Raw genomic sequence first — 56,802 nt, forward strand, 5'->3', positions numbered from 1 at the left:
CGCTCGAGATTGACCAGCTTGCCCTCGGCGCGCCGGCGGGCAAGCTTGCCACGCTCGACGGTGGCGATGCCGGCCGAATCATAGCCGCGATATTCCAGACGCTTCAGCGCAGCGACGATGAGCGGCGCAACCTGCGAGTGGCCGACGATCCCAACGATACCGCACATGGCGTTGCCTCCATAGCCGGCAGAATCCCGGCCTTATTGCCGTAAAAGCCCACATTATCCTTCCTTGATAACGGGCTGATCGTTCATTTGAAGGAGCCCAATGCGTTAATCGGAGCCCGGACTCTCGTGCTTGAAACCGGCTGATCCAAGTGGACGCTGGTCCGGGGCTGGGGCCTGACGTAGTTGGTTGAGTGGTGCCTATCGCGACGGCAGTGTTCGTTTGAATGATGCGCGTTCATCGAATGAGGTGCAGGGTGGCTCAGCCGGCAAACCAAAACACACCCAACCGCCGGTTAGGCCCGGCCGCCTGATGCCCCCCTCCAAGAGGCTGTCGGGCCGCCCGATAAAGCGGCGCTGAATTCAGGCAACAGGTGACGTCAGGATGAACGCAAGAAGGGCTGCCTGACGCGAGAGCCTCCAGGCAGCCCTTGCAGGTGATCGACCACCATCAAACCCCAGGCCTGCCTCGCGAGTTCTCGATGATTCCTGCGGTGACAGCGCTAGATCGCCGGAGCTTGGCATCGTTTGATTGCACGAAGACGCTCAACGGATCTCCCGATACAAAGGGTATCTCAGTCCGCGTGCCTTGCTGGGTCCAGGCATGCCGTAGGGGGATGTAGGGCATGAAGCTCAGGGATCTGATCAGGCGAGCCGATAACGCGGAGAAGTCATTCGAGGAACTCGAAGCTGACTTGGCGGACGCCGTCGACGAGTGCATTGGTTTGGATGACCTGTCGGCGCCGGCAGAGAACGATGTCCTGGGCGAGGCGTCCATGGAGCAGGACGAGGGCGCGCAAACCGAAGACGACGCGAGCACCTCGAAAACCGCGCGACGGCTGACCTCTCATACGCAGAGCCGTATGGCCGCCTTGACGTCCTTCGATGGGCTGTTTCGCGATGCGAAGGTCCATTTCGAGGACATCAACGCGAGACTGTCGGAGATCGCAAGCACGCATCACCTGACCCGCGAATTCTTCCATATCCTTCACGCCGACATTCTCCGCGCCAACGAACTGGAACTGACGAATCAGAGCCTGACGGCGGAGCAAAGGGTCCTGTCGGACAAGCTCAACGACCTGAACCGAAGGCAGCATGAGCGGGAAAGCATTGTGGAGACTTTGCAGCAGCGCGAGACAAGCCTGGTTCAAGACAGCGAGGCGCTTCGCGGCGCACTGGCCGCGGCAAGGCTGGAACTCGTGGAAGCAGCGAACGCGAACGCAAAAAGCGAAGCGGAATTTGGAGACCTCACAAACACGCTTGCCGCCGTAACCGTCGAGGCTGACAGGCGCGCGCGCGAAAACAAACTGCTGCGGGAAAAGAATGTCAGCCTGTCGATCGACCTCGAAAAGGCGCTAAAGCGGGAAGATGAAGCGCGGCACAGACTCGACGCCTTCTCCACGATCCACGCCAACGAAGCGGCGCGAAACTCCGAAATGCTGGGTGCGCTCGGCAGGAGCGAAAAGGAAGCGACACGGCTCCATACGTCGCTTGAGGTCGCCCAGGCAAAACTGTCGGAGGTGACGGAAGCCGCCCGTATCACGGAGGCGGACAAGAACGCCGAGATCGAGCGCTACCGTGCCGAGATCAGAGGATTGCGTTCCGAGATTCAGAACCTCCAGTCGCGACTGGAGGTCGCGTCAAGCGCAAATAAAGAAGCCTCGGATGAGATCGCCAAGCTCAAGCATCAATGGAGCGACGCCATGGCGGAAAAGCAGGTCGCGGATGAAAGGTTGGCTGCTCTCACCAAGGAGGCCGAAACCGACAAGCAGAACCTTTCGAAGCTAACCGCCAATTTCTCACAGCTTTCACTGCAGCAGGCGTCCGATCAGATACAACTCGATATCCGCCGGCAGGAATGCGAAGACCTGCGGGCCGAAATTGCATTGGTCAACGCCCGGATCAGGGAATTGCTACCCTTTGAGAGACTCCATGTGGCCACAAACGGCTTGCCGCACAAGATCGATGTGGCCAAGGCTCCCGTAACGGCAGAGCGAACAGCGCGGGCCGCGCGCCGCGTTCGTCGCAGGGCGCTCACCGGGTCTTAGAGCGGTTCAGCGTTTGATAGAATCGTTGATCCGCTCTAACTCCTTGTTTTTACATAGTTTCGGACGGAAAGCCGCTACGCACTTTTTCCTGGATTGCTCCAGGGGGAAGAGGCGCTCGTATTTGCGGCTCGCTTCCGGTGGTTCATTGGCGGAAGGCCCTCGACATCTGATCCGTGAGCGGCTTCAGCAGATAGGACCAGACGCTGCGTTCGTCGGTGCTTATATGAACCTCCGCCGGCATGCCTGGTTTGAGCACCTTGGCATCGGTCAGGCAGGCCGCCTTGTTCTCGACGTTGATACGCGCCGAGAAATACGAGAGCTGGCGCTGTTGATCCTTGATCAGATCGGCAGAGATGCGTTTGACCGATCCCTGGCAAGCAGGCGTGGTGCCGGAATCGAAAGCCGGAAAACGGATCGAGACCCGCTGGCCTGGTCGAATGTCATCTATGCGTGAGGGAGGAATCAGCGCGTCGACGACGAGGTTGTCGGCGTCGGGAACAATCATCATGAGCACTTCCCCAGGAGCGATCACGCCGCCGATTGTGTGGATGGTGGATTCCTGCACCGTTCCCGATTGCGGAGCGCGGATGGTGGTTTTGGTCAACTCGTCTTGCGCCACAACCTTGCGCTCATTGAGTTCGGTCTGCTTGGCTTCCGTTTCGCGTAGCTCGCTGGTTACCTCACTGCGCCTTTGTTCATCGAGCTGAAGAATTTGCAATTCGGTCTCGCTGATCCGGGCCTGCGCCTCGGCGACCGCCGCCGCGAGACGCCCTGACTCTCCGTGCGCCCGGGTGGCATCCAACCTGATGTTGCTCAGCCGCTCCTTGGACACCAGTTTTTTGGAAAAAAGCGCCTGGACGTCGACAAGATCCGCGTCCAGCAGGGTCACGGATTGATCTTCCGCGGCCTGCTGTGCCTTGAGGCCATCGATCTGGCGTTCAAGTTGTTTTGAGCGGCTTTGCAACTGCGCCTTCTGCCCCGTCAACGCGGCAGCGCGGCTTTCGAACAGGGCGCGTTCGCCGCTGACGAGTGCAGCCAGTTCCGGGTCGCCCATCCGCGTCTGAAGGCTGGACGGAAGCTGCATATCCGGCAGGCCTTGCCGCTCGGCTTCCAGCCGCGCAAGACGAACGGTCGCGCGATCGAGGTCCTCACTGATTATCTGCAGATTGGCCCGAGTCAGCGTGTCGTCCAGCCTGGCCACCACATCGCCCGCCCGCACATGGTCTCCATCTTGCGCGAAGATACCGCCGATGGTGCCGCCGTTCAGATGCTGGACTTTCTTGATATTGGTTTCGACCACCACCGTGGCAGGCGCAATCACCGCGCCGGCGATTTTGGTCAAACCGAGCCAAAGCCCTCCGCCGGCGATCAACAGAACCGTGACCGCGACGCCCAGGATCAGGTTGGCCCGGATATCATCCCGCGCATCGGCCGAACTGGCCTCGGTCCTTCGGCTACCATCGCCAATCGGCGCATATGAGAACATCGTCGCGTCAGACATGGAACAGGACCTCACGCATGACCGCTCACCCCTTTCTGCATCGGGACCACCGACGCTGGCCGTTCAGCGGCCGAGGGGAAGGGGCGGATCACGTTGGCCAGGACCTCCTCGCGCGAGCCAAAGGAGTGCAGCATGCCATTCGACATTACGAGTACCTTGTCGATATTGGTAAGGGCGGAAGGACGGTGCGCGACAACGATGACGATGCCTCCGCGCCGGCGTACCGCCAGGATCGCGCCGGCCAGGGCGGCATCGCCGTCAACATCCAGGTTTGAATTCGGCTCGTCGAGGACGACAAGAAACGGGTCGCCATAAAGTGCCCTGGCAAGTCCGACAAGTTGCCTCTGTCCGGCCGACAGGGCCGCCCCTCCCTCGCCTACCCGTGTTTGAAAACCATCCGGCAAGCGCATGATCATCTTGTCGATGCCCGCGGCCCTGGCAGCAGCCAGCACGCCCTTGGCGTCGCCCTTGCCGCCAAATCGCGAAATATTATCGGCAACCGTTCCATCAAACAGTTCAACACCTTGCGGCAGGTAGCCGATATGAGCGCCAAGCTGTTCCTGGCCCCATTGGTCGAGCGAGGCCTCGTCCAGCCTTACCGTTCCGCGAAGCGGTTGCCACACACCCACCAAGGCGCGCACCAGCGTGGTCTTGCCAGAGCCGCTTGGGCCAACAATAGCCATCCCTGCTCCCCCGGACAGGTGGAAGCTGACGTTGGTGACGGTCGGCCTTTGCTGACCGGGCGGGACTATGGTCAACTCCTCGACCGCAAGCATTGCGTGTGGACGCGGCAGTTCCATGAGTTCGCCCTGGCTGCCGAAGGCGGCCAACGCCGCCGCCAGCTGTGAATAGCTTTGCCGGAACGCCACAAACCCCCTCCAGTTTGCGATGGCCGCGTCAACCGGGGCCAACGAGCGGCCCAGCAGTATGGAAGATGCTATGATCACACCGGGGGACGCTTCACCCCCGATCACGAGATAGGCACCTAGCCCCAGAACGCAGGATTGCAAAGCCATCCGCAGCGCCCGCGACAGGGAACCGGTGGCGCCGACAATATCGGAGAGCTGTTCCTGGTGCGTGAGATATGATTGATTGATCTCGGCCCAGCGACGGGCGAGCCGTCCGGAAAGGCCCATCGCGCGCACAACCTCCGCGTTGCGGCGGCCGGAATCGGCAAGGGTCCGTTGCGACACAAGTGTCTCGGACGCGCGCGCCGCAGGTCCGCGGCCAAGGATCTCCGCCACCACGGTGAGCAGTACGACCACAATCGCACCGCTCGCTGCCAGCAGACCGAGCGAAGGATGCAGGAGATAGATGACCAGCAGATAGAACGGTATCCATGGGGCGTCGAAGATGACGGTCGGTCCCAATCCGGAAAGAAAGCCGCGCAACTGATCCAGGTCACGAAGTGGCTGTATCCGGCTCGCATCCTGCCCGCCGATAAGCGGCAAGGAGAGCGAGAGGCCGAAGACCTTTTGCTGCAGATTTCTGTGGAGGCGATTGCCGATCCGAACGAGGAGGCGAAGCCGCACGAAATCCAGCAACCCGTAGACCGCGTAAAGGCCGAGCATTCCGATGGTAAATCCGACAAGCGTCGGAATGCTCTGCGAAGGCAAAACGCGATCGTAGATTTGCAGCATATAGACGGAGCCGGTCAGGGCGAGAATGTTTATGACCGCCGAGAACAGGCCAACACCTATCAGCCCAGGCGCGGTGCCAAGCATGGCGGCGCGCAGATCGGGCGAGCGTCTTCCACCGGGGGTCATGACCTGCGACCTTTGGCAAAAAATAGTCGCGCAGGCCCATCGGCTCCGACGGCCATGGACAAATTTTTGGTTTTCAGGAGCGTTGTCCCTCTTTGCTTTCTAACATTACGCCCCGCTAACGTATGTGCCCTTCGGTCAAAATGCAGCGAAATCGTGACGCCAGCCAGAGAAACCCGAAACTGACGCGTCAAATCGGGGGAAAACCGCCATCTAGGGTGTTCCGGAAGCCTGGATCGATAGCGTTCCAGTCAATGAGAGCGACGCCGCATTATCTTTTTTGGGGGGGTGATTCGCTCCGCGGGCGGGCCGGGTTCCCGGCTCGTAGCCATTTCACCGGGCCATTTGCGATTCCGTTTTCTAGCGCTTCTTCGCAACAACCAGGAAATGCTGCGCCAGTTGTCCGGGGATGCGAAGGGTTCTGGACGCCTTCTCGAAAGGCTCCATCAACGCCTCGCACAGCCCTGGCAAGAGGCGTCCCGGCCGGGGCAGATAACCGTAAGGTATCACCTCCTCGACGAGGAATCCCGACGCTGTCAGGAGCTCCTTGAACCTCGCTTCGCTTAGCGTGTTGCGAATTGTGCGTCCAGACAACCGGTTGAGCAGCCGGCAGACCAGGCCAACGGGCGACGTCGCGTTCATGTGAATATTGCACACCAGCTGTCCGCCGTCTTTCAGCTGCAGATTTATCGCTCTCAGCGCCTCCTGTTTCAGTCGATCCTCCGCATTCAGAAAGAAGCGAAATGCCGTTACGATATCGAAGGTCTCGTCGAGGGATTCCATTGTCATATCGATGTGAAGCAGCCTCACATTGTGGGGAACCCGCGCGCAGGCAAGCATGGATTTGGAGACGTCGACGCCGACCACTTCGCCGAAGAGCCCAGCCGCGACATTGGTGATGCGACCTGTTCCGCATGCGAAATCGAGGCACTTTCGGCCGGCTCCACCCATTGGGCCAAGAACACCCAGGATCAGGGGCCTTTCGATTTTATCCCACAGCGCGCCGTAATAGCCGGATTCGTGCGTTTTGTGGTAATGCGCGCCATAGCCCCGCGCGCAATGGCTGGCTCTGTAGTTGTCCGACGCCCGGTCGCCTTGCGTGTGGACCTTCTGGTTGGACGTCAGGTCCTGCCAGAGTCCAGGCCCACCGGTCCGGGACTCGATCAAGGGATTTTGCACCGCCAAAGACGGATCGAAAGCATAACTTGCCGGCTGGGCCATTTGAGCCGCGTTCATCGACCGCGTCGGCTTTCGCTTGGAATTGAGCCTCACCAGGATCTCCCGTTCGGTTCTGTTCGACTGCCTGATCGAACAGTGAGTTTCCCAAGCCCGTTTCTATCGGCCAACGATCGTGGCCGCCTACCGGATTGCCGCGCTCTGCAGATCACTGCTGAACTTGGCCTCGACGGTATCTCCTGGCATCACGATCGTGTCCTCGTCGGCCGAGAGTTTGCGCCACTCATCGCCGACCTTGCGCACGATGGTGACCTGGGCCCGGATCGTTTCGCCCGCCATCGGCAATGGCTGGGCCGATGCTCCGCTCGGTTGCAGCTTTTCGCTGGCGGCGCGGAGTTTGGCGGTGACGTCGGCGAGCCTCGCGTTGGTGTCCCTCAGATCCGTCAGCAAGCCAATCCTCCTCTGATTGTCATTGCGTTCGTGCTGCCTGACGTAGTCCTCCTGCTGGCGTCGCGCCCTCATGAGCTCCACCGATGTCTGAAGCGCGCCGCTTGAAGACAGAAGCAAGGCGCGCCGGACGTCCGCGAGCCGGTTGTTGGTCAGGTTGCCTGACTCAAACACCTTTGTGACGCGCGCAAGGTCTTCCTGATCCGCCTTCACACCCTCGGCCTCGACCTGTTCGCGCTTCTGCAAAACGTCGATCTGATCGGCCGCGTCCTTTTCGCCCTTCTCGAGAAAAGTCTGCTCCTGCTGGAAATCGCCCAGCGCAATCTTCAGCGCATCCGCTTCAGCCTGGGCGATCGCGGCTCCGATACTAGGCGAAAGAGGCGATCCCTGTGGGGTCTGCTTGTCGAAGTCCGCCTGGTCCTGAAGTTCGGCGCGGATACGGGCGGCGTGAAAATAATCCTTGGTGTAGTCGCCCCAAAGCGTTTCGTAGTCGCGCCTGAGGTCAACCGGATCGGGTCCGGTCTGGCCTGCCCGTGACCGCAAAAGGCTGAAGCCGCCGGAGACGGCGAGCGCCTGCCGCACTGTCATGAGCGGACGATAGGCCTGCTGTCCCGGTGTGAGCACGTCGCCCATCACGTAGATCGGACGGTAGTCGGCGATGACGGCGGTGACGTCGCTTGGCTGGACGACAACCATCTGCTCCCGTCCATCGGGCAGGCGCGCATGAAAAATCTTGGTCGGCAGCAGCGCCTGCATGCGCGTCTGCAATTGAGACGCCGTCAAGCCCGCGACCATGACCATCCCGACTTCGGGAAGGGCGATATTGCCGTCCATCTGGACCACGGCGCGCTGCGTTCGCTCCGGAATCGGCGCTATCCCTATTTCGACGGTATCGCCAGGTGACAGTTGATAGGGCCCGACGTCGCCCGCGGCGGCCATCGACGTCAGGGACATCACGGCAACGGAAGCAAGAACGGTTCGTTTAGTGAAGGCCATTTGTAACAATCTCCTTCTGGTTCGACACCTGCTGCCAAGGCCATTCAACACGAGCAACGAAATCGTACACCGGGCCGCCAGGCACGCCCCAATTGCTAGACCAGACCACCTGTGAGCCATCTGGAGATGGCGAGGCATGCGTCTCGTTCCAGTAGTCGAACTGCGCGTTCTGTGTGTTGACGATAGGGCGGACCTCTCCGCTGCCGTCCGTGCGCAGCGCGATGACCTGCTGCGCATAGGGCGCCCAATCCTGGTGCTTCGACACTTCGGCCGATGTCCCGCCATAGCTCAGAAACACCCAGCCGGGCCTGTCCACGGACCTGAGGGACGCATGCATGGCCTCGCCGTACTTCATCAGCGAGGTGACCTTGCCGTCGGTCAACCTGCGTTTGATCACCTGATACTTGTCGGGGTCCGATTTGCTGATCCCGACATAGATTTCGGCGCCGTCGGCATCGACCGTCATGTCGCCGTGACCGGGCCGGTGATGCTCCGTCCACTTCTGGCGCAAGACGCCATCGATGGAAAAGATGAAGCTCGGTTCATTGCCGTCTGGCAATTCCTGGGAACACAGAATGTTGATCCCGAACGGGGAGATCGAGCAGGCGTTGGTGGTCCCCGGAAGTTGTGCAAGATCGATATCCGGGAATTTCTGCCGCAGCTTGAGATCGTAGCCAAAGACCACCGCTTTGCCGTCATTGCGCATTGCACGCACCGCGATGCGGTTGCCGTCTCGGCTCGGATTGCCCTTGTAGGGCCCGAACTGCAGATTGCGATAGGCTGCCGAGACGAACACGATATCCTCGTGATTGGTGCGTGGCGCCCAGGTGGAAATCCGTCGGCCACCAACGCAAATCATCAGGTTGGGATCCTTGGGATGCCATTCGCATTCGGTCGAGCGGTCGCGGCGGAACAATGGAACGTAGGTATGCCCATCGAGAAAGCACATGGCACCACAACCATTGACGATAAGGAGAAGACTCTGGTCCGCGTTCCAGGCCTGGGCGCTTGAATAACGGTGGGTGCAATATTTCTTGCCGCATACAATCCCGTGGCCGAGGATTCCGGGTCTGGTGATCCGCACGAGCGCGGTGCCGAACACCGCATCCTTTGTTTCGCGCAGATAGTCAGGCAGGTTCTTCGCCGCCGGTGCGGCCGACTGCTCCGATACGCTGCTTGCCCGTCCGCCGGCCGTATAGATATTGAGGAATACGGCACCGGCGATCAGCAACAGCGCCAAAACATGCCGGCGGAGCAGGATCATGTCATATAACCCTTTTCGCGCCGTACCCGGCCTTCGCTAAGGCGCGCCCGCCACCATGCGATCGTCCGCTGCAACCCGTCGCGCAGGCTGGTCTGCGCCCGCCATCCAGTCTCACTCTCAAAGCGCGAGGAATCCGCGAGCAAGGCGCGAACCTCCGAATTTTGCGGCCGCAGACGGTTTTCGTCGCGATGGACCGGTTTTTTGGAACCGCTCAACTCGAGGACAAGATCCAACACGTCGGAGATGGTCACGGCGCGTTGACTGCCGGCATTGTAGGCGTGGCCGAATTCAAGCCCGGCCAGGCCCGCGGTCAGGAACGCCGCAGCAGTGTCCTCGACAAAGGTCAGGTCGCGGATCGGGCTTGTATCGCCGACCATGATCGCCGGGCAATTCGGGTCGAGGGCTTGCCGGATGATGGTCGGCACGATGGCGCGCTCACTCTGGCGAGGACCATATGTGTTGAACGGCCGCATGATCACGACCGGGAGGTCAAACGACCTGGCGTAGGATTCCGCCATCATGTCGGCACCGATCTTGGAGGCCGAATATGGCGACTGTCCCTGTAGTGGATGAGTCTCACGGATGGGCATGGTCAGGGCGGTTCCATAGACCTCGCTCGTGGAGGTATGCACCACTCGCTCCGTCTCCCACTGGCGCGCCGCTTCGAGGACGTTCACCGTGCCCAGGATGTTGGTTTCCACATAGGACTGGGCAGCCGCATAGGAGTATGGAATCGCGATAAGGGCAGCCAGATGAAACACAACGGCCTGACCACGCATGATCCGGTTCAGGAACGCGCAGTCGCGGACATCACCGCGGACAAGATTCAGCCGGCTCCGAATGTTGTCCGGCAAATCGTCCAGCCACCCGTGGCTGTCGAAGGAATTGTAGAGCGCCAGAGCCGTGACATCCGCCCCGTTGCGAACGAGCGCTTCGGTGAGATGCGAGCCGATAAACCCATCCGCGCCCGTCACCAGAACTTTCTTGCCGTTGTAACTCATGACCGCGCATTCCCTTGGCTGACTGGGGGGCTTCCCATTTGGGTTTCACACGTCGATCGGCGGTGATGGAACCCAGCCGACAACAGCCAGAAAGCCGCGCAGCATCCAGACGATGTCGGAGACGATGGTGCGCTGCGGATAGTAGGAAAGGTCGAGTTTGGCCTTGGCGGGAAACATAACCTCCCGGTAGAACAGGATCGGATCCACGGATTGTGGAAAGAAATGCGCCTCGTGCCGGAAAAGAACCTGGGTCGGGCCCAGCAGGCCAGGCTTGTATTGCAGGACGGCCTCCAGGCCACCCCGGAAGCAATCGGCGAACGCCAGGCTCTCGGGTCGCGGCCCGACGATCGCCATCTCGCCTTTGAGGACATTCCACAGCTGTGGCAACTCGTCGAATTTTGTCGCGGCGAGGAACCGGCCCACCGTCGTCATGCGGCTGTCGCCCACGACGGTCAGCGCGAACCCATGGGGGCTGCAGTCCACGCCAAACTTGCGGAATTTGTACATGCGGAAGGGTTGGCCACCCACGCCCATGCGGGTCTGTACGAACAAGACGGAGCGGCCGCCTTCGAGCAGAAGCGCTACGGCAATCAGCAGCATCAGCGGTGCCAAAATGACAATTGCGGCGCCTGCGACCGCAAGATCGATGGCACGTCTCGCGAAGCCATGCGTGCGGTTTGAGACGAGACGCCGGTGAAAGGAAAGGTCCGTCGCATTCATGCCGCAGTTCCTGTTTGAGCGCCGCTGTTGAGCGCGGCTGCGAGCGCGGCCACAACCGCCTCGGCGACAGGCGAAGTGATCTGGGGGTGCAGTGGAATTGTCAGCTCTCGCTGAGCAAAATCCTCTGTCCGCGGCAGATTGGTCCCGGGATAACGCTCACGATAGAATGTCATCTGGTGCACCGGTGGATAATGAATCGTGGTCTGTATGCCCTGAGTCCGCAGTTCATCGATAATGTCCTGCCGCCTCGCATAGCGCGGCAAAAGGATCGGCATGATGTGGTAAGCCGACGTCCGGGGTTCGCTGAAGGGAATTGTCACCGCAGGGCAACGTTCTGCGATGAGGCGCTGGTACAGGACGGCCAGGATACGCCTGATTTCGTTCCACTCCTGCAGATTCTCGAGTTGAACCAGTCCAATCGCCGCGCGCAGCTCATCCATCCGGTAGTTGAAGCCAAGCATGGTGACATCATATTGCGGGGTGCGACTGTTCAGCCGCTGATGCGTCCCTGCGGTCATCCCATGCCCGCGGGCCTGGCGAACCCGGTCGAGCAGATCGGGGTCGCGGGCAATCACGGCTCCCCCTTCCGCCGTCGTCATGTTCTTGTTGCCATAGAAACTGAAGGCAGCAGCGGCGCCGAATGTCCCCACCGACCTCAAGCCGGGAGCATGCGCGGCATCCTCGATGATATGCAGCCCTCGGGCACGGGCGAACCGTTGCCATTGTTCCCGATTGGCGAGATAGCCCGCGAAGTGAACAAGAATGACCGCCTTTGTGCGTGGCGTGCACCGCGCTTCGGCTTCCGCAATCGACATCAACGGCACGTCGACCGACTCGATATCGACAAAGACCGGCGTCGCCCCGACATACAGCACCGCATTGGCGGTCGCCACAAAGGTCAGCGATGGCACCAGCACCTCGTCGCCCGGGCCAATTCCCAATGCATGCAGGATGAGATGAAGCGCCGCGGTACAGGAACCGACCGCAACGCAATCCTGCGCGCCATGCATGTCGGCAAAGGCCCGTTCGAAAGCTCTTACCCGCTCTCCCATTGTAAGCCAGCCGCTATCAATCACTTTTGATAGAGCTGCCTTCTCCGGCACGCCTAGGATCGGGGCGCTCACCAAGAGCATCTTGACCTCCTGAACTCTTATTTACGGTTCGGCCTCATCTGAATTCTCTATGCGGCCGCGGCGGCGACCTCGATTGAGGTCGACTGCTCTTCCCAGGAAATCGCCTGTGCATTCTGGAAGTCGTCAACGCGACCGATATCGAGCCAGAGACCGTCGTGCTTGTACACATGCACGGTCGTGCCGCCCTGCATCATCTGGAGCATCAGGTCATCGAACCCGAATGGTATGCCCGAAGGAATGAACCGCAGGACGTCCGGGTTCATGCAGTAGATCCCCATGCTGACGAGATGGGAAAGTGTCGGCTTTTCCCGAAAGAGCTGAACGGCATTGTCGATCTCGTCGATGACGCCGAAGTCCATCTTGATCAGCCGGCAGGCCGTGGCGATCGTAACCGGATCCTTGTGCAAACGGTGCGCGGCGACAAACCGGCTGAGGCTTAGATCGGTGAGAACATCGCCGTTGAGCACGACAAATGTATCGTTCAGTTCATCCCTGATCAGGGAGAGAGGCCCGATGGTGCCGAGCGGCTCCATTTCCTGTGTGTATCTGATCTTCAGATTCCATTGCGATCCGTCGCCGCAGACGCTGCGGATCAGGTGCCCGAGATAGCCGGTCGTGATATAAACCTCTTCTATGCCGTTGCGCCGCAGCCACTTCAGAAGCAACTCAAGAACCGGCCGAGCCCCTATCGGCATCAAGGGTTTCGGCAAGACCGACGTGAAAGGCCGAAGGCGCGTACCCATCCCACCGCATTGAATCACCGCTTTCATCCGATCCTCCTGATTTGCAGTTGGCCGTATCCGGGCATTCGTGTTCGAGTTCATCCGGATCCGGCACCCGGTCAGATCCGATCCGACCCTCGGCGGCAATCCGAACATCATGAGTGAAGGTATGTGACCGCCGGGGTGGCTGTCGTCGTGCATTCGAATGGCAACGATCCGACGCGTTTCCGGTAGTAAATAGCCGCGAGGTCAAGGGCAGATCTAAGCGTTCAGGACCTGACCGTGAGACGAACGAAGCTCGCATGTGTTATGCCGGCATCAATAGGCTGTACGGCCCACTGGTCCGGACATCGGAACCGGGCACCCGGTATGGTTCGGGAGGCAGGCACCTCACGCGAAAGTTAAGAAAAAATAACAGAAGCTTTTTCGCAATTTAGGACTATATTAGCCATACTTGATATCTTCGGATGGGAGCGCCGTGGATATCATCGTGATGTCATGACCAGTGGTTGGCTGCGATTTTGGGACACCGCGGCTCGGTTCATCACAGAGTAATGGGAGGCTTCAGCGGGTTTTCTCGTCGGAGCCGAGCAAGTGTTGGGGTAGTTCAATGTATCGGATCGTCATCGCCGACGATCACGGCTTGTATCGGCGCGGCCTTCGGCTGGCACTCACGGCTGGAATTCCAAGTGCCGAAATTTTCGAGGCTGCGTGTTTCGACGCCGTGGTCAGTCTTCTCGAGGAGCAGGCATCCATCGATCTTGCGATCCTCGATTTAAATATGCCCGGACTGTTTCATCAGGAAGTTCTTGGCGACGTTCTGTCCGCCTATCCTGATACACGCTTCGCGATCGTTTCGGGGGACGATTCGCGCTCTGAGATATTGACCGCTCTTTCGATCGGACTTCACGGTTACATCGTCAAATCTCAGAGGGATGAAGAAGTTGTGATGGCCGTCAACGAGATCCTGTCGGGACGGATCTACGTGCCGGCGCTCTTGTCCCGGACGTCGGCCGGACAGAGATCCTACGCCCCGCAGTCCTCCGCGAAAAATCCGACCCGTCAGCGCGTGAACTCAGGCAACCTCGCTAGACTGACATCGAGGCAGAAGGACGTCCTCAAGCTGATGGCGGAAGGGTATTCGAACAAGGAGATCGCCCGCAATCTGGATATTGCCGAAGCGACAACGAAAATCCATGCAGCTGCCATTCTGCGCGAGCTTGGGGTGCGGAACCGGACTGAAGCAGCGGTTTTGCTGCAAACCTGGCTATCGAAAGATGTGACCTGATGCCTGTCGCCCATGGCGGGCAACTGCGTTGGGAACGGGACATCCCAAGGATGAAAACCTAAAGCGCCACGAGACCGTTTCACGGACGACACATTCTACAGTTCGATTTCCTTTCGTGACAGCCGTAACGAATATCGCAGTCCGTGCTCCGATATTTCCAGTTTCGGGGAATGACCGACGAGCGGCGCGCCGTCCACGCCGATGATCATGGAGCCGAAACCGTGGCGCACGACGCCTGAATTGTTGCGGTGTCCTGATTCCACCCAGTCTAGGACGACATCATCACCTGCGCCGTCGGATGCGAATTCCCACTTTACGTCGACCTTGCCTTGCGGATTACCCAGCGCGCCGTATTTCACCGAATTGGTCGTCAGTTCGTGAAGAACCATTGCCAAGCTCTCGGCGGCGCCAACTGGCACGACAATGGAGGGGCCGCTGATCGTTATGTCACGGGTCTCCTTGAAGGGTCGCAATTCCTGCTCCACGAGATCGTGGAGCATCCCTGAAATACTGCTATGACCTGACAGGAGCAGATGCGTCGCTTCCAGCGTTTTGATCCGATCGACCAGCATCTCCTTGTATTTGGCAACGTCGTTCTCGGGAACATTGATCATCTTCACCAGTGCTGTGATCACTGGGAACAGGTTGCTGAACCGATGGCGTTCTTCGCGCATGATGCGCTCGCGTTTCTTTACGGCCGCGCGCAGAAGCGTGGTTTGTCGGCGCTCGGTGAGATCGGCAGCCACACCGATGCGCAACTGGCGATCGCCGTGTCTTTCCTGGCGTCCGCGCAGAGCGATCCAGCGCACATGACCGTCCGTCCGCCGGACACGGACCTCGACGTCGTAGTTCACCGCCGAAGAGGGTTTGGTCGAAGCCGCCAGCTTCGGCCAATCGGCCGGATGAATCACGGCCGAGAGCTCTTCCAAGCGGCGGACGGGCGTTGGCGGCAGACCGAGAATGTCCCAGAACTTGTCGGAGCCTGCGACTGTCCCCTCCTTGAGGTCGATTTGCCATGTTCCCAGGCGTCCGGCAGACAAAGCGAGATCAAGCCACTCCTTCTGAGCCCGGAGCGCCTCGCGAGCCGCTCGTCGCTCCGAAATGTCGTCAACCACCACGAACACGCTCTCGGTGGAGACCTCATCAGGCCGCGATGAAGACACGGCCAGACGCGCCCAGAATATCTTGCCGTCCTTTCTCAGCAGGCGGATGTCCGCGGCGGACGATGCGGCGCCACTGTCCACGTCTCTCAACAACTCCCGCACGGCATCTCGATCATCGGGAAGAACAAGTGCCTCGAGCGGTTGCTGGGCAAGTTCCCGTTCCGCGTAGCCTGTCATCTCACAGAGGCGTCTGTTCGATTGCAGCAGTTCGCCGCGTCGATTGGTGTTTGCAAAACCCAAGGCGGCACGTTCGAAAGCCAAGCGATAACGGCTCTCGGCCGCATCGATGGCGGCAAGCCTCGCCTCCGCAACCTCAAGCGCCCCACGCAAATCCTGTCGCAGGCGGTGGAACACAAGCGCTATCAGGCCGCCCGAGACCACAAGGAAGATGGCGCGGGTCCAATCTTCGGCAGAGAGTTGAGCGTTCAGGACGCGTCGTACCCACAAGCCGAGGGCGGCCATAAGAAGCGTCGCAACGATGCCAGCCAAACGGCCTTCGAGGTATACAGCGACAATAATAGCAGGAATAGACGCCATAAACGCCGTGTCCTGGCCAACATATACCGTACTTGTTACTTCGAATATTATTGATACTGCCAGCACCAATAGGGAAGCCACATGAGCTAACGGGGTGCCTGACACGTTCGATTCCAGCCAACGCAGATGCGAACCCATGCCCAAGACTACAACCTTCCGTCTAGCCCGTCGAGACTAGGCCGCGAGGGGGCAGCCTAATCCCACTGCTGGATTGCCACGCCTTTGCCGGGGACTAGAATCATTGCGGAAGGGCTCATCAGGAACGCGCATCCAACGAAAGCTGCGAAAGAAACCTGACGCGGATTCCTATAACCGTGTCGAAATTCAAGCCAGAGGAGTGTGATCCCTGTCGAAAGACGGAAATCAAAGCAGGTAAATTTACACGTCATTTACTTGCGTCAAATGCAACAAGGGTTGGGGTAGAAGCGATGACACTGATTGACAGGCGCAACGATACGGTTGCAGGTAGCCAATATATTGTGTTGAGGGATACCGGGCATGCACGCTCGACACACTTCTCGGATCGATCAGACGCCAGAATTGGCGGGCCGCAGCGACGCAGTTTGGAATCCATAACCGGCATGCTTGACCGCATCGGCTGCGGCTATCTCGTGCTGGACCGCGACAAGAAAGTAATCGAATGGAACACGGCCGCTCAAGACACGCTTGAACGCCAGGGCGAAGCGGCCGATACGGCCTGCGAGCTTTCTGCCGGGCTAAGGCGGCTGGTCGCGAATGTTCCGGTGCATTTCCAGCCAGGCTCACTGTCATGGGTGGTGATCCGCAGCAGAGGCGACAAGCCGGTGATCCTGAACGAGACGGGCGTCATCGCTCCTGACGGGACAAGCATCGTCGCATTGCTGGATCGGGAGAACACGTCGGCGGCGAACCCTCAGACATTGCAAAGAATGTTCGGCTTGACCAGCGCGGAAACGCAGCTGGCGTTGCGCCTAGCTCATGGCGACGCGCCTTTGGAGATCGCCCGCAGTTGGCACCTTAGCCGCACGACGATCCGCTCCCAGCTCGCCTCGCTGTTCGCCAAGACCGAGACAAGGCGCCAGGCGGAGTTGGTGGCGCTTCTGGGGCGCATTTCGGTCCTGCCATGAGATAGGCGCCGGGGTGTCACCGCGTTCACGCGATCGGAGATCGGCGTTGCAACGCAGCCGCGCGGCTGCGTTGCACAGATCGTAGGACTGACAGCCACGTGTGGCGGGATTTCACCTATATCGACGACATCGTCGAAGGGGGCCGCGTGCTTGCCATGCCGCCGCATCCGGATCCGGATTGGGACAGTCGCATGGTCGATCCCGCCACGAGTTCGGCACCACACCGGATCTGCAAGATCGGCGATGACCGGCCCGAAGAAATCAACGCCTGATCGCCATCATCGAGACGGCCCTTGGCCGCCGCGACCTTCGCATCGACGTTTCCTTACCTCCAGGCGATGCACTGGAGACCCGCGCCGATGCGAGCGATCTTCGCCGGGCTGTCGGCTTCGCATCGGCGACAGCCCACGAGGACGGCTTACACCGTTTTGTCGAATGATACCGGAATTTTCGCAGAAAGGGCTGCCAGCCGAGAACGGCAAACGTTCACCGCGGATCGACAGCTGTCATTTGCCAACCCTCAAGAACCAATTCCATTGCTGGCCGCCGATCGCACCTGGCCTGATCGAGAGCAGGACAAACACCAAGCCAGGCAGGATCTTCAGTCGCTTGCCGATATAGATAGCCATGGCAACGCTCCAGATGCCCAGCGCAAGCGCGACACCCACGGCGGCGCCAATCGGGCCGTATATCGCGACGCCCAAGGCACAGGCTATGATGTTGGCCACCGCACCGGCAATCATGGTCGTTGCGGCGGCCCATTCGTTTCCGGTCATTGCCAAAAGATTCTGCTGGGGCCCGCACAGCGCGACAAAGATATATCCCAAGATGAGAACCCGAGCGATTGGCGTTCCCGCGGTGTAGCCCTCACCGAAATAGCTCAGGAACGGTTCGACAATCACCATCATCGGGATGGCGACTGCGATGGCACCGCCAGCAGAAAGCAAGGTGGCCCGCGCGAACAGCTGCTGCAGGCCTTTGCGGTCTCCCCTGGCATGCAGATCGGCCGCTGTTGGTGAAAACATGGTAGCGACGGCGATGCGAGAGAGCCCCACAAGCATCGCGACGTTCAACGCCAGCGCGAATATACCCGCTTCGCGGATATGGTTGGTCCACCCCAACACCAGCACGCCGGCCCGGCTGACAAACACATCGAGACCGGTGATGAGCATGAGCGGAGGCACGGCAAGCCACCATTCCCTCGCTTCGTAACTGGGCCGGGCCTGCCGCAGCCCGGGCGGTTCAAACTTCGCCGCCGTGATGAACACCAGCCCAACCGTGGCCGCGGAGCTTATCAGCACCGCCAGCATCACCTCCGGCGCGTGAACGGCCCGCAATCCTAACTTTGCCATCATCGCCACCAACACCAGCAGGAGCCCGTCTCGCACGATGCGCTCCGGCAATAGCGCCGAGACGACGCCGCCAAAAGCACGTACAAGCGTAGCGCCGATAGCATAAGCGGTAATCAAGGGTACCGCCGCCATGCCAAGCATAATGCTTGTCTCAAGTCCGTTTTGCGTATGGTCCGAAAAAAGGAGAACCAAGGCAGCGCCCGTTATCCCGAATAGCGACGCCGCCAATAGCGATCTTTGCACCGCGAATTTTATCACCCCTCGCGCCAGATCAAGCCTGCCATTGGCTCTATAGGCAGGTACAAAACGCAACAAGGATACGTTGAAACCGAGCGTTGCCAGGTAAGCGAGCACGGACGTCCATGCCAGAACGTAGGAATAGATCCCGTAGTTGCGAGGCCCGATGAGGCGTGCAATGGCCAGCTGTGCAAGGCTGGTCAGTCCGGCACCTCCGATATAGATCAAGAGAGCGAAGACGCTCGCCCGAGCGAGCCGGGAGCCCACATCCTTGTTCCGCAAAGGCGCGGCGATTGCAGGAGGAACGTCCGTGGGAGACTTTGCATAAAAGTGATTATCGAGACCTGCGGTGGCACTGCTATCGAGAGAGCGTTGTCTTTGGCCTCCAGCCGCGACTTCCTTATCTGTCCGCGAAAGTGCGGAAATGATTTGTTTCTCGACCTTACAAATGCTGTTGAATTTTGATCGACCGTCGGCGTTTTCCACGGAAATGACTTTTCGCCCGGAAATCGCGAGAAGATCATTTATAGATTCAAACACACCAAGAGAACGCATATTCACGTTCATGTCAGCTTCGAAAATTCGCTCCGCCGGCGGCTCCCGCTCCATCCGTCGCCGCAAGCGATTCTCCACGACCGCAGATGGCACCACCAGCCTGACGGTGAGGTCGGCCGGCGGCGCGAGGCTGAGCGCCTTTGCGAGCGTGGCATGATCAGCGCTCCCGTTGAATGCCGCCAGCGATCCAATCGCTTGAACGTATCCTTGATCGAATATTATTATTTCGGACGATTGCTTCGCACGGCTCCAGCGACGTGAAAGGTGCAAGATATATTGCCAGATTCGAGCGCGCCATATTCGCCTTTTTGGCGGTATCAGCCGTACCAACGACAATGAAATGGAGAGATCGTTCGGCCTTCCCTTGGAAGAAATCAATATTCGTGCGGTCGAAAAGATTGCCGATACGATTCTTGAGACAAACAAGAAAATCCCGAGGTCGAAGCTTCCCGCCCTGGTGCCGGGTTTGTAGCTGAGAGCGACCTTGGCGTGATAGCCTTTCCCACGCAACTGCTCTGCGAGCGCGTGCGCAAACGTTGTTTTGCCGGATCCTGGGGATCCGAAAAATTCGATGATCATTCCGGATCATATCCCATCATGGGAACGCACTTGGTTCCCGGTAATATTCCTTCGAGGGTAGAGACGACGGCCTTCATCAAACCCTCGTCAGCAGGAGGTCGGCGCTGTTTCCGAGACTGTAGCCAGCATGCTTCTTGAGATTCACCTGCGTGAGCACACTTCCCACTGGAACGCTGACGGACCCACCGGCTCGCAGTGATTCCAGAACACCGCGGGCAATGCTGCGCCGCGTCCTGGCCCAGCGAACGGCAAAAAGCACCGCATCCGCCCAGCGCTTCAGGAGCCTGGTTTCAGGCCCTCCGAGACCCAAGGGTCCGTTCATGATGATGATGTCGTAAACCGAGAGCAACTCATCGGTAAACTGGGACCTGTCCACGGTCGACAGAAGCGTCAGCAGGTCATCCGAGGGTGCTGGAGCAGCCATGAAATCGATACCGATTTCTGGCATTCTCGTGACTGCGTCCTGCAGAACACAGCGGTCACTTACATAGTCCCCAAAGGAGTTGCGAGCCTTGACAGTGCTGAATTCGCCCCGAAACTCGTTCGTAAGCCGCACGTCCTTGCGGTCAAGGTCGAGGAAAAGCACCCTTCCTCCCAGCCGTGTTGCCGCAAGCGCCAAACTCCATGCCAACTCGGTCTTGCCGTCGTCCCGGACGCTGGACGTTACGAGGATGATGTGTGGCGGATGCCCCCGCCCCTGAGTTGGCGCAGCGGTGACAAGAACGGACGTCACGGCACGGCTGAACGGTGAGGTCAGCTGGCTCAGAACCAGATCCCGCAACTGTTTCGCGTGAAGTCCCGAAACCTTGGGAAGCAGCCCCACGCATGGAATCCCAAGCTCGGCTTCGGCCTCGGCTTCACTGCGCAAGGTCTGATTGAAGGCGTTGCGGACCATGACGAAAATCGCCCCCATCAGCCCGAACACGATCATGCCGGGCGGGACCAGGAAAACTGCCGGCAGCGTCTTCGGAGTTGACGGCGGCCATGCCATCGAAAGGATCGCTACTCCGGGTGATGGAGCGGCGATGTGCTGCATCAACTCCTGTCGCCGGCCAAGAAGCTCGTTGTATCGCTGCGTTACGATGGTCACCTGAGGCTCAAGTGCACGCAAGCCGGAAAGCTGGCTCGCAGTGTCGGACACCGCCGCGTCGAGCACTCTTTCGTGTTCTTCCAGCGCCGCAACCTGGGCGCGGTAGACTTTTGCCTCGGCTGCGATGCGCGCGATGTCCTGTTCCATCTCACGGTTGATCGCATTCCCCTGACCCTCGTCCGCACCAGCGCCCAGCTGGCGAGCCATCAGGTCGGCCAGCACCGGCGATCCGATTTCTTCAGCGACTGCCGAAACGGGCGCGCCCGCCTTCCGCAGATCCTCGATACGTTCAAGATGCGCTTCCGAGGCGGAGAGATCGGCTTTCGACAGGGAAATCTGTCGGCTGAGTTCCGCTCTCTCATTGGCCGCATTGTTGGCCGCACTTTGATCGACGGCGCCGTGGGTCAGCCGATACGTCTCCAGACGGTTGGTTGCGTCGACCAGATCGCTTTGCACTTGCGGCAGGCCGGCGACCAGCGATTGCAGTTCGACCTGGTCCAATGCACGTCGTTTCTGTATGAGGTCGTCAATATAGACCTGAGCGAATGTGTTCGCGACAAGCGCAGCACGGGCCGGACTGGAATCGGTAAAGCCGATGGAGATGACCCGCGACCGCAGCTCTTGTCCGACCCTCATTCCGTTCCGAAGCGCCTTCAGTTCGGCCGCGTCCGCCGCTTCCGGACTTCCCGCCGCCGGCTTGCCCTGCGGCCACACCCGGTTCAGGAGATCGCCCAGGAACGAGCCTGCGGTGTGCTGATCGGCGGGAACGAGGCTGGAGCCACTTTCTCCGGCAGCGTTGGCTGCCTCCGCTTTGCGCAGCGACGCCAGAACTCGACGCAAATGGGCTTGCGAGGAGAGCATCGTCAGATGGTCATCGATGCTCGAATCCAGCAAATCCTGAACGGACCCTGCGCTGCCCGAGGAAGCACCGCCAGTTGGAGCGTCGACGATTACCTGCGTCGTCGCCTCATACAGAACCGGACGAGCAAGACCGGCGAGACCAGCAAGGACGCCACCCAGAACGGCGATGGCAAGCAAGAACCATTTTCTCGTCGCCAAGGTGACGACAAGCTGACGGAAAGGAGACGACGGCTCCAGGGGCTCGCTTAGCGGTTGCCTCATCCGCGGATTTGTTTCGAGCGCAGCGACGGCCATTTGCGTGGTGCGCGGACGTTTGGCGCGGCCAGCTACGGAACCTTCCATCTCAACCCCCTGTCAGTTCGATATGATGAGAGAGGCGCGTTGCCGGCGCCGGTGGCTGCGTGGCTTCGTTGCGCCACGCCTGGAACATGAGCAGAGGCCACAAATCGCGGGAATGATCTTGTTTTCCCTGCAGGTGATCGCGCCAACAGGCGTCGACCTTTGCAAAGTCGAGAACCCCGTCTTCCGAGAGGCGTATTGTGGCGATGATATCCGTTGCCCAGGCGCGCAGGGGCCCTTTCAGCCAAGCCCCGACCGGAACGTCGAAACCTTGCTTGGGCCGATCGAACAGCCGCCGCGGGACATAACGATCAAGGAGCTGGCGAAGTATCCATTTACCCCTGCCATTCCGAACCTTGGCATTGGTCGGCAGTCGCCAGGCGTATTCGACGACGCGATGGTCCAGGATCGGGCACCGCCCCTCGAGGCTGTTGGCCATGGTGGCGCGATCGAGCTTCACCAGGATGTCGCCGGGCAGATAGCCGGTCATATCATCGAACAGCAGACGGGACAGCAGGTCGTCGAGCTCTGCTGCACGAGGCTTGATTGCCGGCGACCTGTGATGAACAAGGTTGTTGACCGAGGACTCGGTCAGCCGCTGAAGCAGTTCGTCCTCATTTGCAGCCGCGAGCAGGCGGGCGAGGCGGTTCAGGCGGTCACTGCGCAATCCGTGCCGCGCGTTCGCCGAAAGCGGCAGCCTGCCGAAGATATCTTTCCGGGAGGCCTGGGCCAGCAATCCGGCCCCAGCCGCCAACATCCGGCGAAGTGGGGATGGAAGCTCATGCTGTCTTCTGAGGCGGGCCGCCAGGAAGTGCCGGGAATAGCCCGCAAAGCACTCGTCACCACCGTCGCCCGACAGCGCTACGGTCACGTGTTGCCGGGCGAGGCGCGACACCAGCAGTGTCGGTATCTGTGACTCATCGGCGAACGGCTCGTCCCAGATCCGTGGCAGTTCCGGAATGACCTCACGCGCGGCGGCCGGTGAAAGGTGAAGTTCAGTGTGGTCGGTGCCCAGATGTCGTGCAACCGCGGCCGCATGAGGGGCTTCGTCGAACCCGCTCTCACCGAACGCGATGGTGAAAGTGCGGACGGGCTTCCGCGACTGTGCCTGCATCAGGGCGACGACCGTCGAGCTGTCGATACCGCCCGACAGAAAGGCGCCAAGCGGCACGTCGGCAACCATTCGTTCGCCGATGGCAAGGCGAAGCAGACGATCGAGCTCGGTCGTAAGTTCCTCGTCACTGCCGGTGAGCGGTTCCCGCAGCGCCGTGCTGGCGACATCGGCCAGCGACCACCAGCGTCGAATGCGACGCGCAAGCGAGCCTGCACCGCGGGCATTGGCGAAATCCGCCGCCGTCACGGAAAGGACGGAACCGGGTGGCAGCTTGAACACGCCCTGCCAGATGCAACTGTCATCCGGCACCCATCCTTTCGAAAGCATTGTCGCCGCGGCGTCGACATCGAGTTCCGGGGCGAACCCCGGGAAACAGGTGATCGCCTTCAGTTCCGAGGCAAAGACGAGCGCCTCGCGTGTCGAGGCGGCGTAGAGCGGCTTCTTGCCCATTCGGTCGCGGGCGAGGTGAAGGATACGGTTCTTCAGGTCCCACAGCGCGAAAGCGAACATGCCGGCAAAGCGCGCGAGCGCGGCGTCGAGACCCCAGCTCTCGATCGCGCACAGCATGATTTCGGTGTCGCTGGTGCCACGGAAATGGTGGCCCTCCCCTTCCAACTCGCGGCGCAGATCGCGAAAATTGTATATCTCGCCATTGAAGGTGATGACATACCGGCCGCTCGCGGAATGCATCGGCTGCCGGCCCGCCTCCGACAAGTCGACGATGGCCAGACGCCGGTGGCCGAAGGCGACCCCGGCTTCACGGCTCATCCAAAATGCCTCGCCATCAGGTCCACGATGACGAAGGGCCGTCGTCATCGGCCCGATCGCCCGCAGCGCGTTCGTATCGGCCGCATCGGGCGCCAAGAGAATTCCAGCGATCCCGCACATCCTAATATCTCCTATGGCGAACGATGGCGGGGATCGTCTGAGGCGTCCCGGCGACAAGGCAGAGCGTCACAGAGAACCACACGATCGGATGGCGGATAATCAGGTGCGGGGCACTGAACACAACGATCGACGCCATGAGCGCCACGAGGGCATCCAATCTCGCACGCCAGGCGGACAAGGCGGCAGAGCCGAGGATCCACAAAAGCGCCATGACTGAAATCAAGCCACCTTGGGTATAGAGATCGAGGATCGTGCTATGGGCCTCGAAAGGCCGAGGCAGAAACTGCTGATTGGTGATGGGGGGACGTTCAAGGTGAGGCCCGGGGCCGAGGCCGAGCGACCCAGATCTTGCTCCCTTGTCCAATGCCTCGTCCCAAAGGTAGAGGCGAAGCTCGGCGGTTTCCGCGGTCGCTTGCCCGCCCTTGTCCTTGGTAAGGCTCTTGGCGAAGTTTTCGGCGCTGGCGGCGTCGCTGAGGGCGTAAGGCGCGATGGAGATCGCCAACGGAACGAACGCAATCGTGAACAGGAGGGCAAGTTGCCGTGAAAGGCTGACCTTGCCGCCATCAGTTGCAAGCCAAGCCCGAATCCGCAGCCCGAGAAGGATCAGGCAAGCCAGGATTGTCGTATAGAGATAGGTATCGCTCTTTGTCAGCCTTCCGACGTAGAAGGTGAGGACCAGGCCGGTTAGCCCAAGGCACCTCCCCCACGGATTGCGGGTGGTTACGGCAAGATGCAAGGCTAGCGGACCCAGGAGAGCGCAATAGAGCGCAAGCTGGTTCGGATTGTCGGACCAACCGCTGAAGCGGTCCCAATACCAGGGATTGACGCCAGATTGATGGATCCAGCCCCACCCAAGCCCCAGTTGAACAACAAAGCATGCATTCGCGACAGCAATGATCCACCAGCCAATGTTGCGTAGACGGCGACCGGCGTCGGGCTCCGCCGCGGCCAGGCAGGTGATGAAGACCAACAGCACATACGCCATCGTGTCATGCATCAACGGAGCGATGAACAGGACAGTCGTCAGATAGCCGACGAAGGCTCCAACACCCAGGGCAAGCGTCAGGATCAGCCAGAAACGTGCAAGCTGGGCCAGGGCCGGCGTGAACTCCAATCGGCCGCCCGCGAGAACCCGCACGATCGAGAGCAATATCCAAAGCGCGAGGAACAGTTCGCTGTAGCCGAACGGCAGGCCTGGGATGCTGAGTTGGACCGCATAGGACATTGCGATGCCGCAGGCCAGGAGCACATCACGGATCATTGCCGCGCCTCCCCCAGTCGGGGGCTCCGCGCGCCCTCTTCCATCAGGATCGCGGGGGCCGATCGAGCAAGGCTGCCCCGGTACTTTGCCCCGAGGACGGTCTTGTACAGCTCGCAATACTGATCGACGACCCACGACAGCGAAAAGCGCTCCCGGATGAGTCCGACGGAACGGCCGCCCATGATTTTTCCACGGGCGCGATCGGACAGGATCTCGATTATCCTGGATGCGAAGCCATCCACATCGCGTGGCGCGACGAGATAGCCGTTCCAGCCATCTTCAACCACGTCATTGCAGCCGGGCATCCGCGAGGCGACGATCGGCAATCCGGACAATCCGGCCTCCAGCAGGACACGCGGAATACCCTCGCGATATTGCGTCGGAAACGCGAACAGGTCGGCCATGCCAAGGAGGGCCGGAACATCCTGTCGCGATCCCAAGGCAATGACGTGAGGCGCGTGTCGATCGATATCGGCCCTGTTGACCGCGAACGGTCCCTCGGAGTCCTGCGGACCGACAAGGACGAAACGCGCATTGGGTCTTTCGGAAAGGACACGGGGAACCGCCTTGAGGAGGGTCGGAATTCCCTTCTGGCGGGTCAGGCGGCCGACAAAGATTATGATTTCAGCCGACTGAAGCCCAAGGCTCTCGCGCATCGTCGTGGCCGAAGGGCCACGATACCTTGCTGTCGAGAATGCCTTCGGGTCGATGCCAGAACTGCGGATCAGCCGCGCTTTGTCGTGACCAAGCAGCCGATAGCGTTCGAAGAAGACCTGATCGTCACGATTCTGGAAGACGGTCATGGCTGTCCATAAGGATGCCAGTCCTTGAAGGCCGCAAAAGATCGGACGCAAGGCCAGAGCCCGTGGTTCGAGGGACGAGAATGTCCAACCAAGGCCATTGATGGTGCGGACAACCGGCACCTGCCCGCGCACGGCCAAAGGGGTCAGAAGATTGGGTTTGGTGTCGAAACTTTGAACGATGTCCGGACGCAGTTCCGCCATCAATTCGCGGACAGCGCCGAGAGCGCCCCATTCCCCGCCGCCGCTGGTAAAGCGGTCAAATCCCAGTCGACGATGCGTAATGCCATGAAGAGAGAAGGCGTTGCCCATATCGCTCGATACGGCAGTGACCCGCAAGCCCCTTTCGCGCAGCGCCAGCAGGAACGGAATTCTAAGACGATGATCCTCGCCTCCAACACAGACCAGGTGGGGGTTCATCCTGCCCCTCCAGAATGCCGGCGGTATCCCGGTCGCGCAAAATGGCTGGCTCTAGGATCTGCTCTCATGGTTCGGCTTCATTGCCCCTGTGCGCACGACACCCAAATCCACGCTAGGAGCAGGCCTTCCCGCTGTCCTCGTCTGTTTGAATGAAGCAGGGCTTCAATGATGCTGCGATGCACCTGACCCCTTTCATGTCGGATCGGCGAGTTCGGTCGGAATCATTCGTTCTAACGATGCCACGGCCAAGATGGTCGCGTACGACACTGCAAAGCGGGTCAGCAAAAAAGGGGGTCGCGTTGGAAGCGTTTGATCGCACGCGTTCTTCAGAAGGCCTGCCTTTGCGCGCCTTGCAGTCCGTGCTGGGACTGGCGAAAGAGCGGGATGTCGCGACAACGCGCGACAATGGTCCTCAAGACGGTTTCACATGGAAACAGGCATCCACCCGTCCTCTGGACATGGACGGACCGGCAAGCCCTGTCTTCCAAAGGATGTGCGATGACTTCTCCGAAAAATCGGCGTTCTGGCACATCGAGAAAATTGTCGGGAAATATCCGGACAAGATCGCGATCAGCGACGGCTCGACATCCCTCAGCTTCCTGGAGCTGTTGAACGCGGTCCAAAACTTGGCAGGTGCGATTGCCGGTTCAGTTCCAATGGGTAAGGCGGTCGGGCTTCTGATCGGGAATACTCTTTGGTACCCGGTGGCCATGCTTGCCGCCATGCGTGCGGGCAGGCCCGCCGTGCCGCTAAACCCCCGAGATCCATTTCAGCGCCTCGCGGCAATTGCCTCCAGCGCGGGGCTAGCCGCAATTGTCAGGCCAGGGCCGGGCAAGCCGGCAGGCTGGCCTGATGCCTCGTCCCTGAAATGGATCGATGCGGGAAGCTGCATGGCCGCAACGCCGGACGGCAGCTTACCGGCGCTGCCGCCCGACGTGTCGGTCGATTCGCCGGCGATCGTCCTGTACACGTCAGGCAGCACCGGAGCCCCGAAAGGCGTCGTGAACAGCCAGCGGGCAATCCTCCAACGGGTGCAGCAATATGTCGATGCTTGCCACATCGGCCCCGACGATGCGTTCATGCCGTTGACCGGCCCGGCGACGATCGCGGGCTGCCGCGAGATGATGACCCCGATGCTGTGCGGCGCCACATTGTACCTTTTGGACATTGAGAGTGCCGGCATCCGCGCTGCGCGCGACAATTTCCAAAAATGGCGGGTGACGATCGCCTATCTCGTGCCGGCGCTGCTGCGTGTGTTGATGACCGATTCAGCGCCCGACGTATTCTCGTCACTGCGGGTCGTGCGGGTCGGCGGAGAAAAAGTGTTGTGGTCCGACATCGACCGGCTTCGCGACAATGTCCCGGAGTCCTGCCTTATCCAGATCAGCTATTCGTCCACGGAAACGACCGGCACGCAGTGGTTCCTGCCGAGGGATTATCCGGAGCGAGGCGCGACGGTCCCGGTCGGCTTCGTCCTTCCCGGCATCGAATACACCGTCGTGGATGAGAATGGGTACGAGGTCGCCCCCGGCGATGAAGGGGAGTTGGTGATCAGGGGCAACTACACCACGCTCGGCTATTGGGCGGACGGGGGACATGTTCCTCTTCGTGCAAGCTCCGCCAATCCCTGGCTTCGGATCTTCGCAACCGGCGATCTGGTCAAGGTCGACGGCACCGGAATGATGTGGATCGTCGGACGAAAGGGACGCCAGATAAAGATCAACGGAAGGCGGGTCGAGCCTGCCGAACTGGAACTCGTCCTGCGCCGGGCGCCCCAAGTGAGTGATGCCGTCGCGGTGGTGACGGACGCGAACGAACTGGTGGCCTTTGTCGTTCCCGTGAAAACTGGCGCAAGCGAAATCATACCCGAATTGCGAGACTTGATCAGGACAGCCCTACCGCCGGCAGTTCATCCAACGCGACTGCACAGTATTGCCGAGATACCGCAGCTCAAGGGCGGCAAGGTCGACAGTGTCAAGTTGCGGGAACTGGATCGCGCACTGAACGCGCAAGACGCCCAGAGCCCGCCAGACGCCCGGCAGGCGGTGGACCCGCTCGATATCGAAGGCGTGGCAGCGGCCGTATGGGAGAGGATACTTCCCGGCAAGAAGGCGGCTGGCAGCCGCTGGGACGACGCGGGCGGCGATTCACTGAAGCTGCTGCAATTCGTCATGGAACTTGAGACCGCTCTGGGACGGGAACTCAACTTGGACGCATTCACCGTCGGAATGAGTTTTACCGACGTCGTCAGGGCAGCGTCCGCAGAGCAAGACACAAGCGACTTGCTTGTCGAGGCGTCCGACCCGAGGCCGCTTTTGTTTATTGTGCCGGGATCGATCGGCTACGGGCCAAGCCTGGCGGCTTTCGGTGTCGAGATGAGCGATGTCGCCAGGGTTGTCGCCATTCGCTATGGGGACCTGAACGATCTACTGAAGGGACATGGCACCATACCGCGGATGGTGGACGCGGTTGTCGACCAGATCAGCCAGGTCCAGCCTGATGGCGACGTGAAGCTGATCGGTTATTCGCTTGGCGGCGGCGTCGCGTTCGAGGTTGCCGCCAAACTTATTGCAGCGGGTCGATCGGTCACGTTCCTGGGAATCCTCGACACCAATATCGGGCCTGGGCAGCACGACTACCGTGAAACTCTTGCACGCACCGTCCAGCGCATCCGTTCCCATAGAGTGACGGCGGATCGCATGATGTTACGGGCTCTCGCAAAAGCATTTGCCAGATTTGGCGCTGAAGCCCTGCTCGCCAGGGGCATCGACTGGCTGAAATGGAGGGCCTTCGCCAGAGTGCGGTTCATTTTGCGCCTTGAGCTTGAGGAAATCCTGCGGATGCGCGCATTTGGCCAATGGCTCGCACAACCGAAGACCGCGTTGCCGATTACCGCCACCCTGTTTCGATGCAGGCGTACAGGGGTTCCGACGGATCTTGGCTGGAGCGCCTTTTTTGCCGATCTGAGCATAGTCCCGATCCTCGGCGGACACCTCGATATGCTCATTGAACCGTATCTGAGCCACAACCGTCCTTTGATAGAAAGAGCCTTTCTGGTGAGCGGCGCATAGCGCGTGGACGACCGCCATCCGCACGCTCCGAAGCGGCTGGAATGAACCAGCGCGATCCTGCGCTTTCTGCAGTCCACAACAAAATCCAGCAGTGCCACCGAGGCAGGGACAGTCCAGTCCTGCCTTGCCGTGCCGGAAATATCCCTGAACAATCAACAAGCCCGGAACCAGAGCCGACATCCCATTGCGTGGACCTTTTCTCGCCGTGATCAATGATTCTATCAAAGGGCGCCGGTATTTGATTTGGTTCTAATATACCCTTTCCAATAGGCAGGCGTGGGGCACCTACCGAATCAGACGAAGGATATTTTCATGACAACCCTCCATTACGCCTCGGGTGGATCCGCCTCCGAGGTTGCAAACGCCGGATTCAATCTTGTCGACGTTTCATCCGTGGACGAACTCAACGCCCTGCCGGCTGGCACGAAAGGTCTGGTCTGGCTCGATGAAGCCAATGGGACAACCTCGTCCTTTATCCAGAAAGTCACGCCCTTTATCGGCAATCCGAAAGCGTTTGGATTCTTCCTTGTCGATGAGCCGGACCCCACCGGCAAATGGGGAACCTATGCCACCGCCGCGAATCTGAAGGCGGAATCCGACTGGATCCACACCAACGTGCCGGGCGCCAAAACCTTCATCACCATGATGAACATGGGGTCTTCCGCAAATCCCGATTTTTCAAACACTTATAATCCCGCCAACACACATATCGACTATTACGGGCTGGACCCCTATCCGGTGCGCACCGGGACAAGTGCGGTCGACTACAACATGATCGACAGGACCGTGGCCGCGGCTGTCGCTTCGGGGGTCCCGCTCAACCAGGTCGTTCCGGTTTATCAGACGTTCGGCGGCGGCAGCTACACGACCGATACGGGCGGCCAATATGTCCTTCCCACTGCTGCCCAGGAACAGACCATGCTGGACCACTGGTCCAAGCTGGTTCCGTCGCCCGCCTTCGACTATGCCTATGCATGGGGTTCCCAGCAGGGCGACACGGCGCTTGGAAACTCGCCGGCGCTGCAAGCCCTCTTCCTTCAATATAACCACGGCACCGCAAGCGTGCCTCCGACCAGCAACGCGACTTCGTCCGGCACCACTGTGCCCTCGACCAGCGATACGACTTCGTCCATCACCCCACCTTCGACCAGCACCACCCCGCCGACCAGCACCACACCTCCGACCAGCACCGCGCCTTCGACCAGCGATCACGTTTTCTACGGCACTGGCCGCGCGGATGTACTTCACGGCACCACCGGCGCCGACACAATGATCGGTGGCGGCTACAACGACACCTATTATGTCAACAACCCTGGCGATAAGGTGGTTGAACTGAAGGGCGCAGGCCACGATACCGTGCTGGCATCAGTGAGCTATGCACTGTCAGCCGGCTCGGAAATCGAGCAGCTTGCCACCACGAGCCGGGCCGGCACCACTGCCATCAACCTCAAGGGAAACGAGTTCTCGCAGACCATACAGGGCAATGCCGGCAACAACGTCATCAATGGCGGCGGCGGACAAGATGTGCTGACAGGAAATGGAGGCAAGGACGTCTTCGTCTTCAATTCCGCCCTCAAGACAGGCAACATCGACAAGATCACCGACTTCAATGTGGCGCAGGACAAGATCCATCTCGACCACACTGTGTTTGCCGGGCTTCAGGTGGGCGCCCTTCCCGCTGATGCGTTTCACACTGGCAGGGGTGCGCATACCCATACCGACCACATTATCTACAACAGTTCGACCGGCGCCCTCTCCTTCGACAGCGATGGGGCCGGCGGCGCGCATCAGATCCAGTTTGCCGCTGTTTCTCCGCATCTGTCGTTGACGGCATCCTCGTTCGTCGTGACGTGAACCTTTGGAACCGTCAGGCCCTCATCAAAAGGGTCTGACGTTTTCTTGAATATACCTCCGCGGAACGAAATCGCTTCGATGAACATTAGTTCGTCATGAGCGCTCGCGGCATCGAATTCCTGCAGAACTGGGTGGAGGAAAATGTTCCACCCTATTCGACGTCCGATCCGGCGCTTGCGGCGAAACTCGCCAAACAAGCGACGGCGGACGCCATCAAGGCGGGAATTCGCCCCGAGGAAATATCGGAAGAAGTCGGAAGCATGTTGACCACCATGCTTGAAGTGCTCGAAAATCCCGACACTGAATGATTGCGTGCCGACGACGTCGGCAACAGGAGAGCCCGAAGGCGGCGTGGATGTGGTTTCCGGTTGCCGCTGGATAGATCCTTGAGCGGGATTTCCCGGCATAGTCTTAAAACTTTTGCCTACTCCCGCTCGTTATTGGTCCCGGCTTGAGCTGTGGCACCCCCCTCAATCCCAGCCAAGCGCGGAACTATCACCGTATCAGGCCTCGCGAGATATGCGGCCTGGGTGTCTGAGGTTCGTTGGCGTGATGCCGGTGTGCCGGCGGAAGACGCGGCTGAAATGCCCGGCATTGCCGAAGCCGCACCTGAACGCAATCTCCCCTATCTGCAAGTCGCTGGCTTCGAGGAGCGACTTCGCGTAGTGCACCCGCAGCGCCAGATAGGCGGCCATTGGGCTGATGCCCAACTCGATGCCGAAAAGACGCTCCAGCTGGCGCCTGGAGCAGTTCAATCTGGCCGAGATTTCGGTAACCGATACCTTTTCCTGGAGATTGCTCTCCATCAAGAGCAAGGCTCGCTTCACCGGACGGCTGGAGGCTCCGGCAAACAGATCCCCGACCGGTTGAACGTCACGGATGTTCCGGATTCGATCGAGGACAAGAATCTTGGCGGCCTTTTCCGCTGCCTTGTTACCAATGAATTTCGACACGAAATAGCCGGCCAGGTCGGCTGCACCCGTGCCTCCGGCGCAAGTAGAGCGGTTGCGGTCGACGGAAAACAGACTGTCCGCATGGGCGTTCACGTCGGGGAATTCCGCCCGGAAGTCCTTGATGTGAAACCAGCTGACCGCGGCATTATAACCGTCCAGCAACCCGTAGCGCGCGAGCACGAAACTGCCCGTGCAAAGGGCGGTGAGCGGCACGCCTTTCTCGGCAGCCCGCAAAAGGAATGCCTCCTTTTCAGAACTCAAGCCGCGGTTGGTGTCGAGCAGGCCACCAACCACAACAACATTGTCGAAATCCTCGGGATGTCCAATCTCTTTTGTCGGCAGCAGTTCGACGCCGCAGCTGGCCCTGATCGGCAGACCGCGTTCTCCGATCACCTGCCAGTCAAATTCCACGCGACGGCTTCGATCGCCCTCATCACCCGCCAGGCGCAGCGTGTCGATGAAAAGCGACAGGGGTGACAATGTGAAGTCGCGGACCAGAAGGAATGCAAACTTCTTGGACATTGGTTCAGCGCTATCCGCGATTAATTTCAGCAGGACCAAAACTATATGTTTGGACCGCTATATGCACAGGGAATTCCGGCGGTGCTCACGCCTCGGCTTCGCTTGACCTGGTCGGGAATGGCAGTCGCCAAACGGCACGCGTTCCTTGGATCAGGATGCTGCCTATCGCCGGGAATGCCGCGACCGAAGAACTCCGCTCTTGAAGTCCGTCCCCAGCGCGATTGGCCAGTGTTCCTGATTTCCCCGTGCTCCCCGATTTCCCATGCGGACCTCGCTGCAAATGTCTTATGGTCGACAGACGGGCTCGTTGTCGCGAGTCCCGCATATGCTGACCTGGCTTGAGCGCCACGGCCAATGCCGGCATCGCGCTTCAAACCATCATCAACGGATAGAACATGGTCTCGAGCTTGCCACCTCCCGTCTCTCAATCGGTCGCCGCCAGGCTTACGCGGGCAGCGATATTCCTGGTCGTGACGATCAATCCCGGATCGGCGTCCGAGGAAACGGTTCGCGGCTTGTGCGCCGATCTCTCCAGCCTGCTCCGCGGCGTGGGTTTCCGCAATCTCAACGGACAGCTGTCGTGCGTCATGGGGTTCGGGTCCGATGCCTGGGACCGGCTGTTCGGGGCGCCGAGGCCGAAAGACCTGCATCCCTTTCGCGAAATTCGCGGCGTGCATACCGCCGTTTCGACGCCTGGCGACATCCTCTTTCACATCCGCGCTGCGAGCATGGACCTCTGCTTCGAACTCGCGACACATGTCATGTCGCGGCTCGCCGGCGCGGTCTCGACCATAGACGAGGTGCACGGCTTCAAGTTCTTCGATGACCGCGATCTGATCGGCTTTGTCGACGGAACCGAGAACCCGGTCGGCCAGGCCGCGGACGCGGCCACCCTTGTCGGCGATGAGGACGCCGCCTTTGGCGGCGGCGGCTACGTGATCGTGCAAAAATACCTGCACGACGTGGAGCGGTGGAACAAGGTGCCGGTCGAGGAACAGGAAAACATCATCGGCCGGCATAAGCTGTCCGACATCGAACAGCTCGATACGGTGAAGAAGCCGTATGCGCACAATGTCCTGACGTCGATTGAAGAAAACGGAGAGCAACTTCAGATCGTGCGCGACAACATGCCATTCGGCGAAGTGGGCAAGGGCGAGTTCGGCACCTATTTCATCGGCTACGCGCGGTCCCCCCACCGCATCGAGAAGATGCTGGAGAACATGTTTATCGGCAACCCGCCGGGCACCTACGACCATCTGCTGGATTTCAGCCGCGCAGTGACCGGCACGCTGTTCTTCGTGCCGACGGCGACCTTCCTCGACGATGTCGACCCCGAGGCACGACCGGTTGCCGACACCGACGCGAAGTTGCCGCAAGCGCCGGAGGCGCCTCGGCCGGACGCGCTTCCCAACGATGGTTCACTCGGCATTGGATCACTGAAGAAATGAGGCAGACATGAACAATCTTCATCGAGAACTGGCTCCCATCTCCGACGCGGCCTGGGCGCAAATCGAAGACGAGGCGGCCCGTACGCTGAAGCGCCATCTGGCGGCGCGGCGTGTTGTCGACGTTGTCGGCCCAAAGGGCGTCGACTTCTCGGCTGTGGGCACCGGTCATCTCAAGCAGCTTCCCGCCTTCGGTGACGGGGTCCAATCCGCACAACGCGAGGTGAAGGCGCTGGTCGAATTGCGCGTTCCATTCGAACTCACGCGCCAGGCAATCGATGATGTCGAGTGCGGCGCGACGGATTCGGATTGGTCCCCCGTGAAGGAAGCCGCGCGCAAGATCGCCTTCGCCGAGGACCGCTCTGTTTTCGATGGATACGCGGCGGCTGGCATACAGGGCATCCGCGAAGGCAGCAGCAATCCTCATCTGATGCTTCCGTCCAACGTGATGAACTATGCGGAAGCTGTCGGACACGCGGTCAGCCAGTTGCGGCTGGCCGGCGTCAATGGTCCCTACGCGCTCGTGCTGGGTGCCGCCGCGTACACGGCCGCGAGCGGTGGCAGCGACGAGGGCTACCCGGTATTCCATCATATCGAGCGTGTGGTCGAGGGAGGGGTCATCTGGGCGCCGGCCATCGAGGGTGGGTTCGTGCTTTCCACGCGTGGCGGCGATTTCGAGCTGGATATCGGCCAGGACATCTCTATTGGCTACCTCAACCATTCCGGCACGGCCGTTGAACTCTATCTCCAGGAGACCTTCACCTTCAGGCTTCTGACAACCGAGGCGGTTGTGGTGCTCGCGGCTGAAGAAGCGGCTCAACCGCGCGGCAGGAAGTAAACCACGCACGTCTAGAGGCGGCCGAGGCATTGGGCTGCCGCGAGCCGGGCTGCCGGAGAGCATGGTGAACCCGGAGGTCTTCCCATGGTGTCAAGCTCTTCGGTGACTTTTCTGGCAGTTTGTATGGGTGGCCGTTGGCACGAAGATTGCTCGTCCATGTCATTCTATGTGCTGTGCCGGGGAACTCCCTATCGTCACAGCCCTGCGCGCCGACGGCGGCAGGTGGCCTTCTCATTCCAGGAGCGCCAAAGGGGCAAGGAGACAGGGATGACTGAGCATTCATCGTCGCCGGCCGGCCCCGATTTCACCCAGGGTGTCGCTTTGGCGGATATTCCCCAGGGCGGCATGTTGTCCGGCCACGTGAACGGCAAGCCCGCATTGCTCGTGCGCCAAGGCGAAGAACTGTTCGCCGTCGGCGCAACCTGCACCCACTATGGCGGGCCGCTGGCCGAGGGGCTGCTGGTCGGTGACACGATCCGCTGCCCCTGGCACCATGCCTGCTTCAGCCTTCGCACCGGCCAGGTTCTTCGATCACCCGCTTTGAGCGATCTCAAATGTTGGGATGTGGCGCGCCGAGCCGGTCATGCATTTGTGGGCGACGGGCTGCCGATGCCACAACCGCCCAAACTGGCGGCCGCGGGGCTGCCTGAATCCGTGGTCATCATCGGCGGCGGCGCGGCCGGAAACGTCGCCGCCGAAACGTTGCGCCGCGAGGGTTATCAGGGACCCGTCACGATGCTGAGCACCGATCGTTCGCCACCATACGATCGGCCAAATTTGTCGAAAGACTATCTCGCCGGGACGGCGAAGGCCGCCTGGCTTCCTTTGCGGTCCCCGAAATTCTACGCGGATCATCATATCGATGTCAGATGTGATCAACGCGCCGTCAAGCTCGATCCCGCGCGGAGAACGATAGCGCTCTCTGATGGCAGCGAGGTGACCTATGGGGCACTGCTGCTTGCCACCGGCGCCGAACCCGTCCGGCTCACTATTCCCGGCGCAACCTTGCCGCAGGTGAAAGTGCTGCGCACCCTGGCAGACTGCGACACGTTGATCGCGCGTTGCGGCACGGCACGACGCGGCGTCGTGGTCGGCGCGGGCTTCATCGGCCTCGAAGTAGCGGCGTCATTGCGAAAGCGCGGACTGGAGGTCCATGTCGTCGCGCCCGGCTCACGCCCCATGGAACGCCTCCTCGGCGCGGCGCTTGGCGACATGGTCAAGACACTTCACGAATCGCATGGGGTTGTCTTCCATCTCGGGACCACCGTGGCCGAAATCCACCAGGATGGCGTCAGACTTTCGACAGGCGTGGATTTGAGCGCCGATCTGGTGATTGTGGGGATCGGAGTGCATCCCGAGGTAAATTTGGCGAAGCAGGCCGGCCTCGCCATGGACGGCGGGGTGCTGGTGGACGGGTTTCTTCAAACAAGCGCCGCGGCAGTCTACGCGGCCGGCGATATCGCGCGCTGGCCAGACCCGAGGACGGGAGACCGCATCCGCGTCGAGCACTGGGTGGTTGCGGAGCGCCAGGGCGCGGTTGCAGCGCGCAATATTCTGGGGCAGCGGCAGCGCTTCGCCACGGTTCCGTTCTTCTGGAGCCAGCACTACGACACGACCATCAACTATGTGGGTCATGCCGAACAGTGGGATCGGCTGGACATAGATGGCGATCCTGCCGCGCGCGACTGCATGGTCAGCTATTGGCGCAACGACAAGCGGCTTGCCGTGGCGACCGTGGGGCGTGACCTGGACAGCCTGCGGGCGGAGGCCGAGTTCGAGCGGCAGACGCCTTGAAGGACGTGCTTGCTGAAGAGACGAGGAAAACACGCGGCGAGGAGCCAAGCTTTTTCGATACGATGATCCTGGCGACGGGGGTTCGCCATGCCTATTTCGGCCACGACGAATGCGAACCCTTCGCGCCAGGTCTGAAGACGCTGGAGGATGCCACCAAGATCTGAAAAACCGCTGCGCACCTTCCTGCAATTCCTTTAAGCGTTTCTCGGCAGCACCTGGAGCACCCTGGCGATGAACATGCCGAATTCGGCCATGTAGTTGCGCAGGAATTCCTGGGTGGATGCAACCGTGACCTCCCCGGCGTCGGTGACCAGGCCAGGCGTGAATTGGATATAGGCTTCAGGGGCGTTCATCTGCGGCGAGTTGCAGAAGCTCAGCACGCTACGCAGGTCTTGCTGGGCGACCGCGGTGCCAATCGGGCCGGGCGACGTGCCAATGACAGCGGACGGCTTGCGGGCGAAGGAATTCTTGCCATAGGGACGGCTAGCCCAGTCGATGGCGTTCTTCAGACCGCCGGGGATGGAGCGGTTGTATTCCGGCGTTACGAAAAGGACGGCGTCGACAGCGGCGATGGCATCCTTGAAGGCGCGAGCGACGGCCGGAAAGTCGGCATCGTAGTCGTAGCTGTAGAGTGGCAAGTCCTTAAAGGAGATCTCCGACATATCGAGTTGCGGCGGGGCAAGCTGCACCAGCGCCTTCGCGAGCTTGCGGTTGATGGATTCGCGCGCGAGGCTGCCGATGAGATAGCCGACTTTGTGCTTGGTCATTCATACCTCCTGCGTTTGGCTTGTGCTGACGATGACTTCGATCCGTGCTGGACGTGGTTCAATGGCTTAAGCCGGCCCTCGCTTCGCTGCTGGACATTTTGCCATGGCCGAGAGACAAATTGTCCATAGATTTCAATAAGGTGGTGCAGAAGTTGCAATGGTCAAGCCTGAGGCCTTCCACACTGGTTCCAGTCTGCATGTCATGCCTGGATCCCAGCCGGGCCACGAACACCTGCGTCGGCATCCTGCCGACTTCGTCGCGGCCCACAACTTTGGCCGCGGACTCATCTGCAAGGAACCCTGAGCGTTTCATCCACGATGCGTTCCACCATTTGCCAGGACTAAACATCTAGGCGCCTCGATCAGGGACCAGGATACGCCCCTCTACCCACCCCGCTACCATGCGGTCCGCCAGAATCGCCAGGAACGCGATTGCCAGGCCGGCGATCAGGCCCATGCCGGCATCGGCCTTGCCGAGCGCGACATAGACCGCCTGCCCGAGATCGCGCGTGCCGACAAGGGCCGCGATCGCCAGCATCGACAAGGCTGCCATGATGGTCTGGTTGAGCCCCAGCATCACCACCGGCAGCGCCAGCGGCAGCTTGGCCTGCAACAATGTTTGGGTAGGCGTCGCGCCCATCTGCTCGACCGCCTCGACGACATCGACACGCACATGCCGCAAGCCATGCTCGACGTAACGGATCGGCGGCACGATGGCGTAGAGCATGATGGCGATCAGCGCCGTGAACTCGCCAACCTTGAAGAACATCAGTGCCGGAATGAGGAAGACGAATTGCGGCATGGTCTGCAGTGCGTCGCAGACCGGCTTCAGAAAGCGCGAGACGCGGTCGCTATAGGCGGCCCAGACACCAAGCGCACCGCCTATGACCAAGCAGAGCAGCACCGCCAGCGTACAGAGGTAGAGCGACTGGATGAGCTGGGGCCACAGCCCGTTGACCAGGATGAGAGCAAAGCCCGCGAGCGCGAAAAGGCCAAGCCGGATGCCCGCCACCTGTGCGGCAAGCAAGGCGACGCCAAGGATAAAGACCGGCCAGGGCAGACCGAGGAAGCCGGTGAACAGGACCAGGCCGGCCGCCAGTGCGGCCAAGCCAGCCCGCCACCCGAAGCCGCGGGTCGATAGCGCGGCGACGCCCAGGATCAGCGCGCAATATTCGGCCGCCATCGACGGCGACAGCGCAAAGCCCCAGAGCGTAGGCGTGGCGGCTCCCGAAATGCCGATCCTGAGCGGCAGCAGCAGACAATAGAGGACGCTGTTGCGGATATCGTCGAAGAACCAGGCGTAGTCGCGGACCAGGCCGAGCAGCCATTGATTGACGCCACCGACCTGCATGCGCAACCCGGTGGCAGGCAGCAAGGTCTCGTCAGGCCACAGGACACGTATGGCAACCGCCAGCACCACGGCGAGCACCAGCGCAATTACCAGCCTGCGGCCGGTCATCCATGCCATGGCGGCGGTCGGCCCGGTCGGCCGTTCCCGGGCGAAGCCGATGGTCAGGCGATCGACGAGGATGGCGAGCAGCGCGATGACCAATCCGGACAGAATGCTCTGGCCGAACTCGGCCTTGCGCATCGATGACAGCACCTCCCAGCCAATGTCCTCGAAACCGCCGATGATGGCGGCGACGATGACCATCGAGAGCGCCGCCATCGTCGTCTGGTTGAAGCCGACGAGCATTTGCGGCAGCGCGGTCGGCACTTCGACGTGCCAGAACTGCTGCCGGCGCGTGCAGCCGCTCATCACCCCTGCTTCGCTGATGTCCGATGGCACGCGGTCGAGGCCGAGCATGGTGTTGCGCACCATCGGCGGCGTCGCATAGATGGCGCTGGCGATCAGCCCAACCACTGGGCCGAAGCCGAACAGAAGAAGCAGCGGGATGAGATAGGCGAAGGCCGGCACGGTCTGCATCAGGTCGAGTGCGCCGAGCAGTGCGGGCCGCGCGCGCGGTCTGCTATGACCCAGCACGCCAAGCCAAAAGCCGAGCACAACGGAGATCGGTACGGCCAGCAGCACCAGCGACAGCGTGCTCATGCTTTGCGGCCAGTAGCCGGCAAGCAGGATGTAGGCGAGCGCCAGAACGGCGAAGACTGCCAGCCGAATGCCGCTCGATTTCAGCGCAAGCGCCGCGACCGCCAGCATCACCGCCGGCCACGGCAGCCATACCAGCACCAGGCGCGCGCCGCGCATGGGTGCATCGAGCACGGCGGACAGGGCGCGGAATGCGGGCTGGACGACGGTCACGACCGCATCGGTGACCAAATTGATGGCCGGTGCGAACGGTAGCGTCCATTCCTTCGGAAATGTCACCAGCCAGGGGAAATCGGCCTTCAGCACGAGACAAAGGACGGCCAGAACGGTCAGTCCACACCAGGGCAGAAGGGCCGGCTCCACAACGACCCTCGGCGAGGATGGCAATGTCGCGGCAGGCGCCGTCATGGCCGTGTCCGTCTTGCCTGTTCGCGATCGAGCACGGCAAGAACCGCGCTGGCGCTGAGCAGCCGTGGCGGACTGGCGCCCTCGCCCGGGACGGTGAAGGCGCCGATCCCGGACGCCAGGCGTGGGATAAGCTCCTCGATACTGGTGTCGGCAGCGATGCTCTCGTGCGGCATAGCGGCTCCGTTCGCCGGCGCCGCCAGGTCGCCCGCCTTGATGACGCGCAGCAGCGGCATGTCCTCGGTGAACTGCGCGACATAGTCGTCGGCCGGGCTGAGCACGATGTCGGCCGGGCGGCCGATCTGGACGATCTTGCCGGCCCGCATGATGGCGAGCCGGTCGGCCAGCCGGAAAGCTTCGGCCATGTCGTGGGTGATGAAGACGATGGTTTTCTGCAGCATGCGCTGCAGGCGCAGGAACTCATCCTGCATCTGCCGCCGGATGAGCGGATCGAGCGCAGAGAACGGCTCGTCCAGGAACCACAGCTCCGGGCCGACGGCGAGCGAACGGGCGATGCCGACGCGCTGCTGCTGGCCACCGGAAAGCTGGTGCGGAAACGAAGCCTCGCGGCCCTCGAGACCGACCAGCGCGATCATCTCGCGGGCGCGGGCTTCGCGCTCTTTCACCGGCTTGCCCTGGATCTTCAGCGGGAAAGCCACATTGCCCAGAATGGTCAGGTGTGGCAGCAGGCCGAAATTCTGGAACACCATGCCCATTGCGTGGCGGCGCAGTTCGATCAGTTCCTTGCCGGAGACTTTGGAGAGGTCGCGGCCGTCGAGCAGTATTTCGCCGGCGCTCGGCTCGACCAGCCGCGACAGGCAACGCACCAGCGTCGACTTGCCTGAGCCGGACAGCCCCATGATGACGAAGATCTCGCCGGTGGCGACCTCGAAAGTAGCGTCGACCACGGCGGGCAGATGCGCTTCGGCACGCAGCCGTTCGGCCAGCGCGTCGGGTTCGATGATGTAGCCGCGTGAATCGAAATAGTAGGCGGGACGCCGCCCATAGACCTTCCACACGTTGCGGCAGGCTAGTTTTATCTCTCGGACCGCCTTGCTCATCGTCGGCCGCCCGCACCAAGCAAGCGTCCGGTTCCCGGATCACCGGGAACCGAGCGGCAATTCTCGTCAGTGCCTGGGCAAGGCATGGGCCGAGATCACCCCTTGGCCGCGTCGACCCAGGGTTTCCACACCGCTTCGTTCTTGTCGAGCCAATCCTTGACGACGGCGTCGAGGTCCTTGCCCTGCTTGTCGACCGCCAGCATCATCTTCTGCTGCTCGGTGGCATCCATCTTGAATGCCTTGAGGAAGGCATAGGCGGCAGGCCATTTGGCGCCGAAGCCGGACCAGACGATCTTGTCGACATCGGGTGGCGTGATGCAATGTTCGTTGGTCTTGTCTTTACAGGGCGGCATGGTGATCCAGCCGACATCGTTTTCGGCCAGCGCGTAGTGCGGCCCCCAGAACATCATCACCAGCGGTGACTTGGCGGCTTCCGAGGCCTCGAGTTCGGCGACCAGCGCGCCTTCCGAGCCGGCCGGCACGGCGGTGTACTGCATGTTGTTGTCGGCCAGAATAGTCGCGGCTCGCGAACCCCAGTCGGCCGGATAGTCGAGGAAGCGGCCGTTGGGCGCGGTCTCGGGTGTCGACAGCGCCTGGATGCACTCCGGCTTGTTCAGCGCGTTCCAATCCGGCAGGCCGGGGCAGACCTTCTCCATGAACTTTGGATAGATCCAGCCCTCCTGCGTCTTCAGATCCAGCTTGCCGATGTCCTCGATCTTCTTTTCGGCCAGCACTTTGGGATAGATGTCGCCGACATTGTTCAGCCAGATTTCGACCGAGGCACTCAGCGTGCCGTCGGCAAGGCCGGAGAATTGCGGGAAGTTGCCGGCGGTGACGTATTCGACCTTGTAGCCGAGCTTTTGAAGCAACTGCCCGGCGATGTGCGTAGACACATGCGATCCGGTCCATTCGAGCATGGCGAGCTTGATCGGCTCGTCCTTGGCGCCGAGGTCGGCGGCTCGTCCCTGAGCGGTTACAGCAAGCAGAAGCGCCAGCCCGACGCCGGCGCCTTTCAAGGCATTTGTTCTTGTCATGTCAGTTCCCCTGTCGGTTGGACTTTTTTATTCCTACTTTTTGCCGACCTCCTCCCATGAAGGCCCGCAGCCATCTCGCGCGGATGCTACCATAATGCTCCGCCGGTGATCTGAATGTTTTCCATGGTGATGCCCTTGGCGATATCCGAGCAGAGGAAGACGGCAAGTGCTGCGATCTCCTCCGGCTGCATCATGCGGCCCTGAGGATTGCTCTTCCTGAATTCGTCCATGACATCCTCGGCGCTGCGCCCCTTGCCTTCGCGCTCGACGACCTGCGCCACGTTGCGGCGCATCAGTTCGGTCTCGACCCAGGTAGGGCTGATCATGACGCAGGTGACGCCATGCGCCGCGCCTTCCAGCGCCACGCAACGGGTCAGGCCGAGCAACCCGGCCTTGGAGGCGCAATAGGCCGGATTGTCCTTCCAGCCGACGGTGGCGGCGGTCGAGCCGATGTTGACGATGCGGCCCCAGCCACGTTCGATCATGCTCGGCAGCACGGCGCGGGTGGCTCGGAAGGCGCCAGTCAGATTGGTGTCGACGATCTTGTCCCACAGCGCGTCGGAATGACCGCAGACCGGTTGCTCCGCGGTGGTGCCGGCCGCGTTGACCAGAATGTCGGCCGGACCGATGGCGGCCTGGGCCTCGGCCGCGAAAAGGTTGGTCACGTCGCTGTCACGCACATCCAGATGGGCAGCATAAACTTTGATGCCATGAGCCGACAGGGCCGAACACACGCGCTCGGTCTCATCGGCGCCGGGATAATAGGCGGCATCGGATCTGTCGTTGCCGGGTGGCGCGATGTAGGAGCCCACGGCGATGTTGGCGCCGGCCCTTGCCAAGGCGGTGGCAATCGCAAAACCCATTCCGGAGAACCCGCCGGTGACGATCGCGCTGCGGCCGGAAAGGTTTGTCATCAGGCGAGATCTCCACAAGGTTTGGTGCGGGCGGCAAGGCCGGGCGGGAATTCACACGGCAAGATAGCCTCCATCGACGACCATCTCGGAGCCGGTGACGAATTTCGATTCATCCGAAGCGAGGTAGAGGACCATGTAGGCGATGTCGTCGGGCTCGCCGAGGAAGCCGATCGGGTGGCGCGACAGCGCCTTGGCCTTTTCCTGGTCGAGCGTGCCGAGATCGCGCAGATAGTTTTCGGTCTGCGGCGTCCAGATGTAGCCGGGGTGGATGGAGTTGCAGCGGATGCCGTAGCGCTTTTCGGCACAGTGCACGGCGACCGCCTTGGTCAGCGTGCGCACGCCACCCTTGGAGGCGCAATAGGCGGCAAGTTCGGCCTCGCCGATGATGCCGTCGATGGACGACAGGTTGACGATCGAACCGCCGCCAGAACGCTTCATCAGCTTGATGCCTTCCTGGCAACCGAGGAAGACACCGTCGAGGTTGATGGCCATGGTCCGCCGCCATTCGGCAAGCGTGGTGTCTTCGATGTTTTTGGCAATCGCGATGCCGGCATTGTTGACCAGAACGTCGAGCCGCCCGAACCGCCCCTCGATCGCGGCCATGACGGAAGGCCAGTCCTCCGGCTTCGAGACATCGTGGCGAAGTGCCAGTGCCTGGCCGCCCGCCTTCTCGATCCGCATCGCCGTATCGGCGGCAAGCGCCTCATCGATGTCGCTGACGGCCAGCGTCGCGCCTTCCGCCGCCAAAAGCAGCGCGGACGCCCGCCCAAGGCCAAGACCGGCCCCGGTGACGAGCGCTACCTTGTCTGCAACGCGACCTGTTTTCGCCATCAGCTTCCCTTGTTCATTGACTCCAGCGGCCTGCCCAGCCAGTCGCGGTAGAATCCTTCGAGGTCCGGTTCGAAATCGTGCACGATGGGATAGCCAGGTGCGGCAGCCTCCACCTCGTGCATAGTGCCGCATTGCGGGCAGATGAACTCGCGGATCTCCATCCATTCGGGATCCGGCAGATCGCTGTTGGGATAGATCTCGCGCAGTGACTCTTCGGTATTGCGCACGATGATCGAGGCCTTCAGCTTCCAGTTCTTGCGGTAGTCGCCAAAGGAGTGGCCGCACTCGCACCGGGTCACCCGCTCGTCGCCGCTCTGGCAGATGAACAGGTGATCGGAGACCGGCAGCAGGATTGGATCCTTCCAGCCGACGCGGTCCTGCAGCACGGCGACATATTTGAAGAAGCGGTCGTCGTCCTTGTAGGCGCTCATGACGCGGCGCGTCTGCGGCCAGGGCAGCGTGCCCGCGACCAGATCGGCGATGACTTCCTTGCTGTACGAGGTCATGGCTTTGCTCCCGGCATGAAGATCGATCTGGCGTCGACGTTCCAGAACGCGCTGAAATCCTTGGTGAAGCGCGGCGACAGCTTGATCGCGCTGGCATACATTTTCTTCACCTCAGGTGCGAAGTCGGCCTTTTCGACCCGGACACGCTCCTTCGCGATCCACTCCGATACCGGCCTTGCCTGGGCGAGCCGCTTCGCGCGCATCTCGGCGCGGTGGCGCTTGGTGGCCTCCAGGTTAGCGACAGGATAGCCATCCGCATCCTCATCCAGCATGATGCCGAAGATGCCTTCGGCGGCTTCGCGGGTGAGATAGCCGTTCTCGACATCCGATGCCGTCTTGATCGGATCGCGCTCCAGCACGTCGCCATAGCCGCCGCCGCCATTGTAGGAATGGGTGAAGACATCGCCGGTCTTGTGCGGCGCGGTGATGTAGGGGCCTTCCATGGTCACATGCTCGCCCTGCAGCCGGACTTCGAGTTCGGACCGGTGAGGGTTGGTGCCGGTGTGATGTGCCAGCGGCGCGCCCTTTTCAGCCAGTTCGAAGATGTTCGAGTCGCGCACGGCTCGGTGCTTCTGGCAGGTCGGCGCCGGATAGCCGCCGCACATGCCGCCATTGTCGAAGACGCGCGAGGAATGCTCGGAAGTGACCAGCCTGAGATGGTCGGTCTTGCTGACCAGCCATGTCGACAGGAAGGAGCAGCCGCCGCGATATTTGCCGGCGCCGCCAGAATTGGGGACGATGGAGCGGCCGATATAGACCATCGGCATGTTCTGTTCCCAGATTTCGATATTGCCCATGTCGGATTCAGGATTCCAGCCGACATAAGCGGTGTCGAGCCCATCCTTGATGGCGAGCGCGCCGGAGCCGGCGGCGGCGCATTCGAAATGTGCCATGCCGAACAGCGAGCCGTACTGGCTGGTGCCGCCCATCTCGATCATCGGGCTGTTGACCTGGCCGACGAAGGCTTCTTCGACGAAACCGCGGGCGATAAACGAGCGCGACAACAGGCGCTGGAAGACGCCATAGGCGGGCAGCAGCAGCGCCCATGAGGTGGCTGTCGCCACCATCTCGTTGTCCGGATTGGTCCAGGTGCCGTGCGGCAGCTTCAGTTCGGTCGCCATCCAGGCGCCGTCATTGACCAGGCCCTCGAAATTCATGTGCTGGGTCAGCGTCACGAACATGCCGCCGTCCATGCCGGCCGGCGTGCAGTTCATCGAGTGGTAACCCCAGGGCTGCGTGCCCTCGAAGTCCATGATGATCTTGCCATCGGTGGTGATCTCCATCTCGATCGGCATATTGTAAAGCCAGTCGGGGTCACCGAGCGGCTGATAACCCGGCTTGCCCGCGGTGACATGGCCGTAGAAGGTGTGGCCACGATAGATGCCCGGCACGGTCAGCTGGCGGGTGCGGGCAAGCTGGGCGCGGCGGCCCTCCTCGATGAATTCCTTCGAGATCTTCATCCAGTAGTCGAGGCCGATGTCGTCGATCAGCGCCTTGACGCTTTCGCGCATATCGATACAGGAGGCGACCTTGGCCTTCTCGTCCAGCACCCAGTAGATCGGCATGCGCAGATTGCGCTCGCAGCGGATCACGTAGTCGCGCCGCAGCTCGTCGTTCTTGCCGACCTTTTCGGCGCAGACGAACAGGCCCTCGGTGAAGCGCTCCTGCGCCAATGCCACGTCGCCACCGGGCGTGATGCCGCCGGCCTCGAGCTCGTGGCAGACGGCGCCGGCCCAGCCGACGAGCTTGCCCGAATGAAAGATCGGCACCACGTCCATCACATCAGGCACCTGGACGGTGCCGATGAAGGCGTCGTTGTTGGCGAAGATATCGCCGTCGACAATGCCAGGATTCTCTTCGTAGCCTTGTCTGATCATCCATTTGATGAAGCGGCTCATCGTGTGCACATGCACCATGATGCCGTTGGAGAGCGCGATAGCATCGCCTTCCGGCGTGTAGATGGCGACCACCATCTCGCCGACCTCGCGCACGCCGGGCGAGGCCGAGATGCGGCGCGCCATTTCGCGTGCCGACACGCAGTAGGCGCGCAGCTTGGTGTGCAGCGTCTCGAATTTCAGCGGATCCTGGTTGCGCAGCGAAAGTTCCGTGATGCCGTCGTAGCAGCCGGTCTCTTCCATGAGCCGTTCGGATTCGATTAGCCGCTCGCGGATGCGCAGGGCGGAAGCGGGTTTGTCCAGCATGGCGTTCGCCCTTCTCAAGCGTGGGTATAGTGCAGCAGCGTCCACTCATCGACATGGACACGGTCTTGCGGATGGACGACGAGCGTCGTGGCGGGGTGTTCGATGATGGCCGGGCCGATCACCTCATGACCGGGCTGCAGAAGGTCCATCTCGTAGAGGTTGGCCTTGTGCCAGCGGCCGCCAATATAGGCCTCCCGAACGCCCTTATGGGCCGATGCCGGATCGGACTTGCCGAGCGGGCGCTTCAAGAGCACAGGCTTGACCTTGTCGGCGGTGGCGATGAGCCCGAGCTCCGTGATCGAGAAGCCGGCTTCGCCGTAGCGTGAGACGCGATGGTTTACCTTTGCGTAGACCGCCTCGAATTCGTCGATCACCTTGCGCATGTCGTCGGCCGAGTTGATGGCCGACAGCGGCGCCATCACCTCGACGTCCTCGAGCTGGCCGGTATAGCGCATCATCAGGAACGGCACGGTCTTGACCTTGTCCCTGCTATGGCCATCGGCGATCATCTCATCGACCGCCGCCTTGGTGAGATCGTCCCAGATGGCGGTGACTTTCGTTCCGAAGGCCACCAGCTGGTCATCGCTTGCACGCGCGCCGATATCGATCTGCGTCGACACCGAGTGACGGCGCATGAAATCCGCCGTGGTGCAGCCGAAGGCGGAGAAGGCGGCGGCGAACTGAAAGGTGATGATGTCCTTGAAACCGATTCCGCGCGAGCAGCCGGCCAGGTGCAGCGGACCCGAGCCGCCATAGGAGAGCAGCGTGAACTCCGACGGATGGATGCCCTGGCCCGAGATGACGCGGCGGAGCGCGTTGTTGGCGTCGGCCTCCAGCATGTCGATCATGCCTTCGGCTGCCTCCTCCACGCCGACGCCAAGCAGACGGGAACACTTTTCCTCGAAGGCCTTGCGCGCCTTCTCGACCTGCAACACGACCTTGCCGCCGAGGAAGTAATGCGGGTTGAGACGGCCGAGGATGGCGTCGCAATCGGCGATGGTGGGCTCCGTGCCGCCCTTGGCGAAGCAGATCGGGCCGGGATCGGAACCGGCGCTTTCCGGTCCGAGGGAGACTTTCCTGGTCAGCGGGTCGACCTTGAGGATCATGCCCGCACCCGCGCCGATCGTGTCGAGATGCAGCGTCGGCACGTTGAGCTTGAAACGGTCCATCAGCGGCTCGTTCTCGATCCGCGTCTGGCCGCGCGTGATGACGCCCATGTCGAAGGAGGTGCCGCCCATATCCGAGCAGATCAACGAGTCGTTGCCGATCAGCTTGCCGACATAGGCTGCGCCCAGAATGCCGCCGATCGGGCCGGAAATCATGGTCTCGTGCAGGCGCGGATGGTTGATCGAGGTCAGGCCGCCGAAAGAAAGCAGCGTCTGCACGCCATATTTGAAGCCATATTTCTTCGAAACGTCCTCGATGCCCTTGAGCTGCTTGCGGCCGCGCGAGGTGGCGTAGGCCTCGATCAGCACCGAGTTCAGCCGTGACTGTTCGCGGATGACGGGGCGGACCTCGTGGCTGGTGTAGACCAGGATTTCGGCGCCGGCGGCGACGATCTCCTCGCGGCAGATCTCGGCGATGCGCTTTTCGTGCGCCGGGTTGACGTGCGAGAACACGGTCATGATGCAGATCGCCTCGACCTTGTCGGCGATCAGTCTCTTCGCGGCGGCATGAACCTCGTGCTCGTAGAGCGGCAGGATGACGTCGCCGAACTGGTCGATGCGCTCGGTGACGCCATGGGTGCGGCGGCGCGGCACCAGCGGATCGGGATGGTGATGCGTCACCGCATGCAGCCGGTCGGCATAGGAATAATCCGCCCAGGCCTGCAGGCCACGGCCCATCAGGATCATGTCCTCGAGGCCCTTGGTGGTGATCAGGCCAAGCTTGCGGCCGGTGCGCGACAACAGCGTGTTGAGCATGCCGGTGCCGGAGTAGAGCACCACATTGACGCCGGAAAAGAGGTCCTGCAGCGAGATGCCCCAGGCGTCGGCCGCGTCCTCGGCCGAAGCGAGGAAGCCCTCGGCCTCGTTCTTTGGCGTGGTCGCCGATTTGCCGATCTTGAAGTGGCCGTCCTGATCGACAAGGATGGTGTCGGTCATGGTGCCGCCGGCGTCGATGCCGATAACGATGGGGTTGGTGGTGATCTGGTCCACGGGTCGCCTTCCCTTGCCGAAAGTGACCACAGGCTAGATTCGACGGGCCGGTTCGCGCCATATGCCTAAAGGCACAATGACGACGAGGGGCTCGTCGCCGACAAAGAGGCATGCGCATGGGCAATATCTGGGCGCCGCTCGCCAAGGCGATCGCCGCTACCGGCACGGACAGGCATGTCGATTGCCTGATCGACCTGATCGGCGCGGACATCGAGCACGACCTCGTCACGGTGACGCGCTACTCGACGACGCAGACACCGGAATTCGTGAAGCACCGGCGCTTCTCAGATGAAATGGTCCGGCGCTATCTGGACAACTACTATGTATTCGACCCGTTCTATGCCTCGTGGCGGCGCGAGCGCCGGTTGGGCATCATGCCGCTCAAGCGACTGGCGGATGACGAGGCCAAGCGCGGCCAGTACATAGCCGGCTTCCTGGCGCAGTCGGAAATCTGCGACGAGGTCGGCATCATGCTGGCCGATGGCGGCGACTGGTGCCTTGGCATCTTCCTCGATCGCTCGACCAGTTCGTTCAAGGAAAGCGAGATCGCCTTGCTGGACGAACGGCTGCCGGTGTTCGAAGCACTGCACGCGCTCGACATCAAGGCGCACGGAGCCGAGTTTTCCCGCACGTCAGCGCCGACAAGCCCCGGCGCTTCACCGCGACAGAAACCGACAATTCCCGTTAGGCTGTGGCCGGAACTCTCGCTCAGGGAAAGGGAGCTCGTGCAACTCATCCTGGCCGGCCACCCGACCGCCAACATCGCCGAGCGGCTCGGCATCACGGTGGGCACGGTCAAGAACCATCGCCGCCGCATCTACGAAAAGCTCGACATAACGACTGAGCGAGAGCTTTTTCTCCAATTCTTTCAGCACCGCGATCCAGAAATCTGACTGGACCAGAAATGAGCTGTGTCGCAAGTCAGCCGCAGCGGCAGGACGGATTTGACAGCAACGTCGCGGCTGCCCAGTTCCTCGGGATGGGTGAAATTCGGGTTACCTTAGATACCCTCAAGCCGCTGGCTGCATGGCCGCCCTCAGCAACATGCCAAACAGGTCGCGTGGTTCATCGGGATCGGCGAGCAGGTCGAGTTCCTCGTAGAGGCCGGTGGCTTGCAGTTGGTCGCGTACATAGCGCAGCGCCGAAAAATCCTCGATCGCGAAGCCGACCGAATCGAACAGCGTGATCTGCTTGGCGTCTCGGCGGCCTTGGGCCTTGGTGGTGATTACTTGCCAGAGTTCGGTCACGGGATGGTCGGGGTCCAGTTGCTGGATCTCGCCTTCGATGCGTGTCTGCGGCGGGAACTCGACGAAAATATCCGAGCGCACCAGGATATCCTTGTGCAGTTCGGTCTTGCCGGGACAATCGCCGCCGACAGCGTTGATGTGGACGCCGGAGCCGACCATGTTGTCGGTGAGAATCGTGGCGTTCTGCTTGTCGGCGGTAACGGTCGTGATGATCCCGGCCCCTTCAACCGCTTCCTGCCCGGTCCCGCAGATCGTGATATCGAATCCCATGCCTGAAAGGTTCTTCGCGCATTTCAGCGAGGCGGACCGATCGATGTCGTAAAGCCTGAGCCGGTCGATGCCTGTGAGCGCCTTGAAGGCAATCGCCTGAAATTCCGATTGGGCGCCATTGCCGATGATGGCCATGGTGCGCGCGCCGCTCGGCGCCAGATACTTGGCCGCGACAGCGGAGGTGGCAGCGGTGCGCAGCGCGGTCAGGATGGTCATTTCGGTGAGCAGCATCGGGTAACCGCTGCCAACATCGGCGAGTACGCCGAACGCCGTGACCGTCTGCAAGCCTTGGCGCATGTTCTTGGGATGGCCATTGACGTATTTGAAGCCGTAGAGGCGCCCATCGCTTGTCGGCATCAGCTCGATGACGCCGTCATGGCTATGCGAGGCGATGCGCGGTGTCTTGTCGAACAGTTCCCAGCGACGGAAGTCTTCCTCGATGTAGCTTGCAAGCTCGGTCAGGAAGCGCTCGACACCGATGGCATTCACCAGCTTCATCATGCGGTCGACGCTGACGAAGGGGACGATGTTCAGCTTTGCCGTGGTCGTCATCAAAAACTCCCGGAATGGCTGCGGGTGGGGCGGTCCATGATGCGGCGACCCATCAGGCTCGCGGTCAGGTCGACCATCAGCGTCGCGGTTCGGCCCCGCTCGTCCAGAAAGGGATTCAACTCGACCAGGTCGAGGCTGGAAACGAGACCGCTGTCGGACAGCATCTCCATCACCAGATGCGCCTCGCGAAAAGTGGCACCGCCGGGAACGGTGGTGCCGACCGCCGGGGCGATAGACGGGTCGAGGAAGTCGACATCGAGGCTGACATGCAGCAGGCCGTCTTCCGCCGACACGCGCGCCAGGAAAGCGCGCAGCAACGGAGCGATGCCATGCTCATCGATGGCGCGCATATCGTGCACGGTTACTCCCGCCTCGTTGAGCGCCGTTCGCTCGGCCGGGTCGACACTGCGCAGGCCCATGGTGCAGATACGCGAGGGATCGACCGCTGCCGGCAGATCCGGAAAATAGCCGCGGAAACCCGGCTGGCCGCTGGCATAGGCGAGCGGAACACCGTGCAGGTTGCCGCTGGCGGTGGTGTCGAGCGTGTGGAAGTCCGGATGCGCATCGAGCCACAGAACGAACAGCGGGCGCCCGCTTTCGGCGGCGCGGCGGGCGATGCCCGATACGGTGCCGGCCGAGATCGAATGGTCGCCGCCGAGAAAGATCGGCATGGCATCCTTGCTCGCAGCGTAGGCGGCCTCGGCAATGGCGGATGTCCAGGCCGATACCTCAGGCAGGGCCTTCAGTGCCAGGTTGCCGTGCACGAGGCGTCTTGTCGGAACCGGCTGGACGGCGCCCATATCCTCGACAGTGTGGCCGAGGCCCGACAGCACCTGGGAAAGTCCGGCGGTCCGCAGCGCACTCGGCCCCATTTCACATCCCATTCTGCCAGCGCCGTCCTGCACCGGCGCCCCGACGATTCTGCAACGCATGATTTCTCCTGCTGGCAACCTTGAATGGTCCGGGAAAGAACCATGGCGGCATGGCGACGTGAACATATTAAATTGGCAATCCGGCAAGGCTGTTTTATCATATCGGCACCGATTTTGGTCTAAATGGCAGCACGGATGGATTCTTTAGACGAACGGCTCGTGACCTTGCTTCGCCACGACGGGCGGCGCAGCGTCTCTGATCTGGCCGTGGATCTCGGCGTTTCACGCGCCACGGTCAGGGCGCGTATGGAGCGGCTTGAACGGTCCGGCCAGATCATCGGCTACACGGTCGTGCTCCGCGCCGATGCGGTCGATCAGCGCATTCGGGGTATCATGCTGATCGAGATCGAAGGCCACGCCGCTGATCGGGTGGTGCGCTCGTTAGGGGGCTTCCCCGAGGTCTCGGACATCCACACGACCAATGGCCGCTGGGACCTAGTGGTGGAACTTGGGACGGCCTCGTTGACCGATTTTGATGCTGTATTGCGCCGCATCCGCCTCATTCCCGGCATAACGGGCAGCGAGACGAGCCTGCTCCTGGCAACGCCGCGCACAACTCGGGCACGGCTGGCCTAGCCCTGCGGTTGTCCAAAGCCACCGGCGGCCGCTGTTGGTTCGACAATGACGGCCGGGTTCTTCATTCCCCGAACTTGCGGGTCAGCAGCATGTGCGTGGCGACGGCGAACCCACTGTCTACGGTGAGGCGCGGGTTCAAGCGGCTGGGTACATCGCTGTCCCTGCAAATCGGTCAGGACCGGCGCTCTCGCGCGCTGGTGTGAACGAAACTGGCCAGCCGTTCGGGATTACCGGTGACGTCGTCGTACGGCCGCAGCCATTTGTCCTTGGGACTGTCTTTCAGCCCCTGCCGCCTTGGCTACGGTCCTCCCCGGCCCACGCCGATCTCAGCAGACCGAGGACTTCGTCGCGTATCAGCGGCCGCGGATTCCAATAGGCGGCCGACATTGCAAGATCGGCGGCGCCGGCGAGATCCGCTTCGCGCATTCCGAGGTCGCGCAAGGCCCGTGGCGCTCCGACGCTGTCCGCGAAGATTGCAAGTGCATGACCGACGTCGCCGTCATCAAAGATTTCGCGCATCGGATCCAGAAGGGCACCCGTGGCGGTCGCGTTGAAAGCGATCGTATAGCGCAGCATTACCGCGTGGGTCTCGGCATGAGGCAGGCCGAAGGAGCCGCCGAGCACATGGCATAGCTTGTGGTGCAAGGCCATGCCGACTTGCCCGAGCACAGTGCCACACAGCCATGCCCCATAGAGGGTCTCGCCACGCGCCGTGAGATCCCGAGGATTGCGGCAGACGTCCGGCAACGCCCTCCGGAACGCTCGAAGCCCCTCTGTCGCGAGAAGCGTCGATATCGGATTGCGATCGCGCGCATAGAGCCCCTCGGCAGCATGCGCCATGGCGTTGAGCGCGCTTGCCACGGTCGTCGAAACCGGCAGCGAACGGATAAGTTCGGCGTCGTAGAGGATGACCTGGGGCTGAACCCGGGCATCCGTCAATGTCGTCTTGACCCCGTCTTCGGTCTGACCGAGCACCGGAGTGGCTTCGCTGCCGGCATAGGTGGTCGGCAGCACGATTTGCGGCAGTCCGGTTCTCAGTGAAAGCGCCTTGGCAAGCCCAACGGTTGATCCACCGCCGATCGCGACCAGGCAATCCCCGTCCATCTGTCCAACTTGTAACATGGCCTCCTGGGTCACCGGCACGGGCGTGTGCATTTGCGCGAGCGGCAGTACGCCTGCGGCGAATTCGCCCATATCCGTCCTCAGGTCGTGCGCCATCGCGACCTGGCCGGGGGTCGAAATTACGATCGCGCGCCTGCAGCCGAGGCGCTCGACCTCGGCGCCGGTGTCATGGCGAACCCCTGGGGCAAACCGGACCCGGACTGCTGCCTGGGAGAATGCGAATTCAGGTAGAAACGATGACATCGGCCTGCTTTCTCCGGCTCAGAACGAGCGGATTTCCTGGATATAAGCTTCGAAAAAATCGGAGAAGGTGGCAACCCGGAGCGGTAGCTTTTCGTAAGGCGGATAGTAGAGCGTGAGCCAGATCTGCGGAGTGCTCCAGTCCGCAAGAACCTCCACCAGCCTTCCAGCGGCGAGATCATCGTCGACGATGAACCGGGGCAAGAGCACGATCCCTTCGCCATTGAGGGCAAGTCGGGCGAGCAGATCGCCACTGTTGGAGCTGAAGACGCCGGTTGCCTTGTGGGTTCGCCGGCCGCCGCCTTTCGAGAGCTCCCAATGCTCGTCGCGCGCATCCGACGCGTAGCTGAGGCAAGCATGCTCCGCCAGATCGTCGGGCGACTGCGGGGTACCGCGGGAGGTCAGATAGTTTGGGGCAGCAACCAGCACCCGCGGCACCTCCCTTATCTTGCGCCAGATGGTCGACTTGTCGACGGGCGGCCCGGAAATCCGGATCGCGAGATCGTAGTCCTCTTCGACGATATCGACGAACCCGTCGGAAAGCGCCAGGGAGACGTGCGTCTGCGGATACAGGGTCACGAATTGCGAGAGCACGGGGGGTAGCACCTTCAGCCCTAGTGAAAGCGGGGCGCTGATGCGGATGCCACCGGACGTTATCCCCTGAGCCTCACGGGTTTCCTCCGCCGCACGGACGAGACCTTGGGAAAGAGGCGCCACGCGCGCCGCGTAGACGGCTCCGGCGGATGTCAGGGACACCTGCCGCGTCGTGCGTACCAGCAATTGCACGCCGAGCTGCCGTTCAAGCCCGGCGATGGTGCGCGTCACCGACGCTGGTGTCATGCCGAGCTGGCGAGCCGCGCCGGCGAAACTGCCTCGTTCGGCGACGGCCAGGAATACGCGCAGAGATTCAAGTTCACCCATTCGGAGATTATTACGATATGAGCAACAATCAATGCAAGATTATGCCTATTCCGGGGGCCAAAGAGGGAGGCTATCTGTTTGCTCGACGAAGACAACCAAGAGCGAGGACAGCACCATGCTTACCCAGATCAAAGGACTGCATCACGTCACTTCGATGGCTGCCGATGCACAGGAAACCAATGACTTTTTCACCAAGACGCTGGGCCTGCGCCGGGTCAAGAAAACCGTCAATTTCGATGCGCCCGACGTCTATCACCTCTATTACGGCGACGAGGTCGGATCCGCGGGCACGGTCATGACCTATTTCCCGTTCCCGCATATCGCCAAAGGCAATCGCGGCGCCGGTGAGGTCTCCGAGACCGTGTTTTCGGTGCCGAAGGAAACACTTGGCTACTGGAAAGAACGTTTTGCCGGCAAGGGCGTGCTCGGACTGCAAGAGGACGAAGCTTTCGGTGAGAAGCGCCTGCGCTTCCTCGGCCCCGACGGCGACGGATTTGCCCTGACTGAAGTCGATGGCGACAAGCGTCAGCCCTTCGCTGGCGGAACGGTGCCGACCGACGAGGGTGTCCACGGATTTCACGGGGTGACCATGCGGCTGCGTGACGGCGGCGCGACGGGCGAACTCCTGAAATACATGGGCTACGAGGAAGCCGATCGGCGGGGAGCGCTGACCCGTTACGCCATCAAGGGCGGCAATGGCGCCGACTTCGTCGATATCGAGGTGTTGCCCGGCGCGCCGGCGGCGCGCCAGGGTGCCGGCTCGGTGCATCACGTCGCCTTCGCGGTCGAGGACAGGGCGGCCCAGGCCGAGGTGCGCAAGGCACTCATGGACACGGGCTATCACGTCACCCCGGTCATCGACCGCGACTATTTCTGGGCCATCTATTTCCGCACGCCCGGAGGTGTCCTGTTCGAGGTGGCGACGCATGAACCCGGATTCAATCGCGACGAGGACACCGCCCATCTCGGCGAGGCACTGAAGTTGCCGCTTCAGCACGCCAACCTACGCGACCGGATCGAAGAGATCCTCCCACCCATCGTCGACTGACATCGAAAATCCCGCCGCCGGCTGCGGCCGGCGGCCTTTGGTGAAATAGGAGAACATCATGTCTCGTGACGCTTACCACCATTTCGCAAAGCAGCCCGATGTCGGGGCTCCGCTTGTTTTCGCGTTCCACGGAACCGGCGGCGACGAACATCAGTTCACCGGCCTGATAGGGCAGATATTGCCCGGAGCCGGCATCGTCTCGCCGAGAGGCGACGTGTCCGAGCACGGCGCAAACCGCTTTTTCCGCCGCAAGGCGGAAGGTGTCTACGACATGGCGGACCTTGCGACCCGTACCAGGAAGATGACGGATTTCATCCGCGCGCACCGGGAAGCGAATGAAAGCGCAACGGTCTTCGGACTCGGCTACTCCAACGGCGCGAACATTCTCGCTTCGGTGATCTTCGATGCACCAGAGCTCTTCGACCGGGTAGTGCTGATGCACCCGTTGATCCCCTGGTCGCCGCGACCCAATCCGGGTCTTCGATCGCTTGAGGTTCTGATCACCGCCGGCAGGCGCGATCCGATCTGCCCGCTGCCCTTGACAGAGGCGTTGGCCGGCTATCTCGAAGGCCAGGGCGCAAAGGTCGATTTGAAATTGCACGATGGCGGGCATGAGGTCAGGCAGCAGGAGATCGATGCCGTCGCCACCTTCCTGACCCGCGGCCCATAAGGCGCTTTGCGCGACCGGTTCCTCAATATCCCCCGGTCGCTGCCACCCCAAGGATAATCGAGAACGCGAGTGTCCACTTCGATTGGGGCCAGAAATTTGAGGCCGGGCAGGCAAGAGGCTCAATGCGGCAAGACAGGTCTGGATCCCGCCTGCCGCCCGAAGACGACGCCGAATTTTCTCGTCCCGGCTATCGACGCTTCAGGTCACTGATCTTAGAGCGTCGGGCGAATAGGGTGAATCGTTGGGATTCCCTTTTCGACTGAAGTCTGATTCCTATGGATGCGGAGGTGCACCATGGGC

44 protein-coding genes are annotated in these 56,802 nt (G+C 61.3%); 15 read left to right on the forward strand and 29 right to left on the reverse strand.

Annotation, left to right across the window (positions count from 1 at the left end):
- Nucleotides 1–859: 859 nt before the first annotated feature.
- A complete protein-coding gene (locus FJ934_RS21245) occupies nucleotides 860–2,212 on the forward strand; it encodes a hypothetical protein (RefSeq protein WP_348642501.1) in 1,353 nt (450 codons plus the stop codon).
- A 142-nt stretch (nucleotides 2,213–2,354) separates the two neighbouring features.
- On the opposite strand, the gene FJ934_RS21250 is transcribed toward FJ934_RS21245, so the two are convergent.
- The 9 genes from FJ934_RS21250 to FJ934_RS21290 form a co-directional block, all read right to left on the reverse strand.
- Nucleotides 2,355–3,698 carry an HlyD family type I secretion periplasmic adaptor subunit gene (locus FJ934_RS21250; protein WP_140612168.1) on the reverse strand — a complete coding sequence of 448 codons (1,344 nt, stop codon included), beginning with the start codon at nucleotides 3,696–3,698 and terminating at the stop codon, nucleotides 2,355–2,357.
- 26 nt (nucleotides 3,699–3,724) lie between these two features.
- Nucleotides 3,725–5,437, reverse strand: a complete 1,713-nt coding sequence (locus tag FJ934_RS21255; RefSeq protein ID WP_246671584.1) for a type I secretion system permease/ATPase — start codon at nucleotides 5,435–5,437, stop codon at nucleotides 3,725–3,727.
- Between the two features lie 399 nt (nucleotides 5,438–5,836).
- On the reverse strand, nucleotides 5,837–6,748 hold the full coding sequence (locus FJ934_RS21260) for a class I SAM-dependent methyltransferase (RefSeq protein ID WP_246671585.1): 912 nt from the start codon (nucleotides 6,746–6,748) through the stop codon (nucleotides 5,837–5,839).
- Between the two features lie 87 nt (nucleotides 6,749–6,835).
- Nucleotides 6,836–8,095, reverse strand: a complete 1,260-nt coding sequence (locus FJ934_RS21265) for a polysaccharide biosynthesis/export family protein (protein ID WP_140612172.1) — start codon at nucleotides 8,093–8,095, stop codon at nucleotides 6,836–6,838.
- Nucleotides 8,082–9,359, reverse strand: coding sequence for a hypothetical protein (locus FJ934_RS21270; RefSeq protein WP_140612094.1), 1,278 nt, complete (start codon nucleotides 9,357–9,359; stop codon nucleotides 8,082–8,084). The genes FJ934_RS21265 and FJ934_RS21270 overlap by 14 nt, the downstream gene beginning before the upstream one ends.
- Nucleotides 9,356–10,360, reverse strand: coding sequence for an SDR family NAD(P)-dependent oxidoreductase (locus FJ934_RS21275; RefSeq protein ID WP_140612096.1), 1,005 nt, complete (start codon nucleotides 10,358–10,360; stop codon nucleotides 9,356–9,358). Before FJ934_RS21275 ends, FJ934_RS21270 begins: the two co-directional genes overlap by 4 nt.
- 45 nt (nucleotides 10,361–10,405) lie before the next feature.
- Nucleotides 10,406–11,080: a sugar transferase gene (locus FJ934_RS21280; protein WP_140612104.1), complete on the reverse strand. Its 675-nt coding sequence runs from the start codon at nucleotides 11,078–11,080 to the stop codon at nucleotides 10,406–10,408.
- Nucleotides 11,077–12,213 (reverse strand): DegT/DnrJ/EryC1/StrS family aminotransferase, encoded by a 1,137-nt coding sequence (locus FJ934_RS21285; protein WP_140612106.1) that lies wholly within the window; start codon nucleotides 12,211–12,213, stop codon nucleotides 11,077–11,079. Before FJ934_RS21285 ends, FJ934_RS21280 begins: the two co-directional genes overlap by 4 nt.
- A 47-nt stretch (nucleotides 12,214–12,260) precedes the next feature.
- Nucleotides 12,261–12,983, reverse strand: coding sequence for an NDP-sugar synthase (locus FJ934_RS21290; RefSeq protein ID WP_140612108.1), 723 nt, complete (start codon nucleotides 12,981–12,983; stop codon nucleotides 12,261–12,263).
- 562 nt (nucleotides 12,984–13,545) lie between these two features.
- Here FJ934_RS21290 and FJ934_RS21295 point away from each other — a divergent pair.
- Nucleotides 13,546–14,223, forward strand: a complete 678-nt coding sequence (locus FJ934_RS21295) for a response regulator transcription factor (protein WP_140612110.1) — start codon at nucleotides 13,546–13,548, stop codon at nucleotides 14,221–14,223.
- 95 nt (nucleotides 14,224–14,318) lie between these two features.
- Here FJ934_RS21295 and FJ934_RS21300 read toward each other — a convergent pair whose 3' ends face one another.
- Complete coding sequence (locus FJ934_RS21300) at nucleotides 14,319–16,061, reverse strand: PAS domain S-box protein (protein WP_140612112.1); 1,743 nt, start codon at nucleotides 16,059–16,061, stop codon at nucleotides 14,319–14,321.
- Between the two features lie 290 nt (nucleotides 16,062–16,351).
- On the opposite strand from FJ934_RS21300, the gene FJ934_RS21305 reads away from it, so the two are divergent.
- Nucleotides 16,352–17,029 carry a helix-turn-helix transcriptional regulator gene (locus FJ934_RS21305; RefSeq protein ID WP_140612174.1) on the forward strand — a complete coding sequence of 226 codons (678 nt, stop codon included), beginning with the start codon at nucleotides 16,352–16,354 and terminating at the stop codon, nucleotides 17,027–17,029.
- Between the two features lie 98 nt (nucleotides 17,030–17,127).
- Nucleotides 17,128–17,301, forward strand: a complete 174-nt coding sequence (locus tag FJ934_RS28495) for a hypothetical protein (protein ID WP_246671587.1) — start codon at nucleotides 17,128–17,130, stop codon at nucleotides 17,299–17,301.
- Nucleotides 17,302–17,535: 234 nt separating this feature from the next.
- Here the strand turns inward: FJ934_RS28495 and FJ934_RS21315 are convergent, their stop codons facing one another.
- The 5 genes from FJ934_RS21315 to FJ934_RS21335 form a co-directional block, all read right to left on the reverse strand.
- Nucleotides 17,536–19,752: an oligosaccharide flippase family protein gene (locus FJ934_RS21315; protein WP_140612114.1), complete on the reverse strand. Its 2,217-nt coding sequence runs from the start codon at nucleotides 19,750–19,752 to the stop codon at nucleotides 17,536–17,538.
- A 76-nt stretch (nucleotides 19,753–19,828) separates the two neighbouring features.
- Nucleotides 19,829–22,045, reverse strand: a complete 2,217-nt coding sequence (locus FJ934_RS21320; protein WP_140612116.1) for an exopolysaccharide transport family protein — start codon at nucleotides 22,043–22,045, stop codon at nucleotides 19,829–19,831.
- Nucleotide 22,046: 1 nt separating this feature from the next.
- Nucleotides 22,047–24,044, reverse strand: coding sequence for an asparagine synthase (glutamine-hydrolyzing) (gene asnB, locus FJ934_RS21325; RefSeq protein ID WP_140612118.1), 1,998 nt, complete (start codon nucleotides 24,042–24,044; stop codon nucleotides 22,047–22,049).
- A gap of 1 nt (nucleotide 24,045) precedes the next feature.
- On the reverse strand, nucleotides 24,046–25,305 hold the full coding sequence (locus FJ934_RS21330) for an O-antigen ligase family protein (RefSeq protein ID WP_140612120.1): 1,260 nt from the start codon (nucleotides 25,303–25,305) through the stop codon (nucleotides 24,046–24,048).
- Nucleotides 25,302–26,525, reverse strand: a complete 1,224-nt coding sequence (locus tag FJ934_RS21335; protein WP_140612122.1) for a glycosyltransferase — start codon at nucleotides 26,523–26,525, stop codon at nucleotides 25,302–25,304. The genes FJ934_RS21330 and FJ934_RS21335 overlap by 4 nt, the downstream gene beginning before the upstream one ends.
- A 299-nt stretch (nucleotides 26,526–26,824) precedes the next feature.
- On the opposite strand from FJ934_RS21335, the gene FJ934_RS21340 reads away from it, so the two are divergent.
- From FJ934_RS21340 to FJ934_RS21350, 3 genes are all read left to right on the forward strand, one after another.
- Nucleotides 26,825–29,596 (forward strand): AMP-binding protein, encoded by a 2,772-nt coding sequence (locus FJ934_RS21340; RefSeq protein WP_246671589.1) that lies wholly within the window; start codon nucleotides 26,825–26,827, stop codon nucleotides 29,594–29,596.
- Between the two features lie 312 nt (nucleotides 29,597–29,908).
- A complete protein-coding gene (locus FJ934_RS21345; protein ID WP_140612178.1) occupies nucleotides 29,909–31,450 on the forward strand; it encodes a calcium-binding protein in 1,542 nt (513 codons plus the stop codon).
- 95 nt (nucleotides 31,451–31,545) lie between these two features.
- Entirely contained in the window at nucleotides 31,546–31,758 is a 213-nt protein-coding gene (locus tag FJ934_RS21350; protein WP_140612124.1) for a DUF768 domain-containing protein, read from the forward strand.
- Nucleotides 31,759–31,953: 195 nt separating this feature from the next.
- Here the strand turns inward: FJ934_RS21350 and FJ934_RS21355 are convergent, their stop codons facing one another.
- Entirely contained in the window at nucleotides 31,954–32,925 is a 972-nt protein-coding gene (locus FJ934_RS21355; protein ID WP_140612126.1) for a GlxA family transcriptional regulator, read from the reverse strand.
- A gap of 395 nt (nucleotides 32,926–33,320) precedes the next feature.
- On the opposite strand from FJ934_RS21355, the gene FJ934_RS21360 reads away from it, so the two are divergent.
- From FJ934_RS21360 to FJ934_RS28105, 4 genes are all read left to right on the forward strand, one after another.
- Complete coding sequence (locus FJ934_RS21360) at nucleotides 33,321–34,373, forward strand: Dyp-type peroxidase (RefSeq protein ID WP_140612128.1); 1,053 nt, start codon at nucleotides 33,321–33,323, stop codon at nucleotides 34,371–34,373.
- A gap of 7 nt (nucleotides 34,374–34,380) precedes the next feature.
- Entirely contained in the window at nucleotides 34,381–35,208 is an 828-nt protein-coding gene (locus FJ934_RS21365; RefSeq protein ID WP_140612130.1) for a family 1 encapsulin nanocompartment shell protein, read from the forward strand.
- Nucleotides 35,209–35,475: 267 nt separating this feature from the next.
- Nucleotides 35,476–37,002: an FAD-dependent oxidoreductase gene (locus FJ934_RS21370; RefSeq protein WP_140612132.1), complete on the forward strand. Its 1,527-nt coding sequence runs from the start codon at nucleotides 35,476–35,478 to the stop codon at nucleotides 37,000–37,002.
- Complete coding sequence (locus FJ934_RS28105) at nucleotides 36,999–37,166, forward strand: hypothetical protein (RefSeq protein ID WP_181165710.1); 168 nt, start codon at nucleotides 36,999–37,001, stop codon at nucleotides 37,164–37,166. Before FJ934_RS21370 ends, FJ934_RS28105 begins: the two co-directional genes overlap by 4 nt.
- Before the next feature lie 30 nt (nucleotides 37,167–37,196).
- On the opposite strand, the gene FJ934_RS21375 is transcribed toward FJ934_RS28105, so the two are convergent.
- The 9 genes from FJ934_RS21375 to FJ934_RS21415 all read right to left on the reverse strand — a co-directional run bounded on the left by FJ934_RS21375 (nucleotide 37,197) and on the right by FJ934_RS21415 (nucleotide 48,924).
- Nucleotides 37,197–37,769, reverse strand: a complete 573-nt coding sequence (locus FJ934_RS21375; protein WP_140612134.1) for an NADPH-dependent FMN reductase — start codon at nucleotides 37,767–37,769, stop codon at nucleotides 37,197–37,199.
- Between the two features lie 349 nt (nucleotides 37,770–38,118).
- Nucleotides 38,119–40,224 carry an ABC transporter permease subunit gene (locus tag FJ934_RS21380; protein WP_140612136.1) on the reverse strand — a complete coding sequence of 702 codons (2,106 nt, stop codon included), beginning with the start codon at nucleotides 40,222–40,224 and terminating at the stop codon, nucleotides 38,119–38,121.
- Nucleotides 40,221–41,282, reverse strand: coding sequence for a betaine/proline/choline family ABC transporter ATP-binding protein (locus tag FJ934_RS21385; RefSeq protein WP_140612138.1), 1,062 nt, complete (start codon nucleotides 41,280–41,282; stop codon nucleotides 40,221–40,223). Before FJ934_RS21385 ends, FJ934_RS21380 begins: the two co-directional genes overlap by 4 nt.
- Nucleotides 41,283–41,377: 95 nt before the next feature.
- Nucleotides 41,378–42,316 carry an ABC transporter substrate-binding protein gene (locus tag FJ934_RS21390; protein ID WP_140612140.1) on the reverse strand — a complete coding sequence of 313 codons (939 nt, stop codon included), beginning with the start codon at nucleotides 42,314–42,316 and terminating at the stop codon, nucleotides 41,378–41,380.
- An 86-nt stretch (nucleotides 42,317–42,402) separates the two neighbouring features.
- The gene (locus FJ934_RS21395) at nucleotides 42,403–43,230 is read right to left on the reverse strand and encodes an SDR family NAD(P)-dependent oxidoreductase (protein WP_140612142.1); all 828 of its coding nucleotides are present in this window, start codon (nucleotides 43,228–43,230) and stop codon (nucleotides 42,403–42,405) included.
- A gap of 51 nt (nucleotides 43,231–43,281) precedes the next feature.
- Entirely contained in the window at nucleotides 43,282–44,061 is a 780-nt protein-coding gene (locus FJ934_RS21400) for a glucose 1-dehydrogenase (protein ID WP_140612144.1), read from the reverse strand.
- On the reverse strand, nucleotides 44,061–44,567 hold the full coding sequence (locus FJ934_RS21405; protein WP_140612146.1) for an acetone carboxylase subunit gamma: 507 nt from the start codon (nucleotides 44,565–44,567) through the stop codon (nucleotides 44,061–44,063). Before FJ934_RS21405 ends, FJ934_RS21400 begins: the two co-directional genes overlap by 1 nt.
- The gene (locus tag FJ934_RS21410; protein ID WP_140612148.1) at nucleotides 44,564–46,768 is read right to left on the reverse strand and encodes a hydantoinase B/oxoprolinase family protein; all 2,205 of its coding nucleotides are present in this window, start codon (nucleotides 46,766–46,768) and stop codon (nucleotides 44,564–44,566) included. The genes FJ934_RS21405 and FJ934_RS21410 overlap by 4 nt, the downstream gene beginning before the upstream one ends.
- 14 nt (nucleotides 46,769–46,782) lie before the next feature.
- Nucleotides 46,783–48,924 carry a hydantoinase/oxoprolinase family protein gene (locus tag FJ934_RS21415; RefSeq protein ID WP_140612150.1) on the reverse strand — a complete coding sequence of 714 codons (2,142 nt, stop codon included), beginning with the start codon at nucleotides 48,922–48,924 and terminating at the stop codon, nucleotides 46,783–46,785.
- Between the two features lie 110 nt (nucleotides 48,925–49,034).
- On the opposite strand from FJ934_RS21415, the gene FJ934_RS21420 reads away from it, so the two are divergent.
- Complete coding sequence (locus FJ934_RS21420) at nucleotides 49,035–49,817, forward strand: helix-turn-helix transcriptional regulator (protein WP_140612152.1); 783 nt, start codon at nucleotides 49,035–49,037, stop codon at nucleotides 49,815–49,817.
- Between the two features lie 117 nt (nucleotides 49,818–49,934).
- On the opposite strand, the gene FJ934_RS21425 is transcribed toward FJ934_RS21420, so the two are convergent.
- Together FJ934_RS21425 and rocF are read right to left on the reverse strand one after the other, a co-directional pair.
- Nucleotides 49,935–50,993: an ornithine cyclodeaminase gene (locus tag FJ934_RS21425; protein WP_140612154.1), complete on the reverse strand. Its 1,059-nt coding sequence runs from the start codon at nucleotides 50,991–50,993 to the stop codon at nucleotides 49,935–49,937.
- On the reverse strand, nucleotides 50,993–51,925 hold the full coding sequence (gene rocF / locus FJ934_RS21430; protein WP_140612156.1) for an arginase: 933 nt from the start codon (nucleotides 51,923–51,925) through the stop codon (nucleotides 50,993–50,995). Before rocF ends, FJ934_RS21425 begins: the two co-directional genes overlap by 1 nt.
- Nucleotides 51,926–52,060: 135 nt before the next feature.
- Here rocF and FJ934_RS21435 point away from each other — a divergent pair, with 135 nt between their 5' ends.
- Nucleotides 52,061–52,501: an Lrp/AsnC family transcriptional regulator gene (locus tag FJ934_RS21435; RefSeq protein WP_140612158.1), complete on the forward strand. Its 441-nt coding sequence runs from the start codon at nucleotides 52,061–52,063 to the stop codon at nucleotides 52,499–52,501.
- 279 nt (nucleotides 52,502–52,780) lie between these two features.
- Here the strand turns inward: FJ934_RS21435 and FJ934_RS21440 are convergent, their stop codons facing one another.
- Both FJ934_RS21440 and FJ934_RS21445 read right to left on the reverse strand, forming a co-directional pair.
- Nucleotides 52,781–53,866, reverse strand: coding sequence for a maleylacetate reductase (locus tag FJ934_RS21440; RefSeq protein WP_140612160.1), 1,086 nt, complete (start codon nucleotides 53,864–53,866; stop codon nucleotides 52,781–52,783).
- Nucleotides 53,867–53,884: 18 nt separating this feature from the next.
- Nucleotides 53,885–54,784 carry a LysR family transcriptional regulator gene (locus tag FJ934_RS21445; protein WP_140612162.1) on the reverse strand — a complete coding sequence of 300 codons (900 nt, stop codon included), beginning with the start codon at nucleotides 54,782–54,784 and terminating at the stop codon, nucleotides 53,885–53,887.
- A gap of 115 nt (nucleotides 54,785–54,899) precedes the next feature.
- Here FJ934_RS21445 and FJ934_RS21450 point away from each other — a divergent pair, with 115 nt between their 5' ends.
- Both FJ934_RS21450 and FJ934_RS21455 read left to right on the forward strand, forming a co-directional pair.
- Nucleotides 54,900–55,832: a ring-cleaving dioxygenase gene (locus FJ934_RS21450; protein WP_140612164.1), complete on the forward strand. Its 933-nt coding sequence runs from the start codon at nucleotides 54,900–54,902 to the stop codon at nucleotides 55,830–55,832.
- 58 nt (nucleotides 55,833–55,890) lie between these two features.
- Entirely contained in the window at nucleotides 55,891–56,502 is a 612-nt protein-coding gene (locus FJ934_RS21455; RefSeq protein WP_140612166.1) for an alpha/beta hydrolase, read from the forward strand.
- The last annotated feature ends 300 nt before the right edge of the window (nucleotides 56,503–56,802 follow it).

Source organism: Mesorhizobium sp. B2-4-12 (assembly GCF_006441575.1).
Lineage (GTDB): Bacteria > Pseudomonadota > Alphaproteobacteria > Rhizobiales > Rhizobiaceae > Mesorhizobium.

What these genes read in the sequence shown, in the direction of transcription:
- FJ934_RS21250 (WP_140612168.1), bottom strand. Translation starts at nt 3,698, where the DNA reads ATGTTCTCATATGCGCCGATTGGCGATGGTAGCCGAAGGACCGAGGCC.
- FJ934_RS21255 (WP_246671584.1), bottom strand. Translation starts at nt 5,437, where the DNA reads ATGCTTGGCACCGCGCCTGGGCTGATAGGTGTTGGCCTGTTCTCGGCG.
- FJ934_RS21265 (WP_140612172.1), bottom strand. Translation starts at nt 8,095, where the DNA reads ATGGCCTTCACTAAACGAACCGTTCTTGCTTCCGTTGCCGTGATGTCC.
- FJ934_RS21270 (WP_140612094.1), bottom strand. Translation starts at nt 9,359, where the DNA reads ATGATCCTGCTCCGCCGGCATGTTTTGGCGCTGTTGCTGATCGCCGGT.
- FJ934_RS21275 (WP_140612096.1), bottom strand. Translation starts at nt 10,360, where the DNA reads ATGAGTTACAACGGCAAGAAAGTTCTGGTGACGGGCGCGGATGGGTTT.
- FJ934_RS21280 (WP_140612104.1), bottom strand. Translation starts at nt 11,080, where the DNA reads ATGAATGCGACGGACCTTTCCTTTCACCGGCGTCTCGTCTCAAACCGC.
- FJ934_RS21285 (WP_140612106.1), bottom strand. Translation starts at nt 12,213, where the DNA reads ATGCTCTTGGTGAGCGCCCCGATCCTAGGCGTGCCGGAGAAGGCAGCT.
- FJ934_RS21290 (WP_140612108.1), bottom strand. Translation starts at nt 12,983, where the DNA reads ATGAAAGCGGTGATTCAATGCGGTGGGATGGGTACGCGCCTTCGGCCT.
- FJ934_RS21295 (WP_140612110.1), top strand. Translation starts at nt 13,546, where the DNA reads ATGTATCGGATCGTCATCGCCGACGATCACGGCTTGTATCGGCGCGGC.
- FJ934_RS21300 (WP_140612112.1), bottom strand. Translation starts at nt 16,061, where the DNA reads ATGGGTTCGCATCTGCGTTGGCTGGAATCGAACGTGTCAGGCACCCCG.
- FJ934_RS21305 (WP_140612174.1), top strand. Translation starts at nt 16,352, where the DNA reads ATGACACTGATTGACAGGCGCAACGATACGGTTGCAGGTAGCCAATAT.
- FJ934_RS21315 (WP_140612114.1), bottom strand. Translation starts at nt 19,752, where the DNA reads ATGATCATCGAATTTTTCGGATCCCCAGGATCCGGCAAAACAACGTTT.
- FJ934_RS21320 (WP_140612116.1), bottom strand. Translation starts at nt 22,045, where the DNA reads ATGGAAGGTTCCGTAGCTGGCCGCGCCAAACGTCCGCGCACCACGCAA.
- asnB (WP_140612118.1), bottom strand. Translation starts at nt 24,044, where the DNA reads ATGTGCGGGATCGCTGGAATTCTCTTGGCGCCCGATGCGGCCGATACG.
- FJ934_RS21330 (WP_140612120.1), bottom strand. Translation starts at nt 25,305, where the DNA reads ATGATCCGTGATGTGCTCCTGGCCTGCGGCATCGCAATGTCCTATGCG.
- FJ934_RS21335 (WP_140612122.1), bottom strand. Translation starts at nt 26,525, where the DNA reads ATGAACCCCCACCTGGTCTGTGTTGGAGGCGAGGATCATCGTCTTAGA.
- FJ934_RS21345 (WP_140612178.1), top strand. Translation starts at nt 29,909, where the DNA reads ATGACAACCCTCCATTACGCCTCGGGTGGATCCGCCTCCGAGGTTGCA.
- FJ934_RS21350 (WP_140612124.1), top strand. Translation starts at nt 31,546, where the DNA reads ATGAGCGCTCGCGGCATCGAATTCCTGCAGAACTGGGTGGAGGAAAAT.
- FJ934_RS21355 (WP_140612126.1), bottom strand. Translation starts at nt 32,925, where the DNA reads ATGTCCAAGAAGTTTGCATTCCTTCTGGTCCGCGACTTCACATTGTCA.
- FJ934_RS21360 (WP_140612128.1), top strand. Translation starts at nt 33,321, where the DNA reads ATGGTCTCGAGCTTGCCACCTCCCGTCTCTCAATCGGTCGCCGCCAGG.
- FJ934_RS21365 (WP_140612130.1), top strand. Translation starts at nt 34,381, where the DNA reads ATGAACAATCTTCATCGAGAACTGGCTCCCATCTCCGACGCGGCCTGG.
- FJ934_RS21370 (WP_140612132.1), top strand. Translation starts at nt 35,476, where the DNA reads ATGACTGAGCATTCATCGTCGCCGGCCGGCCCCGATTTCACCCAGGGT.
- FJ934_RS21375 (WP_140612134.1), bottom strand. Translation starts at nt 37,769, where the DNA reads ATGACCAAGCACAAAGTCGGCTATCTCATCGGCAGCCTCGCGCGCGAA.
- FJ934_RS21380 (WP_140612136.1), bottom strand. Translation starts at nt 40,224, where the DNA reads ATGACGGCGCCTGCCGCGACATTGCCATCCTCGCCGAGGGTCGTTGTG.
- FJ934_RS21385 (WP_140612138.1), bottom strand. Translation starts at nt 41,282, where the DNA reads ATGAGCAAGGCGGTCCGAGAGATAAAACTAGCCTGCCGCAACGTGTGG.
- FJ934_RS21390 (WP_140612140.1), bottom strand. Translation starts at nt 42,316, where the DNA reads ATGACAAGAACAAATGCCTTGAAAGGCGCCGGCGTCGGGCTGGCGCTT.
- FJ934_RS21395 (WP_140612142.1), bottom strand. Translation starts at nt 43,230, where the DNA reads ATGACAAACCTTTCCGGCCGCAGCGCGATCGTCACCGGCGGGTTCTCC.
- FJ934_RS21400 (WP_140612144.1), bottom strand. Translation starts at nt 44,061, where the DNA reads ATGGCGAAAACAGGTCGCGTTGCAGACAAGGTAGCGCTCGTCACCGGG.
- FJ934_RS21405 (WP_140612146.1), bottom strand. Translation starts at nt 44,567, where the DNA reads ATGACCTCGTACAGCAAGGAAGTCATCGCCGATCTGGTCGCGGGCACG.
- FJ934_RS21410 (WP_140612148.1), bottom strand. Translation starts at nt 46,768, where the DNA reads ATGCTGGACAAACCCGCTTCCGCCCTGCGCATCCGCGAGCGGCTAATC.
- FJ934_RS21420 (WP_140612152.1), top strand. Translation starts at nt 49,035, where the DNA reads ATGCGCATGGGCAATATCTGGGCGCCGCTCGCCAAGGCGATCGCCGCT.
- FJ934_RS21425 (WP_140612154.1), bottom strand. Translation starts at nt 50,993, where the DNA reads ATGACGACCACGGCAAAGCTGAACATCGTCCCCTTCGTCAGCGTCGAC.
- rocF (WP_140612156.1), bottom strand. Translation starts at nt 51,925, where the DNA reads ATGCGTTGCAGAATCGTCGGGGCGCCGGTGCAGGACGGCGCTGGCAGA.
- FJ934_RS21435 (WP_140612158.1), top strand. Translation starts at nt 52,061, where the DNA reads ATGGATTCTTTAGACGAACGGCTCGTGACCTTGCTTCGCCACGACGGG.
- FJ934_RS21440 (WP_140612160.1), bottom strand. Translation starts at nt 53,866, where the DNA reads ATGTCATCGTTTCTACCTGAATTCGCATTCTCCCAGGCAGCAGTCCGG.
- FJ934_RS21445 (WP_140612162.1), bottom strand. Translation starts at nt 54,784, where the DNA reads ATGGGTGAACTTGAATCTCTGCGCGTATTCCTGGCCGTCGCCGAACGA.
- FJ934_RS21450 (WP_140612164.1), top strand. Translation starts at nt 54,900, where the DNA reads ATGCTTACCCAGATCAAAGGACTGCATCACGTCACTTCGATGGCTGCC.
- FJ934_RS21455 (WP_140612166.1), top strand. Translation starts at nt 55,891, where the DNA reads ATGTCTCGTGACGCTTACCACCATTTCGCAAAGCAGCCCGATGTCGGG.